This window comes from Arcicella aquatica (assembly GCF_034928825.1).
GTDB lineage: Bacteria > Bacteroidota > Bacteroidia > Cytophagales > Spirosomataceae > Arcicella > Arcicella aquatica.
Genome location: NZ_JAYFUL010000029.1, coordinates 1 through 57,671, shown reverse-complemented (window position 1 = coordinate 57,671; position 57,671 = coordinate 1). Strand labels below are relative to the sequence as shown.

General features: G+C 36.0%; 44 protein-coding genes (1 of these 44 running past the window's edge). 25 read left to right on the top strand and 19 right to left on the bottom strand.

From position 1 onward, the window contains the following. A protein-coding gene (locus tag VB264_RS16345) for an Rpn family recombination-promoting nuclease/putative transposase (protein WP_323250923.1) crosses the window boundary here: on the top strand, positions 1-269 show its 3' portion. The gene continues 604 nt to the left of window position 1, outside the view; the window shows 269 of its 873 coding nt (coding positions 605-873); its start codon lies off the left edge, out of view; its stop codon occupies positions 267-269. Between the two features lie 87 nt (positions 270-356). On the opposite strand, the gene VB264_RS16340 is transcribed toward VB264_RS16345, so the two are convergent. The 7 genes from VB264_RS16340 to VB264_RS16310 all read right to left on the bottom strand — a co-directional run bounded on the left by VB264_RS16340 (position 357) and on the right by VB264_RS16310 (position 11,454). Next, on the bottom strand, positions 357-2,519 hold the full coding sequence (locus tag VB264_RS16340; RefSeq protein ID WP_323250921.1) for a xanthine dehydrogenase family protein molybdopterin-binding subunit: 2,163 nt from the start codon (positions 2,517-2,519) through the stop codon (positions 357-359). Between the two features lie 18 nt (positions 2,520-2,537). Next, positions 2,538-3,026: a (2Fe-2S)-binding protein gene (locus VB264_RS16335; protein WP_323250919.1), complete on the bottom strand. Its 489-nt coding sequence runs from the start codon at positions 3,024-3,026 to the stop codon at positions 2,538-2,540. A 138-nt stretch (positions 3,027-3,164) separates the two neighbouring features. Further along, positions 3,165-4,013, bottom strand: coding sequence for an SMP-30/gluconolactonase/LRE family protein (locus tag VB264_RS16330; protein WP_323250917.1), 849 nt, complete (start codon positions 4,011-4,013; stop codon positions 3,165-3,167). Between the two features lie 149 nt (positions 4,014-4,162). Next, positions 4,163-5,725, bottom strand: a complete 1,563-nt coding sequence (locus VB264_RS16325; RefSeq protein WP_323250915.1) for a hypothetical protein — start codon at positions 5,723-5,725, stop codon at positions 4,163-4,165. Positions 5,726-5,896: 171 nt separating this feature from the next. Beyond that, entirely contained in the window at positions 5,897-8,395 is a 2,499-nt protein-coding gene (locus VB264_RS16320; protein WP_323250913.1) for an Hsp70 family protein, read from the bottom strand. A gap of 153 nt (positions 8,396-8,548) precedes the next feature. Next, complete coding sequence (locus VB264_RS16315; protein ID WP_323250911.1) at positions 8,549-8,845, bottom strand: hypothetical protein; 297 nt, start codon at positions 8,843-8,845, stop codon at positions 8,549-8,551. Positions 8,846-9,036: 191 nt separating this feature from the next. Next, positions 9,037-11,454, bottom strand: coding sequence for a DUF5686 family protein (locus VB264_RS16310; RefSeq protein ID WP_323250909.1), 2,418 nt, complete (start codon positions 11,452-11,454; stop codon positions 9,037-9,039). A 333-nt stretch (positions 11,455-11,787) separates the two neighbouring features. Here VB264_RS16310 and VB264_RS16305 point away from each other — a divergent pair, with 333 nt between their 5' ends. The 5 genes from VB264_RS16305 to VB264_RS16285 all read left to right on the top strand — a co-directional run bounded on the left by VB264_RS16305 (position 11,788) and on the right by VB264_RS16285 (position 19,639). Continuing rightward, entirely contained in the window at positions 11,788-13,974 is a 2,187-nt protein-coding gene (locus tag VB264_RS16305) for a peptidase domain-containing ABC transporter (RefSeq protein WP_323250908.1), read from the top strand. Between the two features lie 3 nt (positions 13,975-13,977). Beyond that, entirely contained in the window at positions 13,978-15,345 is a 1,368-nt protein-coding gene (locus VB264_RS16300) for an HlyD family secretion protein (protein WP_323250905.1), read from the top strand. A gap of 1 nt (position 15,346) precedes the next feature. Continuing rightward, entirely contained in the window at positions 15,347-16,810 is a 1,464-nt protein-coding gene (locus tag VB264_RS16295; protein WP_323250903.1) for a TolC family protein, read from the top strand. A gap of 173 nt (positions 16,811-16,983) precedes the next feature. After that, positions 16,984-18,210, top strand: coding sequence for a DEAD/DEAH box helicase (locus VB264_RS16290; protein ID WP_323250901.1), 1,227 nt, complete (start codon positions 16,984-16,986; stop codon positions 18,208-18,210). A 430-nt stretch (positions 18,211-18,640) separates the two neighbouring features. Continuing rightward, a complete protein-coding gene (locus VB264_RS16285) occupies positions 18,641-19,639 on the top strand; it encodes a class I SAM-dependent methyltransferase (protein ID WP_323250899.1) in 999 nt (332 codons plus the stop codon). Positions 19,640-19,958: 319 nt separating this feature from the next. Here the strand turns inward: VB264_RS16285 and VB264_RS16280 are convergent, their stop codons facing one another. Then, positions 19,959-20,471, bottom strand: coding sequence for a methylated-DNA--[protein]-cysteine S-methyltransferase (locus VB264_RS16280; protein ID WP_323250897.1), 513 nt, complete (start codon positions 20,469-20,471; stop codon positions 19,959-19,961). Between the two features lie 68 nt (positions 20,472-20,539). On the opposite strand from VB264_RS16280, the gene VB264_RS16275 reads away from it, so the two are divergent. From VB264_RS16275 to dnaJ, 3 genes are all read left to right on the top strand, one after another. Beyond that, a complete protein-coding gene (locus VB264_RS16275; protein WP_323250894.1) occupies positions 20,540-21,442 on the top strand; it encodes a DNA-3-methyladenine glycosylase family protein in 903 nt (300 codons plus the stop codon). Between the two features lie 118 nt (positions 21,443-21,560). Then, complete coding sequence (locus VB264_RS16270) at positions 21,561-22,103, top strand: nucleotide exchange factor GrpE (RefSeq protein WP_323250892.1); 543 nt, start codon at positions 21,561-21,563, stop codon at positions 22,101-22,103. Positions 22,104-22,184: 81 nt separating this feature from the next. Continuing rightward, positions 22,185-23,348 carry a molecular chaperone DnaJ gene (gene dnaJ / locus VB264_RS16265; protein ID WP_323250890.1) on the top strand — a complete coding sequence of 388 codons (1,164 nt, stop codon included), beginning with the start codon at positions 22,185-22,187 and terminating at the stop codon, positions 23,346-23,348. A gap of 669 nt (positions 23,349-24,017) precedes the next feature. On the opposite strand, the gene VB264_RS16260 is transcribed toward dnaJ, so the two are convergent. From VB264_RS16260 to VB264_RS16225, 8 genes are all read right to left on the bottom strand, one after another. After that, a complete protein-coding gene (locus VB264_RS16260) occupies positions 24,018-26,987 on the bottom strand; it encodes a glycosyltransferase family 117 protein (RefSeq protein WP_323250888.1) in 2,970 nt (989 codons plus the stop codon). A gap of 229 nt (positions 26,988-27,216) precedes the next feature. Then, positions 27,217-28,254, bottom strand: coding sequence for a phenylalanine--tRNA ligase subunit alpha (gene pheS, locus VB264_RS16255; protein ID WP_323250886.1), 1,038 nt, complete (start codon positions 28,252-28,254; stop codon positions 27,217-27,219). A gap of 232 nt (positions 28,255-28,486) precedes the next feature. After that, the gene (locus VB264_RS16250) at positions 28,487-29,818 is read right to left on the bottom strand and encodes a HupE/UreJ family protein (RefSeq protein ID WP_323250884.1); all 1,332 of its coding nucleotides are present in this window, start codon (positions 29,816-29,818) and stop codon (positions 28,487-28,489) included. Then, the gene (locus VB264_RS16245; protein WP_323250882.1) at positions 29,815-31,215 is read right to left on the bottom strand and encodes a DUF3500 domain-containing protein; all 1,401 of its coding nucleotides are present in this window, start codon (positions 31,213-31,215) and stop codon (positions 29,815-29,817) included. The genes VB264_RS16250 and VB264_RS16245 overlap by 4 nt, the downstream gene beginning before the upstream one ends. A gap of 188 nt (positions 31,216-31,403) precedes the next feature. Then, the gene (locus tag VB264_RS16240; protein WP_323250880.1) at positions 31,404-32,090 is read right to left on the bottom strand and encodes a LytR/AlgR family response regulator transcription factor; all 687 of its coding nucleotides are present in this window, start codon (positions 32,088-32,090) and stop codon (positions 31,404-31,406) included. Further along, on the bottom strand, positions 32,087-33,148 hold the full coding sequence (locus VB264_RS16235; protein WP_323250878.1) for a sensor histidine kinase: 1,062 nt from the start codon (positions 33,146-33,148) through the stop codon (positions 32,087-32,089). The genes VB264_RS16240 and VB264_RS16235 overlap by 4 nt, the downstream gene beginning before the upstream one ends. A 117-nt stretch (positions 33,149-33,265) precedes the next feature. Then, positions 33,266-33,994: a LytR/AlgR family response regulator transcription factor gene (locus VB264_RS16230; protein ID WP_323250876.1), complete on the bottom strand. Its 729-nt coding sequence runs from the start codon at positions 33,992-33,994 to the stop codon at positions 33,266-33,268. After that, positions 33,991-35,130: a sensor histidine kinase gene (locus VB264_RS16225; RefSeq protein WP_323250874.1), complete on the bottom strand. Its 1,140-nt coding sequence runs from the start codon at positions 35,128-35,130 to the stop codon at positions 33,991-33,993. The genes VB264_RS16230 and VB264_RS16225 overlap by 4 nt, the downstream gene beginning before the upstream one ends. Before the next feature lie 220 nt (positions 35,131-35,350). On the opposite strand from VB264_RS16225, the gene VB264_RS16220 reads away from it, so the two are divergent. The 3 genes from VB264_RS16220 (at position 35,351) to VB264_RS16210 (ending at position 38,597) form a co-directional block, all read left to right on the top strand. Further along, complete coding sequence (locus VB264_RS16220) at positions 35,351-37,786, top strand: outer membrane beta-barrel protein (RefSeq protein WP_323250872.1); 2,436 nt, start codon at positions 35,351-35,353, stop codon at positions 37,784-37,786. A 176-nt stretch (positions 37,787-37,962) separates the two neighbouring features. Further along, positions 37,963-38,193, top strand: coding sequence for a hypothetical protein (locus VB264_RS16215; RefSeq protein WP_323250870.1), 231 nt, complete (start codon positions 37,963-37,965; stop codon positions 38,191-38,193). Further along, positions 38,190-38,597, top strand: a complete 408-nt coding sequence (locus VB264_RS16210) for a putative toxin-antitoxin system toxin component, PIN family (RefSeq protein ID WP_323250868.1) — start codon at positions 38,190-38,192, stop codon at positions 38,595-38,597. The genes VB264_RS16215 and VB264_RS16210 overlap by 4 nt, the downstream gene beginning before the upstream one ends. Positions 38,598-38,697: 100 nt before the next feature. Here VB264_RS16210 and VB264_RS16205 read toward each other — a convergent pair whose 3' ends face one another. Continuing rightward, positions 38,698-39,765 carry a serine hydrolase domain-containing protein gene (locus VB264_RS16205; RefSeq protein WP_323250866.1) on the bottom strand — a complete coding sequence of 356 codons (1,068 nt, stop codon included), beginning with the start codon at positions 39,763-39,765 and terminating at the stop codon, positions 38,698-38,700. 474 nt (positions 39,766-40,239) lie between these two features. On the opposite strand from VB264_RS16205, the gene VB264_RS16200 reads away from it, so the two are divergent. Continuing rightward, positions 40,240-41,505 (top strand): DNA cytosine methyltransferase, encoded by a 1,266-nt coding sequence (locus tag VB264_RS16200; protein ID WP_323250864.1) that lies wholly within the window; start codon positions 40,240-40,242, stop codon positions 41,503-41,505. A 2-nt stretch (positions 41,506-41,507) separates the two neighbouring features. Continuing rightward, positions 41,508-42,581, top strand: a complete 1,074-nt coding sequence (locus VB264_RS16195; RefSeq protein WP_323250862.1) for an HpaII family restriction endonuclease — start codon at positions 41,508-41,510, stop codon at positions 42,579-42,581. Positions 42,582-42,662: 81 nt separating this feature from the next. On the opposite strand, the gene VB264_RS16190 is transcribed toward VB264_RS16195, so the two are convergent. Beyond that, on the bottom strand, positions 42,663-44,093 hold the full coding sequence (locus VB264_RS16190) for a circularly permuted type 2 ATP-grasp protein (protein WP_323250860.1): 1,431 nt from the start codon (positions 44,091-44,093) through the stop codon (positions 42,663-42,665). 256 nt (positions 44,094-44,349) lie between these two features. On the opposite strand from VB264_RS16190, the gene ygiD reads away from it, so the two are divergent. From ygiD to VB264_RS16140, 10 genes are all read left to right on the top strand, one after another. Then, the gene (gene ygiD / locus VB264_RS16185) at positions 44,350-45,180 is read left to right on the top strand and encodes a 4,5-DOPA-extradiol-dioxygenase (protein ID WP_456151982.1); all 831 of its coding nucleotides are present in this window, start codon (positions 44,350-44,352) and stop codon (positions 45,178-45,180) included. A gap of 113 nt (positions 45,181-45,293) precedes the next feature. Beyond that, positions 45,294-46,220 carry a tRNA epoxyqueuosine(34) reductase QueG gene (gene queG, locus VB264_RS16180; protein WP_323250856.1) on the top strand — a complete coding sequence of 309 codons (927 nt, stop codon included), beginning with the start codon at positions 45,294-45,296 and terminating at the stop codon, positions 46,218-46,220. Positions 46,221-46,554: 334 nt separating this feature from the next. After that, the gene (locus VB264_RS16175) at positions 46,555-47,415 is read left to right on the top strand and encodes a dienelactone hydrolase family protein (protein WP_323250854.1); all 861 of its coding nucleotides are present in this window, start codon (positions 46,555-46,557) and stop codon (positions 47,413-47,415) included. 314 nt (positions 47,416-47,729) lie between these two features. Continuing rightward, positions 47,730-48,014: an SCP2 sterol-binding domain-containing protein gene (locus tag VB264_RS16170; protein ID WP_323250852.1), complete on the top strand. Its 285-nt coding sequence runs from the start codon at positions 47,730-47,732 to the stop codon at positions 48,012-48,014. A gap of 103 nt (positions 48,015-48,117) precedes the next feature. After that, positions 48,118-49,476 carry a tRNA uridine-5-carboxymethylaminomethyl(34) synthesis GTPase MnmE gene (mnmE, locus tag VB264_RS16165; RefSeq protein WP_323250850.1) on the top strand — a complete coding sequence of 453 codons (1,359 nt, stop codon included), beginning with the start codon at positions 48,118-48,120 and terminating at the stop codon, positions 49,474-49,476. Between the two features lie 94 nt (positions 49,477-49,570). Further along, entirely contained in the window at positions 49,571-50,149 is a 579-nt protein-coding gene (locus VB264_RS16160; protein ID WP_323250848.1) for a transposase, read from the top strand. 386 nt (positions 50,150-50,535) lie between these two features. Next, positions 50,536-52,425, top strand: a complete 1,890-nt coding sequence (locus VB264_RS16155; RefSeq protein ID WP_323250846.1) for a hypothetical protein — start codon at positions 50,536-50,538, stop codon at positions 52,423-52,425. Positions 52,426-52,783: 358 nt separating this feature from the next. Next, a complete protein-coding gene (locus tag VB264_RS16150) occupies positions 52,784-53,146 on the top strand; it encodes a helix-turn-helix domain-containing protein (RefSeq protein WP_323250844.1) in 363 nt (120 codons plus the stop codon). Positions 53,147-53,325: 179 nt separating this feature from the next. Next, positions 53,326-53,481, top strand: a complete 156-nt coding sequence (locus tag VB264_RS16145; protein WP_323250842.1) for a hypothetical protein — start codon at positions 53,326-53,328, stop codon at positions 53,479-53,481. Between the two features lie 29 nt (positions 53,482-53,510). Continuing rightward, positions 53,511-53,780 (top strand): hypothetical protein, encoded by a 270-nt coding sequence (locus VB264_RS16140; RefSeq protein WP_323250840.1) that lies wholly within the window; start codon positions 53,511-53,513, stop codon positions 53,778-53,780. Between the two features lie 60 nt (positions 53,781-53,840). Here VB264_RS16140 and VB264_RS16135 read toward each other — a convergent pair whose 3' ends face one another. Continuing rightward, a complete protein-coding gene (locus VB264_RS16135) occupies positions 53,841-55,625 on the bottom strand; it encodes a tetratricopeptide repeat-containing sensor histidine kinase (RefSeq protein ID WP_323250838.1) in 1,785 nt (594 codons plus the stop codon). Positions 55,626-56,109: 484 nt separating this feature from the next. Between VB264_RS16135 and VB264_RS16130 the strand changes: the two genes are divergently transcribed. After that, entirely contained in the window at positions 56,110-57,438 is a 1,329-nt protein-coding gene (locus VB264_RS16130) for a rhamnogalacturonidase (protein WP_323250836.1), read from the top strand. The last annotated feature ends 233 nt before the right edge of the window (positions 57,439-57,671 follow it).

Below are 57,671 nucleotides of genomic sequence, written 5' to 3'. Positions count from 1 at the left end.
AAGAGTGGCTTAAAAAAGCCATTCATGAAGTAGATTTGCGGGCTATGACGGCAGAACAAAAACTTGCCTATGAAATGGCTATTTCTGCAAATGCCTTAGCAGTAAAAAATGAAAATAAAAAAATTGAAGAAATTCGTTTGGCTGATAAAAAGGAAGCCATTAAGAAAGCCCTAAAATATGGTAAACTTTCAATTGAAGAAATAGCAGATTACAATAATATTTCTATTGATTTTGTTCTTGCTGTTCAGAATGAAACATCAAATATTTAAACGATAATTAAATTTTTCAAAATAAAAGAATCGAGTATGCTAATGATATTACCCTTAGCATACTCGATTCTTTTATTTAACAATTACTTACCCAATATTATCAATATCAAAAGGTAAAGTTCTTATTCTTTTGCCTGTTAAATTATAGATTGCATTGCAAAGGGCAGGAGCAAAAGGCGGTAAACCTGGTTCGCCTACACCACCCGGCGCTTCTTCGTTATCAATAATATGAACTTCTGTTTTAGGCATTTCACTGAACCTCAAAACATTGTATTGATGGAAATTGCTTTGTTCGGCCATACCATCTTTGAAGGTAATACCGTTTTTGATAGCAGCAGTCAAACCCATCACGATATTCCCGTCAGTTTGAGCTTTGATATTATCAGGGTTTACCGTCATACCGCAGTCGATTACCGAAACTACTTTGTCTATTTTAACGCCCTTACCATTCTTAGATACCGTTACAGCATGGGCGACAATAGTGCCAAAAGAGCGAGCAATGGCAATACCTATCGCTTGGTTTTCTGGAAGTTTCTGGTGATAATTTGCTTTCTTGGCTAACGTTTGCAATACTCTACTGAACCTTGTAGCATCTGCCAACATATCCAAACGGAAAGCCAATGGGTCTATATTAGCAGCATGGGCTAATTCGTCTATAAAGGATTCTTGTCCGAAAGCAGTAGTAGAAGAATATACCGAACGCCACCAAAGTATAGGAATGTCAGTTTCTGCTAAATGGAAACTAGCTTTTCTATTGGTAAAATCATAAGGACTATCTTCGGTATTAGCCGTTTCAATCGCCCAATCATCTGGCGCATTTTTCAATGGATTACCAAATACTTGGTGCTGAATAGAGCTACCTACAATTTTATGATTCACTGCCACAACATTACCTTTTTCATCCAACCCCCCTTGCATCGCCGAAAGCATACCGGGGCGGAATGGCCCTTGTGTAGTATCGTCTTCGCGTGTCCAAATTACTTTTACGGGAGCTTTGATTTGTTTTGACAAATTAGCCGCTTCCATTACGTAATCAAAATAGGCTTTTCTGCCAAAAGCACCGCCCATAAAAGGCACATTCACTTTTACATTTTCGGGCTTGATATTCAAATATTGAGCTAATTGCGGAATCAATCCATCTGGCCCTTGAATAGGTGCCCAAACCTCTACTTTATCGCCTTGTACCCAAACTGTAGCATTTTCAGGTTCAAGTGGCGCATGAGCCAAGAAAGGTGTTTCGTATTGGGCTTCAATTTTTTTATTGGCTGCTTCAAAACCTTTGTTAAAGTCGCCGACTTTTTCTTTTTTATACTCTTGTCCTTCGGTTTTGGCTAAAGTACGTAAGTTTTCAAAGTATGCATCGGTTGAGATTTTATCTGAACCCTGAGCATCCCAAGTGATTTTCAATGCTCTTCGTCCTTTCAATGCTCCCCAATAGGTATCAGCAATGACTGCTACCGTTTCTACGGCTTTGTGTGGCATCTTACGTTCTGATTTCAGCACGTGTTTTACGCCTTTTACCTTCATGGCTACCGAACTATCAAAGTTTACAACTTTGCCATGAATAGTTGGTGAGCGTTCGATGCTGGCAAACAACATTCCCGGAATTTCTGAATCTATGCCAAAAATAGCTGTTCCATTTACCTTTGAAGGAATCTCTGGACGAGGCACTGATTTCCCTAACAGTTTAAACTCTTTAGGACTCTTTAGTTTTGGGTTTTTAGGCACTTCTAATTTAGAGGCCTCTTCTACCAATTCTCCATACGTATACGATTTACCTGAGGGTTTATGAAAAACCTTGCCTGCTTGGGCATAACATTCTGTAGTAGGTACTTGCCATTTTTTGCTAGCAGCCGTAATCAACATTTCTTTTACCGCAGCCCCTGCCTTACGCATTGGTAGCCAACGTGTACGAACCGAAGACGACCCGCCCGAAAGTTGAGCACCATATTTCCCTTGCCCGTCCGTATTACGGATTTCTACTTGATCTAAGGTTACTTCCAATTCTTCGGCAATCAATAGCGGAAGCGCTTGGTAAGTACCTTGTCCCATATCAGGGCGTGCATTGAAAAGAATAATCTTACCATCATCATTAATCAAAATGTATGGGTCTAATTCTATTCCTAATGCAGCGGCAGTAGTATCAATTTTGTGAAGACTTTCTGCTTTTCCAATAGATGAAAAAGAAAAGCCTATTGCCAATATCGTACTGGCTTTTATGAAGTCTCTGCGTGAGTTATTCTGTGTCATGTTCGTGTGGTTTAAAGATTACTTACCAGTAGAGTTCGTTCCTTCGTGCATCAATTCAGCTGCCCTATGGATGGCCTTACGGATACGTGGATAAGTACCACAACGACAAATGTTTCCAGACATCGCATCATCTATTTCGGAATCTGTGGGGTTACTTTTTTCTTTTAATAATGCCACAGCCGACATAATTTGTCCCGACTGACAGTAACCACATTGTGGCACTTGTTCTTCAATCCATGCTTTCTGAACGGCACTATCAGTATTTGCTGAAATGCCTTCGATAGTCGTTATTTTGTTGGTCGCCTTTACTGTTGAGATTGGCGTTGAACAAGAACGAATAGGTTGACCGTCTAAGTGGACAGTGCAGGCACCACAAAGTGCCATGCCACAACCAAATTTAGTACCTTTCAATCCTACATAATCGCGAATAACCCACAAAAGGGGAGTGTCGGCGTCAGCATCTACATTATACTTTTTGCCGTTTATTAATAGATTATACTTTGCCATATTTTTAATTTTTTTATTTAAGCTTTAGGCTGTATGCAGTAGGCCTTAAGCTTTAAGTTGGTAATTAAGCCCGATGCTTTTTTAAGAGCTAATTTAGACTGATTTTAAAGCTTATTGCCTACAGCCTATTGCTTAAAGCTATTCTACCGAATAAGCCATTATCTTATTTTTCAAGAAAGTGGGGATGATTAATAGTTTTTTACTTGGAATATACTCAAAATCTGCCGTGTTTACTTTTGCATCAACAAAGTCGAGTAATAATTGTGTTTTTCCTTCTGTGTTGATATGCCAAACTTTTCCTCTCCATTCAGATGCAAAATATCCTTTTTTGCCATCTGTTAAAATACCATCAATACCGCCCATTCCTTCAGCAATTGTTGAAAATTGTTGTGACTGTAAATCATAAGCCAATATTTTACCATCACCATTGCCGGCAATCAACTTACCATTTTCAAAGAATAATCCATTGGGACTTTTCAATGGTGCTCCTTCAACTACTTTTACAATCTGACCTTTATCTAATTTCCAAAGTCTATCCGAACGCATATCTGTGAAATAAACGATTTTGTTTTTCGTATCTACACCAATATCGTTCAAGAACTTCGCATCTGGCACGTCGTATTTGTTCAATACTTTTCCAGACTTAGCATCGATTTCTACCAATTTAAAAATCTCAGTGACATACAGCTTTCCATCCAAAAACCCCAAGCCTTTAGTCGATTGCAAGTTTTCAGTGAATTTTTGTTGAGTAACCTTTCCATTCAAATCTACTTTGGCAATATAACTGTTTGAGTTAGTAGCGGCTGGCCCACCGTTGATACAAGAAACAAACACTGTTTTTGATTTAGGCTCAAACAAGATTGATTCAGGCGTAAGCAAGCTGGTAGTATCGCTTTCCCATAACTTTTTAAGCGTTACCTGTGAAAACGAAGAATTTATAGATAATACAAAAACGAAAAGTAAACTTAAACGGACTATATTTTTCATATTTTGACGATTTAAAAATTAGAGATAATGAATGTTCTTAGATAGTATAAAAATAGTACTTTAAAATGATTTACTTGTCTGTTTTTAGATGATTGCTAACAAATATTTGCTAAACAGAATTAATACAGGTAAAAAGCCCTTTGACTATCTCATTGAAAAAGTATAGAAGAGTCATTCTCTCTTAATTCGATATTTTTAACTTCTGGGAACACCCCTCTGTCGAGTTTATCATTATTAAACAAGATAGATGAATTTGCATTGGTTGATGTAACGGTATATTGTTTCAAAAAAGTAGCTATACTATTCTTGTGTGGTTCAGAGAAATATCCCTGAAAAAATATTTTCTTGTTCGTTTGAGCATCAAGAGATATGCTTGAAACTAGTTTCCATTTTTTACCAAAATAGAAAAACAGTACATCTCCCTCACAACATTCTAAGTAGAAACTATTTTTGTGTTCAACAAAATAACTCCTGTTGGCATTACAACCAGCTTTGAAAACAATTACATCATAATCGGTTTCGTTTTTTATAGTAACTGTTTGCGGATTATATTTTTCCTTAGTGTCAATCTGTTCTTCAAGGTTGCCATCATTTAGATTCGAAACTAAATTTTGCCCATTTTTACCATATATTACAGAGCCACTTTTATCAAACTTATTTTTTAACAATGTTTTCTGATATTCTTGAATTTGCAGGATATAGTAGGTATTCGCTGGTATTTTAATGCTAGTATTATTCTGTTGGGTCTCACCATACTGTTGTGCCTCACCATAACTACTAGGAGCTTGAAAAGTTTGAGAAGGAGGAGGCGTATATGTGCTACTACTGCTCGAAGAATGATTTGAGCATGAATTTATTCGTGCTATATTCACCAAAACAACAATCACCCAATATATCCAGTTATAACTTTTGTCAGTCTTGTTTTCATTATGATAATTATCTGAATATATCTGATGGTTTTTTGAAATAACCTCTTTGATTGAATCATCACAGATGGTTTGATTCAATTGAGTACTGATTTCATAAGTCCATTCTCTATCTTTACGTTGTATTGCTACTGTGTATTCGATGATGATGTAACAGTATTTATTCCGTATCTCTTCAAAATAAGGTGGTAAATTATTCAAGAAGTCTGTCCAGATTGGTTCAGAAATAAAATCAAATGCCTCTTTGTTAGTTCTAATGTTTGGAGACTTTATGGCTTCATCGATGTCTTCTATTATTTGTATAATCTCAAGATAGAGATAGTCATACACAGCATAGCTATTCTTTTCATCAAAAGTATTTAGTAAATCAAATACTGCTACATGTTTTTCAAAAAGCCTTTTTCTGAAATTTAGTTTAACATATTCCAAGGCAGCTTCTTGTATAGTATTTTGAAGCCAATCATTTGAAGGATAATCCTGCAATAAGTCATTTAACGAATCCGCAGGAAATATGTATGTTGTAGGGTTTTCTAACCAATCTAAAATAGGTTTACGCTTGAAAATTTCTTTTTGAAGTGATAAATTATCTACTTCCTTGAGTTGGTCAATTATTTTCAGTACTTCATCTTTCGTATAAGATTTATCATTTATCTTGATACTAATGTCTGTACTTAAGCTGAATTCTGCTAATATTTTCTTCCTTAGTCTGTTTATATCCTCAACTACAAGTTCATCGGGTTCAATATTTAAACTGTCAAGTATGTGGAGTGGTGATTGATATGGCATAGTTGTTAAAAAGTGATTGAGGTATTTATCTTACTAAGTAGTTATTAGTAAATAGTGATTGGTGAACGGTTTGCTATTGTTTTGTCATGTCAAGTATCTAATTGACAGTTATTTACAATGAATGAAAAAATATTGCTTTAATGGATATTGATTACTATGTTTCATTAATTGTCAACCAAGTCCAGTTCCTTTAATTTTGGTTTCTAATATCTCAGAATTTTTAGTCAGGCTTACAAGCAACATTAATACACTTCTTAGGTCTATGTAATTTTGCCTTTCAAGGGCTTTTTCACCACGATTGATTTCTTTTTTTGCAGCACCATAATCGGTATATTCATCAGGGGATAATGAGGCATAAGTATGGTAAAAATGCACAAGCAGAGTAGGAGTGTAAAAAATAACATTATTGTTTAGTCGTATGGTTTTTTGATAATGCCCCTCTATTAAATAATAATTATTACTACGCATGATTCTTATTTCATCTTCTTTTAATTTGGTAGCATCAACTTGATATTTTTGGGGTATATCATCTATGTTTTGCAACCACGACTGCAAGGTCTCCATCAAATCATAATATCGCTCTTTGATTTGAAAGATTCTATTGTTTACTGTACCATTGGTATAGAGTTCTTTTGCTAGTTTTCTTTTTGCTTCATATAGTTGATATTTTTCATCGGTATAAAAATCTGCCTTCAATGTTTTTGCTTGTATATACAAATCCCTCGCTTGTTCCACTTTATCTTGTAGATGAGCCGCCAATTCAAATTCCTCATTTTTTACAGCTTTACTTAAATCTAGTTCAAGTTGCCCTCTTAACTCATGAATTTCGTCTCTGAGTTTTGCAATACTCACATATCTTTTTGTAGGACTGAATACTTCTTCAAATTGTTGGTCAGTCATACTTAAATGCGTACTGATAGATATATCACGCGACTCGCTCATCTCTATTTTTATCTCTACATCCGACCCTTTCACTAAGTCACTAACCAATTTCTCAGCCTTTATTTCAATCACACCAATTACTTTATTCGTACTTGGGTGTTGATTGGCGTCACCTTCCATCAAATTAATGATTAAGGAATCATCAGAGCCCTTTTTTATTGTACGACTAATTTCTCGGTAAATCGTTTTAGTAAGTGGCAGAATACTATTTCTAGTAAAAATGACCTGACATTTTGTTGAGTTATTATTCAAATCATCAATCTCAATACAAATGTCCTCTGGTAATGGCTGTCCGTATAAATTAAACAATCCTTGGGAGATATGAACCTCGTCAACTAAGACTTCAATAGGAGTGTTTGTATCATCAAAAACTTTTATTTGAAATGAATTAATACAGTTAGGTAATAGTAAAACAAACTCTCCAAACTTAGGTGTGAGTTTTTTTATCCCTGAATCAAAACCACCATCATTACGGGTAATTCGATAAAACAAACCTTCTTTAAAATTAGTAACGCTTGCAGTAATATACTCTTCGTGGTCCTTAGTAGTAGCTGTATAGCCTGTTTGTATCGTTATATTATCAAAAGACTCTTTCTCAATGACAGTTACTTTTTTTTCGACGCTTGGCTTATTTCCCGCAAAATAAGCAGCACCCACTACTACGGCCGTTGTCGGGTCAGCATTTCTGTTTACTTTGATGTTCGTTTTTTCAGTAATGGTCTCGTAGATGTAGGGAATATAAGTGCTACCACCTATCATAATAATTTCCTCTATATCTGAAGCTAATAGATGATTTCTATCTAAAATTACTTCTAACATCAATAACGTAGCATCAACTTTATTGCTGATTACACCATTCAGTTCTTCTCTACTGATAATGATGTAAATATCCTCTTCAATCCCATCTGGAGAAGTATAAGCAAATTCAATTTCAGTAGTTAGGCGCGAACTTAGTTCTTTTTTGGCTTCTTCGGCTTTTAATAAAAGTACATGATAAAGCTTCTCATAGATACTATTCTTGGTATGTATATAGTCTATTAATCCCGTGTTTCCTGTTTGGGCTACTAGTTTAGGAATAATAACATTCATGACTAAACTATGGTCAAAGTCAATGCCTCCTAAATAATTATCTCCCTGATGGTCAAGCACACGTAGCTCGCTATTATCTATTCCTACCAAGGCAACATCAAATGTTCCACCTCCTAAATCATAAACCAACCATTTGCCTGTTTCTTTTTCTGATGCACGGTATTTATTGAAAAATGCTAAAGAAGCGGCAATAGGCTCTTGTAGCAGTACTACTTCTTTAAAACCCGCTTCATAACCTGCCTGTTTAGTGGCATTGCTCTGAATGGTATCAAAACTTGCAGGAATAGTAATGACAACAGCGTTAGGTATTTCACCATTATGAATGAAATTCTTTAATTCTTTTAATACTAAAGCAGATAGCTCGATGGGTGACTTGTTATCACTAAGCGAAGGAATATAATAGTTTTCATCTGTACCCATTTTACGTTTAAAACTCGTAAAAACATTTAAAGAATCTTTCAAAAGCCATTCTCTCGCTTTTTCTCCGATGATAGTCCTTTCGCCTCGGAAAGCTACACAACTTGGAAGGGTTTCTTTTAAGCCTATAGGGTTTTTATAAACTTCAACATTAGCTCCTGTAAAACGAGCAATCAAAGAGTTTGTAGTACCTAAATCTATTCCAAAATTAATTGTTTGCATGGGTAAAGTTTAAACAGCTTCAATGTATAATTATCTTACTTGTGTGTTCTATTTTATTGAAAATCAATGGTCTATGTAAACGAAGGCGGTGCGTAAATAAAAGCACATACATCAGGATGCTAAACCGTGTTAATGACAGTTCACGACGCTTACTTAACTCTCAACGATAACGATGCCCCTTTGAAGAATTTTGCCATCTTGCATTACGATAGGCTTGATTACCTCCGTGATTCGCATATTCTCCGAAGGCTCTCCTGTTAAACTGGCTTCAATATCAGTTCTGGTATCAGTATATTTTTCACCTTCTGGAGAATGGTAAGTAATATCCATTTCAATAAGGGCTTGTCGGATTCGTTGAAGATGACGAGCATAAAGCGAGGAATGAGAAGCTTTTTCTGTTTTTTTTTCTAGGTTATGAAGTTGATTAGCTATTTCGATTAACTGTTTCATGGGGTAAAATGATATAGATTATGATTGTTTGCTAAAGTTATAGTAAGTTATGATATAATCAGAAGATGCTTATATTTTATTTATTATTTGAAGCAAAAGTGTATAAAACTATGGGACAAAAAAAAGCGAAAGCACCTAACATCCAAATAAGAAGATAAGTGCTTTCGCTAGCAAAAAACTGTTGAGTATTATCACCAATCAGGGGTGACACCACCACGAACCCTTGAATTAAGCGATACCCTAATGCCAACCATCGTATTATTAAAACTTGTAAATTCCTTATTCGGTATTCCACGATTGTTGTAGGCAAAAACGGCTTCTACTCTTAAAATCCTCAAGATACCATCTACTCCATATCCCACTTCAATATTATGGATATTGTTGTTGGCAGTATAAAGGTAATTGGCGAAAAGGTCTTCACGGATGCCTTTGTTGCGTATCAGGGTCGATTGCGTCAACGCAAATTTTCTAAGACCAAACATCGTCATGATGTCGATATATGAACCATTGGTAGAAAAATAAAATGGGTCAATCAATTTTTTACTTACCCCCCAAATATAGTTATCATAAAAACCCACCAAACGATGTGTAGTGAGGGCTTCCCCAATCGCAATTGTATTGTTGTTACCATTAAAGTGTTTGTAGTCAGCAAAAGTCATTTTCTTGGCACTTAAAAAAGTACCCGCCTGAGCAATATAATTGAAATTTGTATTGATACTTAACGGGAAATTGTGTGCAATGCCTAGCTCAATCGTATGGAAATCCATTTCACTGCCAAACAATTTAGGAATAGCACCACGGTATTTGAAGGTAATCAATGGCGACGACGAAAAGTCTACATAACGAATATTATTACGATATTGCTTTTTCAACGTAGGTCGATAGTTAATCTGAAAATTAGCTAAGAAGGCATCATTGTTCTGAAACTTTGTATCGGGCAATTCCTGACTTTTAGGAAAGTTCGGAGAGTATGCATCTCCACCATAATTAATCCAATAGTAGTTTGTCGTATTTTCTAAAGGATAACGCTTTGCCCATTCTAAAGACGTTTTAATGCCTAAAGTATTAGAAAAACGATCGCTGAAAGAAATATTGACAAAGTCTTTTTCATAGATTTTAACAAAGTTCTTTTTAAGAATAAGCGTCGATAACGAGTTTAAATCTAGGGCTACTGGCGTATCCACATTGTATTGAGAGATAAACTTTCCGCCTGAAATACTTATTTCTTCTTTCTGCGTTTTCCAACGGAGCTTTAACATACCCATCGAACGATTCTGAGTAACTGAATATCGCCAAGTAGGGTCAATCTCAAACCAATCGTATCGGTTTCGTCTGAAACGAAACAAAGCACCCGTATTAAATACAAAGCCTTCTACCGTATTGAAGTTGAAATCTAAGACAGGAGATTTGTAATAGATTTCGTAAGGATAGAACCCACGTTTGGTATCTCCCCAAAAATATGAACGGCTAAACAATACACTACCAATGCCAAATTTTTGATTGGCTTGTCGGTAGGTCGAAAACTCGTCGGGCTGTAGTGGAAGCGAGTTTTTGTTGTGTGAATTAATCGGTAAATTCGGCGTGAAGGACTGAAAGTCGGTATTCGTTTTTAAGTCAGCCCAAATGTTATCGCTTTGCCCTTCGGCATTGTGTACAATTTCAACTTTATCATAACGCTTCAAACCAGAGGCAATGTTGGCATCGCTCCATTGGTTTTTTAGGTTGGTGCCCAAAGCCGACATTACTTGCTTGAACTGTTGCACTTCAAAATTACGTTCTTGCACGTTCACAATTTCACTAAACTCGCTTTCGTCAGGACGAATTAAATCGGGAATGATTTTATGGGCAATGTCCTGATAATCCCAGACTTTGGCCATGTAAGTATAGTCACCCTCAAAGCCCATCAAAGCTCCCGTAGCAACAATCTTATATTGCTGAGGAACCCACTGGGTATTAAAAAGGGCATAATTGATGGTAATATGATAAGTAATATTGTAGTTTTTGACGGTTAGGTCTAAATCTTGTAGATAAAAATCCCCGTCCGTTAAAGATATTATCCCACTAAATACTTTTTCATCATTGTTGTGTTTAGGCGTAACTTTGATGTGATAAACTTTTACGTTATTAATAATTTTAGTATCTACCAATTCAAAATCGTAATATTGGAAAGCCTTTGGCGAGAGCGGAGAAATAGCATCTGTACCTAAAGTAGCTTTATAGAAATTCGGGTTTACGTATTTGTCAGGACGCGCCTCCGCATGATAATTATTTCTCAACGCTTTGTGTTGAAAATAATAAGTATTATTACTACTAACATAGAATTTAGCAAAAGACTCAGATTGATAAACGAGTTTTTCTGCTACACCTTCTTTAGCAAGTAAAGGCTCCCAAATATTTGGTATTGTATTCCATTTTGCTGAATTTTGGATAAATACTTCTGCTTCGTAATTCACAAAAGATTTGTCGTGAACTGGCGCAAGCTTGATAGCCTTTTGAATGATTTGAGTTACATCCAAGCTTGTGTCAGTATCATTTTTTTGAAAAGCGTATATATTATATAAATGGAAAATCAAGAATATAAATAAAGCAATTGTTTTTTTTGGGAACATATTTCTTATTTTGTTTCATCGTCTAGCATAAGTTAAAAGAAGCTTTAGAGAGATAGGAAACGGAATTTAAAAGTTCAAAATCAAATAAAAAATTATTGGAGCAGAATATCTTAAATACTTTTTAGAAAAGGTAGAACAACAAATTTACTAACAAACTTTGGTAGAATTATTTGTTATTGATAAATCTTAGTTTTATTACTGATTTCGACCGCTTGTCAATTTATTTAGAATTTTTCTAAACAAAGCAATTAATTTCGTTGTTAGGACAATTAATTAGATGTTATTTCTTTATTCACAAGACAATCATATTACCCACACTCAAACACAAAACATATGCAATCCACTCAGTTAAGCCTTATTGTTAAGAAACTAACCGAGTTTTACGGTACTGATTTTGATAACTTCGCTTACCAATCGCCTCTTTCAAAACTAAAAACCTTTAGTGCTAATGAAATTGATGTATTTGTTAATGCGCTTACTCAAGCTGCCCGTAAACAACAATTCTTAGTAGTAGAAAATTATGCCAGCGCGCAAGATTTCCCAGAACTCCTCAGAGGGAATAAACATCCTGTAATTTTTTTTGATGAAAGCGAAGATCCTATTAAAATCATTTTTGCTGCCAGAAAACTAAAAGACAATAAACCTCAATTTTATCAATTTGTCGATAATCAGGATGTAGAGGAAATCTCTGAAAACCAAGCTTTCCAGCCTGTCAAAATCAATAATCATGCCGATAGTACACAAAATGGCAAAGTGAGATTTTTGATTGTGTATCCGCTCGAAAACATTGACAATGCTCCAGCACCAGAACAGATGAGCCCGACCAAGCGGTTATTCAGGATGCTAAAAGCTGAACGTAAAGACATCGGATACATTTATATTTATGCCATCGTAGTAGGGATGATTAGTTTAACCCTGCCCTTGGGTATTCAGGCTATTATAGGCTTAGTATCTGGCGGGTTAGTTTTTAGTTCGGTTTATGTATTAATAACGGTAGTAATTTTAGGGGTTGTTATCACTGGAATTTTACAGATATATCAACAAACCTTGGTAGAAGTACTACAAAGAAGAGTGTTTGCGAAAGCCGCTTTTGAATTTACTTATCGAATCCCCAGGGTAAAATCAGAAGCATTATTAGGCTCATACGCCCCAGAATTAATGAACCGCTTTTTTGATATTCTGAATGTTCAAAAAGCGCTCCCCAAAGTATTAATCGATATTACTGCCGCCTTAATTCAGATTCTCTTCGGCATGATTTTATTATCGCTGTACCACCCTTACTTTATTGCATTTGGTTTGCTGACTATCGCCATCGTCACTTTTGTGGTGTATCTGAATGCAGACAAAGGGATGGAAACTAGCTTGGCTGAATCGAAATACAAATACAAGGTAGCCCAGTGGTTAGAGGATATTGCCCGTACATTATACGCCTTCAAATCAGCAGGTTCTACCAATTTGCCTATGCAAAGAATGGATTACTTGGTGAATAATTACCTGAAATACCGTAAAAAACACTTCAAGGTACTATTGATTTTGTATGGCAATGCCGTTTTCTTCAAGACCTTCGTTACGGCTGTTTTGTTGATTCTAGGAACCTCTTTGGTAATAGACCGCCAAATTTCTTTAGGGCAATTTGTCGCTTCTGAAATTATCATTGTCTTGGTGGTAAACTCGGTAGAAAAATTAATTTCTGGTGCAGATACCGTTTTTGACTTATTGACAGCCGTAGAGAAAATCGGTTTTGTTACCGATTTACCCTTGGAACGCCAAACGGGCTTGAATATCGATTTCCATGAAAATCCTAAAGGACTTGAAATTAAGTTAAATGATTTGAGCTATCGTTACCCAGGGGGAGGGAAACACGTCTTGAAAAAACTTAATTTAGAAATCAAGGCTAAAGAAAGCATCTGTATTACGGGGACAAATGGCTCTGGAAAAGAAACATTATTAAAGATACTTTCAGCTATTTTTACTGATTTTGAAGGAGGCATTACCTACAACGGAATCTCTATCAGAGATGTAAAATTAGATTCTATCAGAGATGCTATCGAAAGAAACTTAGCCCTAGACGCCATCTTTGATGGTTCATTGTTGGACAATATCGCTATGGGTCGCTCTAGTGTCAAATTTAGTGATGTAAAGTGGGCTTTGGATAGTTTGAATTTAAGTGATTTTATTGCTGAATTGCCTGATGGATTAAATACGCCGATGATTGCGGGAGGGAAACGTTTTTCAGAAAGCTTTATCGCTAAAATTTCAGTAGCTAGATGCGTAGTAGAGAAACCTCAACTATTGATGATTACGGATATTTACCGAGAATTGCATAAGGCAGAGAGGCTGAAAACAATTGCGTTTTTAACGGATAAAGGCAATCCTTGGACGCTCCTTACCATTTCAAACGACCCTATGGTAATGGCTGCTTGTGACAAAGTAATCGTATTGAACGAAGGCGAAATTGTATTACAAGGCAGATACCAAGATTTAATCAAAGACATCAACTTTCAAGAAGCTATAGATTAAGATATGTTAAATTTATCAAAACAAAGTATCAGTAAGCAGGTAAACGAGCAATTTGAATTGCACTCGCTAAATACCTTGCATACACCACGTTCGGCAGTAATTCTGAAACGTTGGCTGATGGCTATCGTAGTGATTTTATTGTTGATATTATTTTTGCCTTGGCAACAGAACGTTACGGGCAAAGGTGATATTTCGGCTTTTACGCCTAAAGATAGACCACAGAATGTACAAAATATAATATCAGGAAGAATAGAAGAATGGCTAGTAAAAGAAGGCGATTTAGTAGAAAGGGGAGATACCTTATTGGTAATTTCAGAAACGAAGGATGATTATTTCGACCCAAAGCTACCTTCACGTTTGCAAGAACAATTAACCGCCAAAAAAGCTGGACTTGCAAGTTACCAAGCTAAAATTGACGCCTTGTCGCAACAGATTGTAGCGCTAGAGCAAAACCAGAAATTTAGTTTACAAAAAGCCAGAAACAAAGTAAAGCAGGGCTTTCTGAAAGTAACTTCTGATAGCACGGATGTAATAGCCGAACAAGTACAATTTAATATTGCACAAACAAGGTATGATAGGGGCGAAGACCAGTACAAAAATGGTGGGTTGGTTTCGCTAAGCGAACTAGAATCGCGTAAATTAAAATTGCAGGAAACAAGAACTAAGTTGGTTTCTACGCAAAATAAATTAGCGATTTCTCGCCAAGAATTAACCAATGCCCAAATAGAACTCAATTCTATTGGTGCTGAATACGCTGAAAAAATAGCCAAAGCTGAGTCTGATAGAAGTTCTGCATATTCATCTTTGGCAGCTGGTCAGTATGAAATTTCACAATTGAGTAATAAAATTACCAATGTGGATATTCGTAGAAATCAATATTATATCAAAGCACCCCAAGAAGGCTACGTAGTGCGTGCCTTAAAAGCAGGTATCGGCGAAAACATTAAAGAAGGCGAATCTATCTGTACTCTTCAACCTTTCAATCCAGCAATGGCTGTAGAATTGTATGTCAAAGCAATGGATGTGCCACTGATTACCGAAGGGCGTGAAGTTCGTTTACAATTTGAAGGTTGGCCATCATTGGTATTCTCAGGTTGGCCATCGGCTACGGTAGGTACGTTTGGCGGGATTGTCAAAGTAATTGATAGAATAGATAATACAAAAGGCGAATACCGATTGCTAATTGTCCCTAAAATTGCTAAAGGAGAGCAAAAATGGCCAAAGCAATTAAGAATGGGTTCGGGTGTAGCAGGTTGGGTAATGCTCGACGACGTACCAGTTTGGTATGAAATCTGGCGTCAGTTGAATGCTTTCCCACCAACATTAAAACAAGAGCCTGAAGGAGCTTTAAATCATAAAAAAGCAAAGTAAAATGAAACAAACAATAATGAGTGGTGTTCATCAATCTAATGCTTTTAATAGGAAAGGTTTTTCAACACCACGATTTTATACCATATACGTCTTTATTCTATTAATGAGTGCCATAAGCAATGCTAAGGCACAAGCAACCTTTAGTTATGAAGATTTTAAAAGTTTGGTTTTAAAGAATCATCCAACTGTAAAACAAGCCAATTTGTACTTGGCTGATGCTGATGCCGAAATTATGCAAGCCAGAGGGGCTTTCGACCCGAAGCTATCATCGGATTTTGACAGAAAGGCTTTTAAAGGGGATGATTATTATAACCGTTGGCACAACGCCCTAAAAATTCCTACTTGGACAGGCGTAGATTTCAAAGTAGGTTACGAGCAAAGCAGCGGTAAGAAACTGTTGGCAGAAGAGTCTTCCCGACTTATTGTAGCGGGTTTAAGCGTGCCGATTGGTCAAGGCTTGGTGATTGATGCCCGAAGAAATACGTTGAAGCAAGCTAATTTAGCCAAGAACATTGCAGATGCGGAACGTCAAAAGCTGATTAACAAAACCATCTTGTATGCTGCCAAAAGCTATTGGGAATGGTGGTTCAGCCATCAGCAATTACAATTTGTGCGAGAAGGCTACGATTTGGCAAACCAAAGATTTATCGCTACTCGCGAACGTTCGCGAGTAGGCGAACAAGCCACGATAGATTCTGTGGAAGCTAAGATTACCTTGCAAGACCGTGAAGTAGCTTTAGAGCAAGCGCAGGTAGATTTACAGAACACTAGGTTGGCGTTGTCAAACTATCTGTGGGATGATAAAGAAAATCCGCTTGAATTGCCCGAGAATGCATTTCCGCCAGCGTCGGCAGTGATAAAAGTAGATGAAACTACCCTTCAAGGTTTGATTAGTCAGGCGAAATCAAGACACCCGGAAATTCAAAAATACGATTTGAAAATCCAACAATTAGGGATTGAAGAAAAGTTTAGAAGGGAAATGCTGAAGCCTACGCTGAATGCTAATTTCAATTTTATTGCAGATAGCTTTAGCTCAAATCCTGCTTATTCTTACGAAAATTCCTTTTCGACCAATAACCATAAGTTGGGCTTTGAGTTTGTAATGCCTCTGTTCCTAAGAAAAGAAAGAGGGAAGCTACAGCAAATCAGAATCAAGCAATTGAGTACAGGTTTTGAATTGAATCTGGCACGCCGTGAAATCATGAATGATGTGTATGCAGCTTATAACGAAGTGAAAAACTACGAACGTCAGCTACGTATTCAGCAAGATGCGGCCAAGAACCAAGAACTATTAACCAAAGCCGAACAACGGAAATTTGAAATAGGTGAAAGTACTTTATTCTTGATTAACAGTCGCGAAAGCAAACTGATTGATATGCGCATAAAAGTAGAATCGTTGAAGAGTAAATACGAGAAAGCACTGGCAAATTTAGCTTATACGGCTGGACTTCCAGACTTGCTTTAAATTTATTGATAGAAATCCTTTGGATTGTCAATTTGTATTTGTCGTAAATTTTAGCTATCTTTTCAAAATTGAACATCAACGTTTGTTCGTTCTGTATGCTAAAATACTTTACTTTAGCGCCAACAAGTTCAATATAATCCTTGTTAGACGAGCAAAATTTAAACTAATATAAATTGACATTTCAAGATTTCAACTTTGATTCAAAGCTTTTAGACGGCCTAGAGTCGATGGGTTATACCAAACCAACTGCAATACAAGAACAAGCTATTCCGCTGATTCTTCAAAATAAAGATTTAATTGCCTGTGCTCAGACTGGAACAGGCAAGACTGCTGCTTTTTTGTTGCCAACTTTGCATAAGATTATCAATACGCCTGATAAACAAAGGCACCTCAATACGCTGATTATCTCGCCTACTCGCGAGCTTGCCACGCAAATAGACCAACAAGTTGAAGGCTTGGGTTATTTTACGGGTATCAGCTCGATTTCGATATATGGCGGAGGTGATGGCGCTGCTTGGAATCAGCAAAGAAAAGCACTGGAAGATGGTGCGGAAATCATTATAGCTACCCCAGGAAGGCTAATCGCTTTGTTACAAATGGGAAAGATAAACTTCTCTCATTTAAAACATTTGATTCTGGACGAAGCCGATAGGATGTTGGATATGGGTTTTTATGATGATATTATCAAAATCATCAAGTATCTCCCTGCTGACCGACAAACGATTCTTTTTTCGGCGACGATGCCTCCTAAAATTAGGTTGCTGGCTAACACCATTCTGAATAATCCAGAGCAGGTAAATATTTCTATTTCTAAACCATCAGAGGGCATTTCGCAACAAGCGTATTTGGTGTATGATACACAGAAAATAAAATTGTTGACACATCTTTTGGAAGAAGGCAAATACAGTAGTGTTATTATTTTTGCTTCAACGAAAGAAAACGTAAAACAGTTAGACAAAGAACTAAGACAAACTGGACTGAAAGCCAAGGCGTTTCACTCTGATTTAGATCAGAAGGAAAGAGAAGAGATTCTGAGAGAGTTCAAAAGTAAATCTTTGCCCATTTTGATTGGAACAGATATTCTTTCAAGGGGAATAGATGTAGAGGGCATCAGTTTAGTGGTTAATTTTAATACACCAAACGACCCTGAAGATTATATCCACAGAATCGGGAGGACGGCTCGTGCGGCAACTACTGGTATAGCCATTACTTTTATCAATGATAAAGACCAGAAGAAATTTGCGGCGATAGAAGCCTTGATAGGAAGAGAAATTCCTAAAACACCATTGCCAGAAGGAATGGGCGAGGCGCCAGTTTATCAGCCCAATAAAAGAGTAAATGCGAGTGGATTTAAGAAAAAACCATTTAAGAAAAAGAACAAAGTGGTTAAGAAAGAATAGTAAAAGTATGAGTGTTGAATTACTAGTGCGGAGTATTTTATAAATAGAGACTACTCATCACTCACAACTTACACAAAACGCTGTAGTCAGTAATTTTTAATAAAATTGATAAGTACTGCCTACAGCAAATAAGTATGTTGCCCTGAAAAACACCTATTCTCTCAGAAATATCATCTCAACCATGTAATTTTGTAGCTTAAAAGCTAAAATTATCGAATCGTCTTCAACATATATACTCTCGGAATCAGAAAAACACTTTGTACAAACACATCTTCACGATGATGTAACTCAGTTACTTTTACAAGCAAAGCGTTTTCCTACCCTCAATATTCCTTATCTAGTAGCACAAATTCAGACTAGACAAAAAGCTAAAAACAAACTGCCAGAATGGACTGAAAACCTTGATGTTTTCTTCCCCAAAATGCTGTCGTTGGAACAATCTTCTTCTGAAATTACAGCTAAATTTAAAGCAAGTCTGGTAAAAGGCGAAAACCTGCTAGATTTAACAGGGGGTATGGGAATAGACCTTGCCTATATGAGTAAAGGCTTCAACAACGCTTTTTATGCTGAACAGAATAGTGAGTTATTGAAAGTGACTCAGCATAATTATCAAGTATTAAATATTGAAAACATACAATTTGTTGAAGGAAATTCTGAAACTTGGTTGAAAGCGAACGAAACAAAGTTTTCATGGATTTACCTCGACCCACATAGGCGAGACGATACGGGGAATAAAGTGGTAAAACTACAAGACTGTGAGCCTAATATATTGGAAATAAAAAATCTGATTTTCGAAAGGACTGATAATGTACTGCTAAAAGTATCACCGATGTTGGATATTGATTTAGCCATATTGGAATTAAAAAATGTATCGAACGTATATATCATTGCTGTGGAAAATGAGGTAAAAGAAATTCTATTTCAGCTGCAAAAAGACTACCATGCAGAAGCCAATATCACCGCTATTAATTTTCTGAAACAAGGTGATGTTTCCGAAGCAAAGGGAACAACGAAACACGTTTTTACCTTCCAGAAGTCGGAGGAAAAAATGGCTATTATTGGTCTTAGTAGTCCACAACAATTTTTGTATGAACCTAATGCGGCTATTTTAAAATCAGGTGCTTTTAGAATGGTTGCTCAACAATTTGGCTTGCAGAAAATAGCTCCGCATAGTCATCTTTATACTTCTGAGAAATTAGTTAATGATTTTCAAGGCAGGACTTTTCAAATAAAGGCTGTTTGTAAATTAGATAAAAAGGAAATTGCAAAACATATCACAGCAAATAAAGCAAATATCACCATCAGGAATTTCCCTTTGACTGTAAAACAAATCAGAGAAAAATTGAAACTGAATGAAGGAGGGGATGATTATCTTTTTGCAACCACCGATGCCCAAAATCAGAAGATTGTTATTGTTTGTAGTAGATAGTAAACTTTTCCCGCAGATTTTCGCTGATTTTAAATCGCTGATGATGGAGATTTTTTTAGTAAAATAATCAGCGAAAATCAGCGTATCAATCTGTGTAAATCAGCGGGTAAATATTTCCCGCAGATTAACGCTGATTTTAAAAGCGCTGATGATGGAGATTTTTAACAAGAATAATCAGCGTAAATCAGCGTATAAATCTCCTTAAATCAGCGGGTAAATATTTCCCGCAGATTAACGCTGATTTTAAAATCGCAGATGATGGAGATTTTAAATGAAATAATCTCTGTTAATCAGCGGGTAAAAAATATCTCACAAAAAATCAAAACATACTAGTCTGATAATTTCCTGTATGTTTGGCTTCATGTTCTAATAGCCACTTTTTTCGCCATAAATCACCGCCATAACCTACTAAAGACCCATTTGCACCAATTACTCTATGACAGGGTACGATAATATTAAATTTATTCGCCCCATTGGTTGTTCCAACCGCACGAATGGCTTTTTCGTTACCAATCCTTCTTGAAAGCTCTAAATACGAAATCGTTTTGCCGTAAGGAATTGTGATTAATTTCTCCCAAACAGATTTTTGAAAATCGGTACCTTCGTGTTGGAAGGGAATGTCAAAATCCTTGCGAGTGCCATCAAAATATTCCTGTATTTGTTGCTGATACGTTTCAATGATTGCTGGAACATACAAAGTAGCTTCTTTGCGTGGACTTGGCTTTTTTTGAGTATCTACAAAAAGAATAGAAGTAAGATAGCTTTCTGTAGCAGACACTTCAAGCTGTCCGAGGGGGGAATCTATGTATTTTGTGAAAATTTCTGTACTCATATTTGCGAATGATTAGCAAGTTTCGGTTTTATTTGAAGGAAACAATGCTGTATTTTGCAATAAAAAACATGAATCAAATCTTCCTTCCTGTTCCTCCACAGTTTTCTTTTCAAGAATGCTTATGGTTTTTAGATAGAAACTATGATGATTGCTTGCACGAAGTTCGGGAAAATTCTGTTTTGAAACTGCTTTCTATTCATGAAAAACCAACTTTAATTGAAATTAAAGCACTCGACAATCATTTGCAGATAGATGTATTAACAGGGGAATGTGCCAAAGATGAAATCTGCCATTTTGTGACAGAATGGTTTGATTTAGAACGAGATTTAATGCCATTTTATCAGCTATTAGCCAAGGACGACGACTTAGCTTATATGGTTACAGACTATCACGGCTTGCGACTATTGGGTATTCCTGATTTGTTTGAAGCCTTGTGTTGGTCGATTATTGGGCAACAGATTAACCTTAGTTTTGCGTATAAACTAAAACGTAGATTGACGGAAACCTACGGGTACAAACAAACCTATGAAGGCAAAGACTTTTATCTTTTTCCCAAACCCGAAATAATTGCTAAACTGACGGTTGAAGAACTTAGAAATATGCAATTTTCGACCCGAAAAGCAGAGTATTTAATGGAGATTGCCCGTACTTTTTCAGAGAAAATACTTTCAAAAACCATGTTGGAAGGCTTTTCAACAGCAGAGGCTATCAAAGCACTAGTAGCTATCAGAGGAATAGGGGAGTGGACGGCAAATTATGCTTTGATGAAGTCGTTAAAGCGTTTAGAATGTGTAACTTACGGAGATGTAGGGTTGTATAATGCCTTGAATGCATTGAAAGGTTTGCCTAAAAAACCTTTAAGGGCAGACTTAGAAACCTTTTTCAAAGGCTTTGAAAGGTGGGAAGCCTATACTGTTTTTTACCTCTGGCGAAGTTTAGCCGTGAAGAATAAGGCAATTCAATCAATTTAAGCGTAAAAAACTGTAACTTTGTTAATTCAAAAACTGTCAATCTGACAGAAACCAACAAATGGCAAAACTTTTGACAGTATTAAGGAAGTATAAAAATAAAGCGAAAAGTATATTAAAAATGGAAAATAAAGAAGAATTACAGACAGAAGAACAAGCGTTGAACCAAGAAACTGACAATGTTTCTGAAAATATAGAGGCAGTTGTTGAAGAAACAGTGGAAATTTCTGAAACTGAAAAACTTCAAGGAGAAATAGCGGAGTTGAAAGATAAATATTTACGCCTATATTCTGATTTTGATAATTTCCGTAAACGTACTGCGAAAGAGAAATTGGAAATGATTCAGTCGGCATCAGAGAAAGTAATTGTAGATATTATTCCAGTGATTGATGATATTGAAAGAGCAACTGCCAACGCACAAGAAGGCGAGATTTCTGAAGGAATCCAATTGATATTCAATAAATTAAGCAATACTTTGGCTACGAAAGGTTTAAAACCAATGGATGCTAAAGGACAAGTATTTAACCCAGATGTGCACGAAGCAATTACACAATTTCCAGCGCCAACGGAAGAAGACAAAGGGAAAGTATTTGATGTAGTGGAAAAAGGATATTATTTGAACGAAAAAGTAATTCGCTTTGCAAAAGTTGTTGTAGCAAACTAAAAATATTATCAGAGTAATGTTATAATCCATAAAATATTGGATGATTTCCTGCTTAATTACTCAATTCATTGATTAGAAAAGATGGCAAAAAGAGATTATTACGAAGTATTAGAACTTTCTAAGTCAGCTTCGGAAGAAGAAATAAAGAAGGCATATCGTAAGATGGCTATTAAATATCACCCAGATAAAAATCCTGGGGATAAAGCCGCTGAAGATAAATTCAAGGAAGCCGCTGAAGCGTATGAAGTGTTATCAAACGCTCAGAAAAAAGCTCAGTATGATCGTTTCGGTCATGCAGGAATGAGCGGAGCTGCTGGCGGAGGTGGCGGTGGTTTCAATGGCGGAGGAATGAATATGGATGATATCTTCAGCCAGTTTGGTGATATTTTTGGCGATAACAATCCTTTTGGTGGATTCTTCAATGGGGGCGGTCAGCAACAAGGCCGTAGAACTAGAAAAGGGTCTGATTTAAGAATCAAACTTAAATTGAACCTAGAGGAAGTAGCCAACGGTGTTGAAAAGAAAATAAAAGTAAAACGCCATGTTACTTGTAAGCCTTGTAGCGGAAGCGGTGCTAAGAACGGTACTGAACTACAGTCGTGCCAGACTTGTGGTGGTTCTGGACAAGTGCGTCGTGTTCAGCAGACTATGCTTGGACAAATGGTGACTACTTCTACTTGCCCTACTTGTAATGGTGAAGGTAAGATGATTAAAACACGTTGTGAGGTGTGTTTTGGTGAAGGTAGAGTATTAGAAGAAGAAGTGATTCCAATCAAAATTCCTGCTGGTGTAGCCGAAGGCATGCAGTTGTCTATGACGGGCAAAGGAAATGTGCCTCCTCGTGGTGGTGTGGCTGGTGATTTACTAATCGTTATAGAAGAAGAAGCTGATGAAGTATTACACCGTGATGGTACTAACGTAATCTATGACTTATACCTTAATTTTGCTGATGCGGCTTTAGGAACTTCGGTAGAAGTACCAACAATCGGCGGTAAAGCACGTATAACGATTGATGCGGGAACACAAGCAGGTAAGATTCTTCGTTTAAAAGGAAAAGGTATCAAAGAGTTGAATGGTTATGGTGTAGGTGACGAACTAATCCACGTGAATATTTGGACGCCTAAGAGCCTTAGCCGTGAAGAAACTGAACAACTAGAGAAGTTCAGAACTTCGCCAAACTTCCAACCAAAGCCAAGCAAAAGCGACAAAAATTTCTTCGAAAAGATGAAGGATTTTTTTAATTAAGACTTTAGGATTATTGGACTTTATGACTTGAAGATTTTTTTTTAGATTTTAAGATGATGGACTTTAGGACTTGAAGATTTTCTTTTAGACTTTAAGATGATGGACTTTAGGACATTAGACTTTTAGTCTTAGGTTTTTTAATATTAATCCCCTTATTCAGCGATGAGTAAGGGGATTTTATGTTGTTATGGATTTAGGATTTAAGATGCCTTGTGCAGTCGCTTGGCTTTATTTACTAAATCTCATCCAATTACAAATACGCCCAAATGGCTACTTTTCACTCGGTTAAAACCAAGTAACTGCATTCTTTCTATTAGGGTGCGACTTAAGTCGCACCCTAATAGAAAGAATGCAGTAATCGATTTTTTATGTTTACAAACGTTTCCTTATTTACAAAGCTATTCCTAAAAAATAAATCATATCCAACAGCAAATACGTCCAGAGGGCTTCTGCAAATAATCGTCACTCGGCTAAAGCCAAGCGACTGCAACATAAAAAATCCCCTTACTCATCACTGAATAAGGGGATTAATATTTTAATAAAAACCAAGACTAAAAAAAGTCTAAAATCTAATTTCTAAAGTCTTCAAGTCCTAAAGTCCATCATCTTAAAGTCTAAAAGAAAATCTTCAAGTCCTTAAGTCTTATAATCCTCAAGTCTATACAAAACCTAAGAATTCGCTTTGTCCATTTGCTTTTTAAACATTGCTTCATACTTAGCAGCTTCAGGCAATTTAGCATTTTTCACACCCTCAATGATAATTTGCATCTCATAAAGGTTAGTCTGAATTTGTCTACCGTCGCTATTCTTTTTGTCGAGTAAGTAATAATCCAAGGCCTTATTATTTCTGTTCATAATAGTTTCAGCCATTTCTAATCCTTTTTTCTTATCGCCAGCAGCTAAGTACAAGGCTACAAAATTTGCCGAAAGCTGATCATAAGGAATCGTTTTATCAGGCATTACTTTCAAGCAGTAGTCTAAAGCAGCTCTAGCTTTGTCTAATTTACCCTCACGAACCAATTGGTCTGTTAAACGTAAGAAAGCTAAACGAGCCGTTACTACAGGAACTTCTAAATAGAAATCTGAATGATAATATGTTTTAGGATTATCCAAATCTCTCCAGAACATCTTCTTTGTCATATTATTATACATAATATCAGTATTTACAAAACCATCCTTCGCCTCAGGCACTTTGAAAGGCATCAATCTGTAAGCATAGCCTTCTAATTGCATATATTCTTTCAAGTTCAAATAACTTGCAGAAGGCAACGTAGTAGCAAAGTAAATAGGACGTTTCCATCCAGTTGCTGCATTTTGGGCAATCAAGTCTAGCTGAATAAGCTCAGGCTTCATGATACCACCTTTACCTGTTGACCAAGCCATTTGATTTGTCAAGTACGGATCCATATCTTTTGGAACGAACCCTGCTTTTTTAACCGCTTCAACATCAATTGGTAAAAATAGGTTTTCAGTCGGCAACGTATTAATCATTGAGCCATCCGTTAAAGGTACTTTAATGGCTTGATTATCATCTTTTACTAATTTCAAATATTCAAGCAAGTTGATACCCGTTTTTACATTCGGATTTTCGTAATACATGATTTGCTCGTTCAAACCTTCCAAGAAACGGTCTTTAGGTAAAGAAATAGGAAGTGCCTGAGAATCATACGTTTTACGCTTCATTTGGTCGATATACCAGTCTGTTCCTAATAATGAAAGGTTACAAACACGCACGTCAGTACGATAGCCTTCTACCTCTTGAACATACCATAATGGGAATGTATCGTTATCACCACCAGTAAATAAGATTGCATTTGGTGCACATGAATTCAACATGTTTTTAGCAAAATCTATTTGGTGGTAACGGTGGTTACGGTCGTGGTCATCCCAGTTTTGTTGAATTAAAATCACAGGAACAACAGCCGTTACTACAGTAGCTACAGTACCAGCAACTAAGCCATTCTTTAAGAATTTGCTTAGCCATTCAGCCACTTGAATTACACCCAGACCAATCCAGATGGCAAAGAAATAGAACGAACCAACATAAATATAATCACGCTCGCGAGGTTCAACTGGCGGAGAGTTCAAGAAAACAACCAGTGCTAAACCTGTCAGTAAGAACATTAATGTAGTTACTAAGAAGTCATTTTCGTTTTTACGCACCAATAATACAAAACCACATATCCCTAAAATCAATGGTAGCCAGAAATAGTTGTTTCGTGCTTTATTGTGGGCTAGTAATTCAGGAAGTTCGCCTGAGCGAGTATAATCGATTACACCAGCATCTTGAATATCACTCTCGCGACCAACAAAATTCCAAAGTAAATACCTCATGTACATATGTCCCATTTGTTTTTTGAACATAAATTTCATGTTGTCTATAAAAGTTGGTTTTTCACCCGGTGCTAAATCCAAGATTTCTTCGTACAACTGAATATGCTGAGGAACACTACTGTAAACACGTGGCAACAACATTTGTCCGTCTTTAGAATAGATTAGCTTTTGCTTATAATCATATACCTCATACTTACCGTCTTTCATTTTGTAAACAGGAGCACCTTTTTCTACACTTTCAACAGTAGCTGTATAAATCGGTCCATACAATAATGAGCGTTCTCCGTATTGTTCACGTTTCAGGTATTTTACATAATTCAAGATATTGCTTGGGTCGTTTTCGTTGATAGGCGTATTGAACGTAGAACGAACAAAAGCTAAGTTATACGACAAATATCCAATCAATACAAATACCAATGAAAGCAATGAAATATTAAGGGTAACTTTTTGTTTTTTGATAGAATATAAAATCCCCCAAACGATAGCACCTACCAAGGCAATGATGAAGAAAATTGCACCAGTACCATAAGGCAATCCGAAACCATTCGTAAATAATAATTCGAATTTGAAAGCCATCGAAGGAATACCCGGAATAATAGCAGAGTTGATCACTCCGAGGATTAATAAACCAATGACTAATGAAATGATACCTCCTTTGAAAGTAGGAACAGGATATTTTTTGAAATAATATAACAATGCCAAAGCAGGAACAGTAACCAAGTTCAGTAAGTGAACACCGATTGAAAGTCCAACGATATAAGCAATCAAAATCAACCAACGGTTTGCCGTAGCTTCATCTTCGATAATTTCCCATTTGAAAGCCGCCCACACTACCAAAGCAGTAAAGAACGACGACATAGCATACACCTCTGCCTCAACAGCCGAGAACCAGAACGTATCTGAGAACGCATAAGCCAATGAACCGATAACACCAGCACTTAATAAAGTAATGGCTTCGCCTTTTGAAAGTTCTTCAAATTTTTTGTTGTAAACCTTACGTCCGATTAACACAATCGTCCAGTGCATAAACAATATCGTCAAAGCACTTGATAATACTGACATCATATTTACCCAGTATGCTACTTGGGTAGTATCTGAACCAGCCAATAACGAGAACATTCTACCCAACAATAAAAATAGGGGTGCTCCTGGAGGGTGCGGCACTTGAAGTTTAAAAGCACAGGCGATAAATTCACCACAATCCCAGAAGGAAGCAGTGCGTTCAACTGTGGCGGTGAAGACAAATAATGAAATAGCAAATACAATCCAGCCTATGAGATTGTTGATTTTTTTAAAATTGTTCATTGAGGGTACGTTATCAGTTATTTGTTGATACTGGTTTTTGAGTGAAAAATGATTATCAACGTAAGCAAAAGACAAATTTGAATTCAAAAATACTAAATAAGATTGGCTTGAAGAGGGTAGGGCTGTTAAAATGTGTTAATTCTGATAAGAAGTAGCTGAATTTTATGGACTTATACAAAATAAAAAGACCTGATTTTACAGGTCTTTTCTAAGCATATCAATAAATAGTCTATAATCCTTCAAACTGACGTAAGAATCTTACATCATTTTCTGTGAATAATCTTAAGTCTTTGATTTGATATTTCAGCATAGTGATTCTTTCGATACCCATTCCGAAAGCGAAACCTGTATATTCCTGAGAATCGATACCACATTGCTCCAACACGTTAGGGTCAACCATTCCAGAACCTGCGATTTCTACCCAACCAGAGTATTTACAAACATTACAACCTTTGCCTTTACAGATTAAGCAAGTAATGTCAATTTCAGCCGAAGGTTCAGTAAAAGGGAAATATGAAGGACGATAACGCACCTTAGTATCTTGACCGAACATCTCTTTCGCAAAATAATAAAGGGTATCTTTCAAATCCTTAAAGCCAACGTTTTTATCTATATACAAACCTTCTACCTGATGGAACAAACAGTGAGCTCGGGCAGAGATAGCCTCGTTACGATACACACGCCCCGGCATGATAGAACGCAAAGGAGGTTTTTGATTTTGCATCAAACGAATCTGTACGTTGGATGTATGTGTTCTTAACAAAATATCATCCGCTACGTTTCCGCCTTTTTTCTCAATAAAGAACGTATCCTGCATTTCGCGGGCAGGGTGATTTTCGGCAAAATTCAATGCCGTAAAATTATAAAAATCAGATTCTATTTCTGGACCATCCGACACATTGAAACCCATTTTAGCAAAGATTTCGATGATTCTCGCACGTACCAATGTCAACGGGTGAATACTTCCGTTTTCAAAAGGAACGTTTGGAAGTGTTAAATCAAATTCAATCGCCACTGATTTTTCAGAACTAGCTTCAATCAATGCTTGAAATTCATTGAATTTAGTCTGAGCAGCATCTTTCAAAGTATTCAATGCTTGTCCTACAGCACGACGTTCTTCTTGGGCAACGTTTTTAAGTTCATCAAAAAGGTCGCCAATCACGCCCTTGCGTCCTACATAAGCGATACGGAAAGCTTCAAGTTGTTCCTTCGTGGAAAGCTGAAAATCAGCAATTTGCTGATGTATGTTGTTAATCTTATCTTGCATTTATCGGTATTGAATGCTGTGAGCCAAAGTGGTTATTTACGTTGGCATCTTAAAGAATTTTGAGTGATTGTTTCTTGAAGATATGCAAAATTACACTATTCGTACTTAGAGGGCAAAAAAAATTGACAAATTTAGAGATTTGTCAATTTGAGGGCTGTTTAAAAGATACTACCTGACTATAAAAAACTCATGGTATGACTAACAGTGAACGGTGATAGTTCTCAATAATTTGTCATGCCATGAGTACGGATATTTTCTTTTGTAAGAAAAGAGTTAGTGAGACTCCTATTAATACCAACAACACTTCAAATGAATACACTTGGCTTTTATTCATGAAAGTGCTAATAAAATTTACTTGCTGTGAATATCTTTCTATTACCCATGCAATGGCTGCAATACCAGCCAATATGGCGCAGGATATTCTGAAAATTGAATAATAAGGTGTTCTGCTAAGGATAATTATCCACGGGATGCATAACAAAATTATCCACAATTGCATTACTTCGATACCTAAGTTGAACCCCAAAATACTTAAAAGCATACTGACGGTATCAAGGTGTAAATCAATTAAAGTATTGGCGAAAGCAAGCCCATGAATCAAGCCGAAACCCAATGCAATAAACATTTCTTTGCCCGCAAAGATGGGGCGGATAGCATGAATGGCTGAAACCAAAATAGAACAAGCAATCAAGATTTCAATCCATTTACTAGGCAAAATAACCCAAGCCATCGCACCCATTAAAAGTGTTATCGAATGCCCAATGGTAAAAGCAGTAACTACTTTTAAAATTTGTACTAAACTGATTCGAACCGAACGATAATTACCCCATCTTTTTTTAGAAAAAGTTAGAGGAATCGGCAACAATAATACCAATAGAAACATCAAATGGTCGATGCCTTCTTTGATATGTTCTTCGCCCAAAGCAAAGATTCCTGCAAACCCTTTCCAGTGACTGCCTGCTGCTAAATTTATTGTTAAAGGATATATCAGTGCTGTTTTGGTATCAACCCTTATTACGCCTATTTCTGTAGGCTCAGTATTGGTTTTTCCAGATGCCCAGTCGCTTCTGAGTAAAACTAAAGCACTGTGGGTGACTAATTGATGCATAATGACATCATAATCAAAAATAAAATTACGCGTATCTGCTCCTTCTGGTGGTGTAAGTATCAAATGCACGATAATTTCCTGAAAGGGACCGCTATATGCTTGCTCGCCTTTTTGCAAGTGCATATCTTTTATTTCCACCATCCACGGCTGGTCTTTTGCTACCATCGGATGAATATGAGCCAATAAATACTCTTTGATTTGCGGCCCCATTGTGGGAATGATACTTGCTGGGTTTTTAGTCAATGGCCGTCCAAAAGCTAACTCCAATTCTCCAATAGGTAATTGTAGCTCTACCGCCACTTGCTTAGGACTGACATCAAGTAATACTACTGTACTCGGCGTTTGATGTGCCAATGTTTTTGATACATTCCCGATAATCAACATTGTTATGATGTTGATTATCAGCCATTTTCTTTTTGAAAAATGGCTGATAAAAGTTGCTCTTATACGTATCATAGACCTATATAATCACGTTTGTGGTCTCTGTAAACACTGTGATAATGAATTTCTGCAGGATATACTACCCCCGTTTGACAAATGAATTCTATCCAAACACTCGGCCCATCAATACGGACATAGTCGGTATTAGACGTAAAAAAGGTAGAAGCATTGCCCGAAGTACCACTGGTATTACTAGCGTAAGTCACATAGGTGTCAGCTAATTCGTTTGAATATATTTTGGTGAATGCTATCACAGAGGCATCATCCAAATCATTCACCCAAGGCATCATAGCGGCCAATACTTTGGCTTGTGCTGTTGTACTAAGCGTACTTACTTTAACACCTAGTTTGGTCGTTGGGAACGTATTGGTTGTAGAACCCGGAACCATTGTTACATCCGAAAAAGTAGAGGTAATTTTAGCAGCAGCTAATTCAGTGCTTGTGAAAGATGCCAACATATTGGCCATTCCATTTCTTTCTTCTGCCAAAGGCGAATAGGTTACACCATTTGCCGTCCAACTTTTAGGTTCAATTCCTTGGTGAGAAGGCGTAGTACTTACCACCGACCCTGCTTCATACGTAACACTTTGGGCATAATGGTGTCCGCCAAATTGTAGCATCCATTTGCCTGTCGTACTCGGAGTACCCAAGAAAGCAATGATGTAATAACCAGAAGAATATCCCCCACTTGATTTTGTGCCTAGTACATCATCTGCCGAGTTGATTTGTAAAAACTCGCTATATCCTTCATTGGCGGTTGTACCACTTGCGGCTTGAATTACCGCTTTGGCAGCAGCCAATTGTGTAGCACTTAAAGTACTGAATGCTAATCCTTGGCGACATTGCACCCCACAAGGCAAGTTTGACCATTTTTTGGCATTAGTGAGATTTAAGGCTAAAACAACGGATGATTGTTGTGAAGTAGATAAAGTAGCCAAGAATGCGTTGGCCAATTCTACCACTTGAGAGACTGAACCTGTAGTAGTGCCTGTTCCGCCAGTTCCAGAAGTGGTGCCTACGGTTAATGAAACAGAACATGATTGTCCACCTAAAGTAATTGCGAAAACAGCTGTTCCCGTACTAGCGGGTGTGCCTGTTATTAAATAACTCAAAGTGCCTGCTCCACTTGCTAAAGTACCTGCCGATAAAGTAGCAGTTAAGCCTGTAACGCCTGTTGAAGTAACTGTACTTGCTGTATAAGCAACACCATTTCCACCAGTGTAGGCTATCGTGGCAGTCCCAGAATACGCAGTTCCGCTAGTAGCAGTGCTTGAAAAAGTAGTGGATGAACAATCGAGCGTCGTAATGCTCGGACTTGAAGGCGTAACCGTAGAGGTGCTTTCTTTACAACTTTGTACTCCCCAAAGTGTGAGTAAGCTAAAAAAACCTAAGCAAAGAGATTTCATTTTCATAAAGTATATGTATTAATTGTTTGTATTTCTACAAAAGAATTACACATATTTCCGTATGAATATTGCTTTGTTGTGGTGAATAGGGGAAATGTTGTGGTGAAAATAGATTATTGTCTTAATCTTTATTTTAAAATTCATCACCGATAAGAGCTCAAAACTCACAGCTCACAACTCAAAACTTATGATTCCTACTTCCCATAAATGTTAAAAAAGCCCTCTTCATAGCTATTCCCAAGCGGTAAAGTTGTTTCTTTGGAAATAAAAATCATTTTATTTCTAACAAATTGGATGTGCTTTATTGCCACAATAAAAGAGCGATGCACTCTGACGAATTGATTGTTAGAAAGATTTTCAAGACAAGCTTTCATCGTCATTCTTACTATCAATGGTTTTTGGTTAAGTAGATGAATTTTAAGGTAATTGTCTAATCCTTCAATAAAAATAATGTCTGATACGAATACTTTCACTAAACCATAGTCGACCTTGAAATACAAATATTGCTGTTGATTTTGAAGGTAAAATTGCTGTAAATCAATGGCTTTTTGGGTTGCTTGTTGGAAACGTTGGAGCGTAAATGGTTTTAATAAATAATCAATGGCTTTCAATTCAAAACCTTCAACGGCATATTCACTAAAAGCAGTTGTGAAAATGACCATGATTTCATGAGGAATATTTCTGAAAAAATCTATGCCCGAAATGGCAGGCATATTAATATCTAAGAATATCAACTCGACTGGATGTTCTTCTAAATACAATCTGGCTTCGGCACTTTTGGTGAAAGTTTTCAGTAATTCAATTCCTGCTATTTGGCTACAAAAGAAATCGATAATTTCTAAAGCAGGTTGTTCGTCATCTAAAGCGATAGCTCTTATCATGTTAATAGTATATCAAGTAGCACAGTATAAGTTTCTGCCGTTTTCTGAATAGCTAGGCTGTATTTTTTAGGATACAAGAGGTCTAGTCTTTCTTGTGTATTGGGCATTCCGATATTCAACGAATTTTCATTGTTTTTTTGCGTAACAATATTATTCTTTACTTCTAAACTCAGGTGTTGGTCTACAAGGATAATTTTTATGCTAATTTTTGAGTTTTCTTCGGGGTTTACGCCATGTTTAAAGGCATTTTCGATGTAATTGAACAACAAAAGTGGCGCAATTTGCTTGTCGTTGAAATTGCCAGTACGCCAATAATCAATAGCAACGCTATTTCTTAAACGTGACTTTTGTAAATCTATATAGTTTTCGATATAGGTAACTTCCTTTTCCAAAGCAACTTGATGTTGATTAGCATCTTTCAGCAGATAGCGCATAAACTCCGAAAGTTTGATGATTGTTTCGGGCGTTTTATCATCTTTCCGAATCGCCAACGCATAAATACTATTCAACGTATTGAACAAAAAATGGGGATGAATCTGAGCTTTTAGGTTAGAGAGTTCAGCTTGTAATTTTTCATTTTCTGTCTTCAGTAAACGGTTGCGTGTATGCAATAAAATGGAAAAAAGCACAACGATACCATATACAAAAATATGATGCTTGATTTCCTCAAGAAAAGTACCTTCGCTTGGTTTGGGTGGGAAATGGGCAGGAAAATGTCCTGACATGGGAGGAGGTGGCATTGCTCCATGATGAAAAGTATTAGCCTCACGCAAAAATCTGCCCGTAACAAAAGACGGAAACCAGCTAATCAACAACAGAAAAGCTATCAGTAAGCAACCGTAAATCAGGTATTTTTTGTCAAGATAGATTTTGGGAATGAAGTAATAATAATTGATATAAAAGAAAGCCATCATCAAAGCATTGCCAATAAAATCCCGAATGGTAGGTGACGCAAAAAGAACATTTTCGGCTTCGGGCGGATGAGGGTACAACAAAACAGGCAAAAATACAAAAGCAATAATAGCTAATGAATGATATACAATTTCTTTCTGTTTCATGCTAGCAGTCTATTTATGATGGTCTTTTGCACAATATGCAACAAGTTTGTTGATTATAGGCGTTCTAGATGCTTATAATTTTAGAAAGTATTGATGCCAGACCTTTATTAATCGCAATTATTTCCTCAACAAATTATCCTTCAAAACTTTGTCTAATACCTGTTCTTTGAAACTTCTGCTCAATGGAATTTTGAAGCCTTGTATGAATATTTCATTGTTTTCAATTGTCTTTATTTTTGAAACTGCTATGATATACGATTTATGGACTTGGATAAAGTGCTTTTTGTCAAGATATTCTTCCACCGCTTTTAAAGAAATCAAGGTCATGTATTTATTTGTTTCGGTTTGGATAAAAACATAGTTTTCTAAGGCTTGAATAAAGAGTATTTCATTAATGAATATCTTCTCGAACTTATTGTCACATTTGATAAAGAAGAAATCGTTTCGGTCAATTTCTTCTATCATGCCCGCTTTGTGATTGCGATATTGTTGATATTCACGGGCTTTGGAAACGGCTTTAAAAAAGCGATTGAAGGTGATGGGTTTTAGTAAATAATCCATCACATCAAATTGAAATCCCTCTAACGCATAGTTTTGATATGCCGTGGTGATAATCACCATTGGTAAGTCTTTTTTAATTTTTAGGAAATCTAACCCACTCATAAATGGCATTTGTATATCCAAAAATATCAAATCTACGTTTTCGTTTTCTAGCAGTTTATCTAACTCTAACGGGTTTTCAGCCATTCCTACTAAGGTTAGATAGTCGATGGCTTCTACGTATTTAGCTAGCCCTTCTCTGGCCAAAGGCTCGTCGTCTACGATTACACAAGTTAATTTCATCATAAGGTTGTTTGAGGGATTAGAGATTGCTTTTTATTCAATGCCAACTTTAACGTCACTTTATACCTGTCGGTAGTTTCGTTAATAGCTAGTTTGTAATGCTTGGGATATAATAAATCAAGTCTTCGTATGACGTTTTTTAGCCCTATGCCACTATTTTCATACATGCCATTGTCTGATTTCTGAGCCACCACAAAACTATTTTCTATCATCAAATGAACCATCTCACTATCAATATCTAGCGTCATGCTGATGTAGTTTTGTTGTCCTTTCCCTTTTGAAACATGTTTAAACGCATTCTCAACAAATGGCATCAAGATAAAAGGCTCGATGGTTTGACCGATAGCGGAATGATTGTTGATTTCAAATTTTAAATCAGTTTGTTTTTCATCCAATCTCAGCCTTTCTAATTCAATAAAGTTATTCAGAAAGAACAATTCTTTTTCCAAGGCTATTTCGTTTTCGTTGCATTCGTATAGTTGATAACGAAGTAAATCTGAAAATGAAGCCAATGATTCAGATGCCAAGTCTGGGTTTTTATGAATCAAGACAAAGATGGAATTAATGGTATTGAACAAAAAATGAGGATTGAACTGCGATTTCAAGTATTTCAATTCTGTTTCCAATTTCTCTTTTTCTAATACATGTTGCTTGCGTTCTGATTGAATCCAATTTTTGGTCAGCTTGATACTCATCGCAAGGGTTGTACTCGCCATCGTCGACGGTAGGGCATTGATCAGGAAAAAGAACATAAAATCACTGGGTTCTTTTTGATAAAGCTCCTTGAAGGTAAAATCAGAAAGATAAGCACTGGTATAATAACCCGCGACAATAAACCACGAAGTACTGAGTACAACGAGTAATAAAAATAAAATATACAGTCCATACTTGCCTTTTTGAAGGTAATGAGGAATCAGGTAAAACAAATTGAAATAAACCGCAATGGCTTGAAAGACTACATAAAACAAGAATTTGATAGAGTAGGCACTACTCAATAAATTATTGGCTACAGCACTAAAATTACGGATAGTAAGCGTCCACCAAGCGATGTGGTATAAAAACCAAAAAGGGATGTGGTATAGTTTATATTTAATAAACCAACTGTTCTTTGAAAAGATATTAGCCTTGTTATTGAACATTTTATGAAAGAGAATAGCTTGCAAAATACGTTGATGCTCAATAATAACCTATCCATATTGACGAACGACATCAGTAAAATGACAAGATGCAATAATGGCTATTTAACCTGATTATAAGGGTTTTCTGCATTTGGTCAATACAAATCTAAGACTTGTCAATCACATTATTTTATCTTGGAAATGTGCTGTTGTTTTGACTAACAATCAAAATGACAAGCCAATGAAAACCAATGCCTTACTTTTAATTATTGCCATTTTAATCGCAACAACTACTTACGGACAAATTACTGGTAAAATAATTAATAAAACCAATGAAGCCATCCCTTTTGTAAACGTTGTATTATATCAAGCAAGCGATACTCTTATCCTAAAAGGAACATATACGGATGAAAAAGGCGTGTTTTCATTGCCCTTAGTAAAGGAAGGCGTCTTTTTAATAGGCGTGAGTAGTGTAGGTTATCAGTCTATGATTACAAAACCCATTACCGTATCTCTACAAAACGAAGCGTTGGATATTGGCGTTTTACAAATGGTCGAGAATATCAATGCACTGAACGAAGTCGTGGTAAGCACCAAAAAGAATTTGATTCAGACCACGCCAGTTGGACAGGTGATAAATGTTCAGAGTAGTTTAATGACCAAAGGGAGTTCTGCCCTACAGGTGTTAGAACGATTACCGGGGGTAATTATCGACTACCGAAATAATAGCTTTAGTTTAAACGGACAAAGTGGCGTAGCTGTGATGATTAATGGACGAACAGTTCGCTTGTCGTTGACGGAAGTAATGGCGATGCTCAATGGCATGAATGCTGATAATATTGATAAAATAGAAATCATTACGTCGCCAACTGCCCAATATGATGCCGAAGGTGGGGCAGGACTAATCAATATTGTCTTAAAGAAAAATGAATATGAAGGGACAAAACTCAGTTTTTCTTCAACGTTAGGCTATGGGTTCGGAGAGAAAGCATCTGCTTCTATTAATTTGTCACATGGCACTAAAAACTCCAATTACTACGCTTCTTACTCGATGTTACACGACGAGGCTAAGTCAAGTTGGCAGGCATTTGGTGCATTGAATTTCCCTGCTTTGGGTGGAGCTTATACCAGTAGTTTTTATAGTGCTACAGTTAACTTAAAAAATAGTCATAATCTTTCGCTGGGATTTGACCACAGACTGAACCCTAAAACATTAGTGGGAGGGAGCATAACCTATTTACATTCAACTACAAAACCAAATGTTCAAAGTGATGGTTTTTATGATTTTCAATCGGGAAACTACTTTGCCATGAAGATAAATTCATTAGGGAATAATCTTGGGCAAAATGTACAATCTTCCGCATTTTTAGAAAAACAATTATCCATAAAATCTAAACTGAATATTGATGCCAGTTATTGGTATTTCAGAAACAATAGTCCATCGTTGATTAATAGTAGCTATTATGATAAAGCAGGGAATGTCATCAAACCATCGGATTCAGTTTTTACAGAAGGTAACCGAGGCGAAGGCCTTTCTGAATTGAATATTGGCGTATTAAAAGGTGATTTTTCGACGAAGTTGACTGATAAAATAAATGTTGAAACAGGCATCAAAGGGAGTTATTCTAGCAATACAAATAATAGTAAGGTAGAGAAAAAGGAGCATGACGTTTGGGTGTTGGATAGTCGTTCTCAAAGCACTATTATTAGTAACGAAAGTATTCTGGCTGCTTATACTTCGTTTGATTTTACCCTAAGCCCTAAAATATCTTTCACTACGGGTTTGAGATATGAATATTGGGCTAGAGATATTAACCATCAGACAAACACCTATTCTCAATTCTTCCCTTCTTTGAATTTTACCCATAAAATAGCTGAAAATAGTAGTTACGTAGTGAGTCTTTCGCGTCGCATCAGCAGACCCGCTTACAATGACTTGATTTCAGGCTTATTTTATAATGACCCTAGTTCGGTTTTTACAGGCAATCCATTGCTAAAACCGAGTATTACCAATGCCTTCAAAACCACTTTTACCCATAAAAATATAAGCGTTGGGTTAGGTATTCAACAGGAAGTAAATCCAATCATTCGTTATCAATTAAGTACAACTGCCGCCAAAGATATATTTATATTATCTCCACAAAATCTGGATTTCATGAATAGCGTTAGCCTCACGACCAATGTGCCAATCCAGCTTTTTAGTTGGTGGAAAATAACGATAGGGGGGACAACGGCTTATCGTAAATACAAAGTTGGATATACCCCTCAAGTTGCTGAAAAGGCATATTTGTTCCATAATTATTTCTTGAATCAGAGCGTAAGTCTGCCCCAAAATATCGAAGTAGAAATTACAGGATGGCATAATACAAACCAATTTGATGGCCCCAATATGATAAAAGGTTTTGGCGTAATGAATTTGGGCATAGCCAAAAAGCTAGATAAAGATAGAGGAACGATACAATTGGCGATTACGGATATTTTTAAATCAATGAATATTTATACCGAAGTAGGCGTAGTTACACCAGTCGTATTTATAGAAAATAATAAAGTGCATTATATGGACGAGACGGCCTATGCAAGGATTTTTAAATTAAGTTACTCCAGAAGCTTTGGTAGTACAGTTCGTAGTCGTAGTAAAACAAATAATGTAGAAGAGGAGGGAAGTAGGATACGGTAGTGAGATTGGGTGGCAAATTCATGGCATGACTAAACAAGCTATTTGATAATAAACAGATTAACTGTTAGTCATGCCATGAGTGAAAAGTCCATGAGTAAACGCTTAATTTGGAGAAAAATACAATGAAAGCGAAATTCATCTTCCAAAATATTTAAATTTGTAAAAAAACAAATAGGATGGCATCAATTAATCAATCAACAAAGCTCAACGAAGTGCAATTACATTTGCTCAAAATGTTTTCTCGCCCAATGAATGAGCAAGATTTAATAGCAATAAAGGCATTACTATCAAATTATTACGCCCAAAAAGTAGATGCTGAATCTGAAAAACTATGGGAGGAAAATAATATGAGCCAACAAAATATTGATGAATTATTGAACACTCATTTAAGAACTCCTTATAAATGAGAATCTTGATAGATACCAATATCTTATTGGCAATTGTTCCGAAACGCTCATCAGAAAGGTGGTTGTATGAAAAACTCCGCAATGCAGAAATTACTTTGATAATATCCAACGAAATTATCAAAGAATATGAAGAAAAACTAGCTTGGTTTTATTCAGAATATTTTGCTGAAATTGTTTTAGAAGAGTTGTTAAATTTACCGTTTACCGAACAAATAGAGGCTTTTTACAAATGGCAATTAATAGAAGAAGACCCTGACGATAATAAGTTCGTGGATATTGCCATCGCTTCAAATGCCGACTATATTATTACCAATGATAAACATTTTAGAGTTTTGGAGAATACTCCCTTTCCAAAAGTACGAGTTCTATCTCTTCAAGAATTTAAAACGTTGATTGAAAAATAGCGTGAATTTTAGCCTTCTAATAATCTCATGGCATGACTAAACATTTGTCTGTTAATTATCGAATAGATTGTTAAGTCATGCCATGAGTAAAAACAAGAACTCATTTCCCTTCAAAATACGGAAGTATGTATTTTATTAATATTTCAAAAGGTAGTTTTGATTTGGAAGAGTTGTAACTATTGCCTGTAAAGGCTACCACCAAGGCTAGGTCTGGTATTACCATAATATATTGCCCACCGTTGCCTGATGCAAATATTACATTGTGGCTGATTTTATCAGTTTTGATTGCTTCATTATACCAAGTGTAGCCATAAAAGGTAGGTTGCGGTATCGCAGATTTAGCTTTTGAGATACTTACGTTTGAGAAATTTTCAATCTTAGTAATTGGCTGGGTAGCCTCCTTTATCCATTTTTCAGAAACAATCCTTTTGCCTTTATACAGCCCTTTGTTCAGTACCAATTCTCCAATTTTAGCCATATCCGTTGGCAATATATAAAATGACCCTGCGGTCATTCCATGTCCAGCAGGGTCTTTTGTCCAGCGATAATTTTTAATCCCTAAAGGTTGAAAAAGAAATTTGTCAGCGAATGTTATAATAGACATTTTTGAGGCATTGGAAACTATACCTCCGAGTATCATTGTATTGCATGACGTATAAGCCCAATGCGTCCCAGAAGGATGTAACATGGGTAAATCAAGTGAAAACTTTACCCAATCATTCGTCTCCGCCATTTCATCCTCGCAATCTTTAGCACCATCCCATTCTTCACAATCAAACCCCGATTTCATTGCTAAAAGGTGCTGGATTGTCATGCTTTCTTTTCTACTATCCCAGTTATTAAAATTTTTGTATTCAGGGAAAAATGAATATACCTTATCATCAACACTCTTTATATAGCCTTTGTCAATGGCGATGCCGACAAGTAGTCCTGTGATAGACTTGAAAGACGAGCGAGTATCATGTAAGCTAGACTGCGTCAATCCATTAAAATATTTTTCATAGATTAATTTCCCTTTTTGTGAAACCACCATACCATCAATATTAGGATATGCCCCATGTTCAATAGCGATAGTAAGACTATCCAACAGTGTTTTGTTTACCTGAGCAAAGGATGAAATGGAAGTAAAAGCAATGATTAAACAGATGAATAAGATGTTTTTTTTCATAGGGATGATAGATAAGGTTCAGTTTACTCAAATCTACCAAAGAATCAAAAGGATTCAAATGTTTATTGAATAAATTAAAGCTCCACAATTAGCGTATCGTTAATTGTCCTTTATAATGAAGCTGTTTAAACTTTTCCTTTCGGGTTAAACTAAGTCTTTTAGCATAGCTTGTTCCAAAATTTACTCAACGTAGCGATGCTATGCTTCGCAAATGTTGAAAAAATCAATTCAAAAATACAATACTTTCACCTCAGAAACGGAAAGTTTAAACAGCTTCAATAGAAAAATAGGATTTTTATTTCCTTGCAGTGCTTCTTGTTTTGCCTTGAATCTATAATGTTGAGGGGTATTAATACTAATCGTTGAACGCTAGTATTCAGATAAAAAGAGGCAAGAAAAACATTGATAGTCATTTACTGTTCTGTATTTGAATTTACTACCTTTGTATAGTGCTAAGGTTAACAATAAATAATAATGGATTTTAAAGAAAAAATATTACTAGAGGAGATTGAAAAAAAATGGGGGAAGAGTAAAAGAATACAATCTAACGAAAATAGAGAAGCTGTGTTGTCTCATTATTTGAACAATAGTAAAAATGGGGTATCCAAATTTTATAAGGAAGATGCTATTGAATATGCTAAAGATATTCTTGAATTCTCGTATCCAAATGAAAAAATAACAAATTTGGTAGTAGAAGAGGCTATTCAATATGGTGTGTTTAATACATTTGAGATTCCTTTTCCGCATACTTTAAGTCCCAAATTTAAGTTTATAGATTTATTTGCTGGAATTGGTGGTTTTAGACTAGCTATGCAAAACGTAGGAGGTAAATGCGTATTTACGAGTGAGTGGGATAAAGAAGCCAAAAGAACTTACAAAGCAAATTTTGGAGAAACACCATTTGGAGATATAACCAAAGAAGAAACTAAACGTTATATTCCTGATGGTTTTGATTTGCTTTGTGCGGGGTTTCCATGCCAAGCATTTTCTATTGCAGGAAGACGAGGAGGATTTGAAGATACAAGAGGTACGTTGTTTTTTGATGTTGCTGAAATCATCAAAAGAAAGCAGCCTAAAGCAATTTTCTTAGAAAATGTAAAGGGTTTACGAAACCATAATGGAGGAAAAACATTAGCAACCATTCTTAATGTACTTAGAAATGATTTAGGTTATTTTGTTCCTGAACCTGAAATTATTAATGCTAAAGATTTTGGAGTTCCACAAAATAGAGAACGGATATACATAGTTGGATTTAGGAATGATTTAGGAATCGAAAAATTTGAATACCCTAAGCCAACTAAAATGAAAATACCCTTTTCTGAGGTTAAAGAAAAAAATGTAGTACCTACTAAGTATTATTTATCTAAACAATATTTACAAACCTTATATAATCATAAGGCAAGACATGAAAGTAAGGGGAATGGATTTGGGTTTGCAATAATACCTGATGATGGTGTAAGTAATGCAATAGTAGTTGGAGGAATGGGACGTGAAAGAAATTTGGTTATTGATAATAGAATTACAGACTTTACACCTACTACACATATAAAGGGAGAGGTTAATAGAGAGGGGATTCGTAAAATGACACCACGTGAATGGGCAAGATTACAGGGCTTCCCTGACAACTATTTAATACCAGTAGCGGATGCTTCTGCCTACAAGCAATTTGGTAACTCCGTTGCTGTTCCAGCGATTCAAGCTACAGCAATTGAAATTTTAAAACTAATAGGAATCCAATAAAAATGATTAGGGGAAATAAAGGAGAGTGGAGTGAGATATACGCTTTGTTCAAACTATTAGGTGATGGAGAGCTTTGTGCTGGGGATAGTGAAATAAATAAGATTAGGAACTTTATATATCCTATTATTAAAATTCTTCGAACAGAAGCCAATGGTAATTTTGAGTATGCTATTGAGGATAATATAATCATTATATCTGGCAATGAAGAAGTTTTTCGTGTACCAGTCTCTGAATTTAAAGAAAATGCAAAATACCTTCTTGAACAAATAAAAAATAATGAAGGAAGTTTCTCAATTCCTGAGATTGAAGAGTTCATGGAAAGTATAAACTGTTTCTCTTTAAAGGCTAGTTCTTCTGCAAAAACAGATATTACTATTATGGTTCATGATCAGATAACTGGGCTTCAACCATCATTAGGGTTTAGCATAAAGTCAAAGCTTGGAAATCCTGCCACACTTTTGAACGCAGGAGAAACGACTAATTTTATTTTTAAAATTGTGGGTACTTTGCTAAATGAGTCAGACATAGAAGAAGTTAATAGCATATCATCAAAAAGTAAAATTAAAGATAGAATAACAGCTATTTATTCTAAAGGTGGGTATCTTGAATTTATAAAATTACAAAAGCCTATTTTTAGTAATAACCTAATTCTTATTGATAGTTTGTTACCGAAAATTTTATCCACTGTACTATTCCAATTCTATACCTCCAATTATTCAACAATAAAGGATTTAACAAAAATCACGGAAGAAATGAACCCTTTAGGATTTGATGTGACCAATAAACATTTATTTTATGAATATAAAATAAAAAGGTTTCTTGTGGATATCGCTTTGGGGATGATGCCTTCAAAAGTATGGTCTGGGCAATATGATGCGACGGGAGGCTATCTCGTTGTTAAGACTGACGGAGATGTTTTATGCTATCATATATACAACAGAAATAAGTTTGAAGACTATTTGTTTGCTAACACAAAACTTGATACTGCTAGTAGTTCTAGGCATGACTTTGGAGAAATATATGAGGAAAATGGAGAATGGTTTTTTAAATTAAATTTACAAATACGATTTAAGTAAAACATCAAGATAATGCTTCATAAAAATTAAAGGTTGGCAAATCCATAAATTTGCCAACCTTTAAAGTTAAAAATCAACCCATCAATACAATACCCAAGTATCCTTAGACCCCCCACCTTGCGATGAATTAACTACCAATGAACCTTTGCGTAAAGCTACACGAGTCAATCCACCCGGAATCACTTTTACGCCGTCTCCATAAAGAATGTATGGACGTAAGTCAACGTGTCTGCCTTCTGAATGATCATCAATCAAACAAGGTACTCTTGACAGTGAAATCGTAGGTTGAGCAATATAATTTCTAGGATTTGCTTTGATACGTGCTTTAAAGATTTCTTGTTCTGCTTTCGTAGATTTAGGGCCGATTAACATACCGTATCCACCTGCTTCGTTAGCTTCTTTTACTACCAGTTTCTCAATATTTTCTAATACATATTTACAATCATCTTCTTCACCACAAATAAAGGTTTCCACATTCGGGATGATTGGGTCTTCGCCTAAATAATATTTGATGATTCTTGGTACATATGCATAAATTACTTTGTCATCTGCCACGCCTGTTCCTGGGGCATTCGCTAAGGCAATTCTACCTTTTTTATACACATCAAAAATACCCGGAATACCAATTAAAGAATCTGGATTAAACGCCTTAGGGTCTAAGAAAGTATCGTCAATTCTGCGATAAATAACATCGACAATTTGGAATCCCTTAGTAGTACGCATTTTCACATAACCATCATGCACTACTAAATCGCGTGAATCTACCAATTCAACACCCATTTGTTGAGCCAAATAAGAGTGCTCAAAATAAGCTGAATTATAAATACCCGGAGTCAGTACACAAACCGTAGGGTTTGGTCTGTCGCTGATGTGTTGTAACATCTGCAACAATTTGTTTGGATAGTCTGAGATTGACTGTACTCTGGTTTTGCCCAATACTTCAGGGAAGGTACGTTTTAGCAGTTCTCTATTTTCGAGCATATAAGAAACACCCGACGGACAGCGGAGGTTGTCTTCCAATACCATAAACTTACCATCGTCGCCACGAATCAAATCTGTTCCCGTAATGTGGATATAAATGCCTTTTGGTGGACGAATACCAACGCAAGGGCGTAAAAAGTCTTTTGAAGTTTCAATCAATTCACGGGGAACGATGCCGTCTTTCAATATTTTTTGGTCATGATAAATATCATCCAAAAACATATTCAATGCCGTAATGCGTTGTATCAAACCTTTCTCGGTTTTTTTCCAGTCATCCGCTTCTATTACTCGGGGGATAATATCAACAGGCATGATGCGTTCTGTTCCTTCATTTTCCGAATAAACATTGAAAGTAATACCCATTGCCATTAAAGAGCGTTCTGCTGCTTGGTGGCGACGAATAAACTCCTCAATCTTTAACTGTTCTACCCGTTCCTTGAATGCTTCGTACCCCATACGCACATTACCTTGTGCATCAAACATTTCATCGAAGAAGCCTTCGGTTTGGTAGTTGTCAAAACTAAAATTCATAGGCTTTTGATAATTTATTAGTTGTTATTACCCTAATTTAAAAAAATAATACTGCGTGTCAAAATTGTTTTCCCAAAGAAAATTCTGAAAATGATAAATATCACAAAATATGTTAAAAAATGAGTAAAATTACTTATCAATTTTCCTGCTAAGTTACTCTTTGAACTTACTAATCAAGCTATCCGTTGCATAAATATAGTATTTTAGAGCAATGAAACGAAAAGAATTTATAAAAGCCTCTACTGGGGTATTAGCGATGTCAGCATTAGGAACATTAAAAGCATTTTCAGATCAGCTATCCAAACAAGCACAAAAAACGCCATTATTTTTTATTGGTCATGGCTCACCCATGAATGGCATCGAAAATAATCAATTTAGTCAACAATGGGCAACTTTGGCCAATGATTTTCCAGAGCCTACCGCCATAATTGTTATTTCGGCACATTGGCTTACAAGAGGTACTTTTGTAACAGCAATGGAAAAGCCCAGAACCATTCATGATTTTGGCGGATTCCCGCAAGCACTGTTTGATGTGCAATATCCAGCCAAAGGTAGTTTGGCAGTAGCAGAAGAAACTAAAAAATTGATTACTAAAACGGAGGTGCATTTAGACCACGAATGGGGTTTGGATCATGGTACTTGGACTATCATTCGCCATATTTATCCAAAAGCCAACATTCCAGTATTACAATTAAGTATTGATTATCACCAGTCGCCGCAATATCATTATGAATTGGCACAGGAATTGGCAGTTTTGCGTCGTAAAGGCGTATTGATTATAGGTAGTGGCAACATGGTACATAATTTACGCATGGTAGATTTTCGGAGAATAGACGGGGCTTATGGCTATGATTGGACGATAGAAATGAATGAGAAATTCAAAAAGAATATTGCTGAGAACAATCATAAACCTTTAATAAATTATGAAAGTATGGGCGAGGCTGCTAAATTGGCCATACCAACGCCAGACCATTACTATCCATTATTGTATATTTTAGGAATGCAAGAAAAGAACGAGGAAGTAAGTTTCTTTAATGATGTGCCTGTGGGTGGTTCTTTAACGATGACTTCTGTAAAAATTGCTTAACTTAAGTAATTCGTAAATAGTGATTGGTGATTAGATTAGTATCTCAAGTTATTAATTATCAGGTATTTAAGATAAATAAAAACATTGCTTGTATTATATTGCTTACATAATAAATGATTAACAAAGCCCAATATTCGTTTTTAATAAAACAAAAAGCCAAAGAATTGGGCTTTGACTTTTGTGGTATTTCAGCAGCAGGGTTTTTGGAGGAGGAAGCTCCTAGACTAGAGAATTGGTTAAAAGCCAATCAGCATGGCAAGATGCAGTACATGGAAAACCACTTTGACAAAAGGCTAGACCCACGACTATTGGTAGATGATGCCAAGTCGGTGGTTTCCTTACTCTTTAATTATTATCCTGCCGAAAGACTGCCCGAAGGTATAAATGATTTAAAACTATCTAAATATGCTTATGGCAAAGACTATCATTTTGTGGTAAAAGAGAAACTACAAACTTTTTTAGCCTATATTCAAGAAGAAATTGGGGAAGTAGGAGGGAGAGCTTTTGTAGATTCTGCCCCTGTCATGGATAAAGCTTGGGCAAAAAAAGGGGGTATAGGTTGGATTGGTAAAAACAGTAATATTATCAATAAAAACCAAGGCAGTTTCTTCTTTATCGCAGAGCTGATTTTGGATTTACCGTTAGAGCCTGATGGCCCCGTAAAAGACTACTGTGGTACGTGTACACGTTGTATAGATGCTTGTCCGACGGATGCCATCGTCGAACCTTATGTAGTAAACGGCTCGAAATGTATCAGTTATTATACCATTGAGCTAAAAGAGGCAATACCCATAGAGGCACAGCATAAATTTGAAAACTGGTTTTTTGGTTGTGATATTTGTCAGGATGTTTGTCCGTGGAATCGTTTTTCAAAACCACATCAAGAACCCCAATTTAATCTTCATCCCGACTTAGCTAATTTTACGAAAAGCGATTGGGAGGAAATCACCGAAGAGGTATTTCAAACCATCTTTAAAAAGTCACCTTTGAAAAGAACAAAGTATGCAGGACTAAAAAGAAACATAGAATTTTTAAAGTAATTGTATTAGTTTTGAGCTATAAGCAATGAGTAATGAGCTTTAGACTTTGGTTTTCGATTAATGTCATGAGCATTAGATTTAAAGGCTATTGATTAGCCGCATTTTTTAAGAGTCTTAAAAGTTAGCATAAATATGTAATTATTGATTTAAATGGTGTAGAATAACCCTTCAAATCAAGCTTTCAATCCTTATCACTAGCGGGTGACTTAAGTCACCCGCTAGTGATAAGGATTGAATATCAGGTATTTATAAACTTTTGAGTGATAAGGTAGGATTTAATAGATAGAAAAAACGCTCATAGCTCATAGCTCACAACTAAACAACAACAATAACTATGAACCAAGAAATTATTAACCTTTTTGACGAGTACACGCACAAACCTTTGACGCGTGAGGATTTCCTTAAACGCCTTGTTAAGTTAACAGGGAGTACGGTAGCCGCTTTGTCGGTATTACCGCTACTAGAAGTAAATTATGCTCACGCAGCTACTATCCCTGAAAACGACGACGATATCGAAACATCAGATATTACTTACGAAGGTGATGGCTGTACGATGAAAGCGTATTTAGCACAACCCAAAAAAATAAAAGGGAAAATTGGTTCTGTGATTGTCATTCACGAAAATCGCGGACTCAATCCTCATACCAAAGACGTGGCACGCAGGGTAGCAAAAGCAGGCTATTACGCTTTGGCAGTAGATGCCCTTTCGCCTTTAGGAGGAACACCCGAAAACGAAGATGAAGCACGTAATTTATTCAGTAAATTAGATGCTGCTAAAAATACCAATAACTTTTTAAAAGGCTTTGATTACCTAAAGGCTTTACCAAAAAGCAATGGCAAAACCAGTTGTGTAGGTTTTTGTTGGGGCGGAGGCTTGGCTAATCAATTAGCGGTTAATTCACCAACGCTTAATTCAGCAGTAGCCTATTATGGTCGCCAACCAGAAGCGGCTGATGTACCAAAAATAAAAGCCAAATTGTTATTACATTACGGCGGACTAGACGAGCGTATCAACGCAGGCATTCCAGCCTATGAAACAGCCCTAAAGGCAGCAGGAACGAAATACGAATTATACGTTTACGAAGGCGCACAACACGCATTCAATAACGACACCGCACCCACTCGCTATAACGCAGAAGTAGCCAAAAAAGCGTGGGACGCAACATTAAGAGTATTCAAAGAAACGATTTCGTAGATAGATAGCTATGAGCAGTGAGCTTTGAGCTATCAGTCATCAGCTATGAGTCATCAGCTTTGAGCTATTAGCTTTTTTACAATGTTCTCTTTTTGCATTTGCGTCAGCATTTAATGAATTTATACTGTTTGAGCGATAGCGAGTTTATAAATTCTTGATTTTCTTTTGTTACTTTTCTTGTATCAAGACAAGAAAAGTAAGGACGCTAAGAACAGAAATCTTATTTTTAACAGATACGCTTAGTGAAGAAAAGTAAGGCTTTTAAGAATAGAAAAGTCTTAATCAATATTAAAAATATAATCAATCTCAGCAACATGACTTTTGAAGAACTAACACAAAAAATCACCAATTTGGCAGCCGCCAAAGGAGGACTAGGCTCATCTATTAAATTTGCAACCGATGCAGGAAGTATTTTTATTGGAGCAGACGGAAGCGTAAGTAATGCCGACGAAGCCGCAGACTGCACCATTGGCGTAAGCCTAAAAGACTTACAAGGCTTAATGACAGGCGATTTGAATCCGATGACCGCCTTTATGTTTGGTAAACTAAAAATCTCAGGTGATATGGGTATTGCCATGAAATTGAAGGATTTGTTTTAAATTTGTAGCACGATTTGGTACGAGGCGGCGTCTCGCTATCGTTACCGAACTCATTCAATCCACGATTGCGGGACGTCGCAAAATCAAATCGTGTTACAAATTCATGTTTAATCAAGATACAATTTGTGCCTTAGCCACTCCGCAAGGCATCGGAGCTATTGGCGTAATTCGTGTTTCTGGCCCAGAAACCTTCCCGATTGTCAATAAAATATTCAAAGGTAAAAACCTAGACAAACAGCTTTCGCATACCATACATTTCGGTACTATCAGAGACAACGACACCATTGTTGACGAAGTATTGGTCTCGCTTTTCAAAGCCCCCTCATCTTATACCCGTGAAGATACCATCGAAATTTCTTGTCATGGTTCCGACTTCATTATCCAGAAAATCCTTAAACTATTACTGCGTGAAGGCGCTAGACTGGCGAATCCAGGTGAATACACACAACGTGCATTCCTGAACGGACAATTAGACCTTGCCCAAGCCGAAGCCGTGGCCGATTTGATAGCCTCAGATTCAGAAGCCTCGCATCAGACAGCCATCAATCAAATCAGAGGAGGATTTTCAAAACAAATCGCACAACTCAGAGAAGCCCTGATTCATTTTGCGTCTTTGATAGAACTAGAGTTAGACTTTGGTGAAGAAGACGTAGAATTTGCCGACCGTGACGATTTGCGTCAATTAATCTTTAAGATTCAGAAAGTACTGATTCCACTGATTGATAGTTTCGAGATGGGGAATGTCATCAAAAATGGCGTACCGACGGTTATTGCAGGAAAACCAAATGCAGGAAAATCGACCTTGTTGAATCGTCTATTGAACGAAGAAAAAGCAATCGTATCAGACATTGCAGGAACTACCCGTGATGTGATTGAAGACGAGCTTTTTATAGAAGGCATCCGATTCCGATTGATAGATACCGCAGGTTTACGCAAAACTACTGATACCATCGAGGCTATAGGAGTAGAGCGTACCTTACAACAAATGGATAAAGCCAGTTTGATTGTCTATTTATTCGATGCTTCAGAAATTCAGCTTTCAGAAATTGCCCAGCAGATTTCGGAATTCAACGCCCCTTATCTATTAGTAGGCAATAAAGTAGATAAATTATCGCCTGATAAAAAATCAGCTTTTGATACCACCTATCCAGACATTCTTTGGATTTCAGCGTCTGAGAATAAAAACATAGACACTTTGAAAGATACACTGGTCAGAAAAGTAAAAACCAGAGAAATAAAATCGGGAGATACCGTAGTGACCAACCTACGCCACTATCAACATTTATTACAAACCAACGGAGCATTAGAAAACGTGTTGCAAGGCCTAGACCAAAGCATCACAGGCGATTTCCTAGCCCAAGACATCCGCTTTGCCCTACACCACCTAGGCGAAATAACAGGTCAAATCACTACGGATGACTTGTTGGCGAATATATTTTCTAAGTTTTGTATTGGTAAATAAAGACTTGGAAATACTCATGGCATGACTTTGAGTCATGCCATGAGTAAAAGTAACTTTCACTGAGAAAATATTGTAAAAGATAAACCTCACAAAAATGAAACTCTACCCTAATGAATTATTCCATATTTACAATAGAGGGAATAATAAACAGACCTTATTCTTTGATAGAGATAATTACCTCTATTTCTTAGAGAAAGTTAAAGAATACGTTAAACCTCATTCCGAAATTATAGCTTGGTGTTTAATGCCAAATCACTTCCATTTTTTGATTTACATACCTCCTGATAAAGACAGTAAAGATTTAAGTAAAGGCATCCAGATAATTTTACGCTCTTATACAAGAGCAATTAACAAACAAAAGAACAGAACAGGGTCATTATTTACCCAAAATACTTGTTCTAAAGTCTTAGTGGACAACTCAGAAGTACTACCAAACAGATATACTACTACATGTTTTCATTATATCCATCAAAATCCAATGAAAGCTGGATTAGTAAAAAAAATGGAAGATTGGGAGTTTTCATCCTTTAAAGACTATATAGGATTAAGAAATGGCAAGTTGGTAAATCGAGAGCTGGCAAATACGTTTATCAATATTTCGGAAGATAGACAACAATTCTATGAAGACGCATACCGAGTTATTAACGAAAGCCTTTTGGATAAAATATTTTAGATAATCATAAAATGTCACTCATGGCATGACTCAAAGTCATGCCATGAGTAGCTTTTTGCTATTGCTTAATCACAAGTCTTCACTGGTTAATATCACTTTGCAAATGCATATGCACAAATCACTACTGGCTATGTTCACTTTGCAATTGCTTATGTACAAAACGCTTTTAGCAATAATCAATTTACTAATGACATAATTTGAATTATATCAAGAACATTTACCGTATAATAAGTTTTTTGTGATTGGTGGATTAAATATTTTTGATTGTATTTGGGAATGGGTAGATTAGAATATGAAACCACCAACAATAGAAAAAGTACGACAAAAATTTCGCATATTAAAAAGTTGTGCCTCATTGTAGAATGAAATTATAAATAAACAAAATAATGGAAGAAATATACCGACTTTTAATTGAATTAAAGACAACACATCCATTGAGATTTTGGACTGCTATTTTTATTGGGATATCCTTAATCATATTTGCCATTTGGAGACTTTCAAAGAAAAAACAAAAAGCAAAAATTGAACAAGAAGAAAATAAAAGAACCCTTTCGACTGTCACAGTAGAAAAAAAAGCTGCGAAACCAAAACTTGAAACACATAAAGAAAAATCCATTTTAGAAAAACCACAACCTAAAGTTTATACCGACACACCTGTTAAAAGTGATATAAAAATAAATGAACCAAAACTTATTTATTCAAAACCTACAGAAACTAAACAAGAAAAGGTAATTCCCAAAGTTGAAGCTTTTGAGGTTAAGCCAAAATCTAAACCAAAATCAGAAGAACAACTTCCTCAAGCCAAAATTGAAACAACAAAATCTAAAGACGAAGTTGTCTTTGTTAATTATGACATATCGAAAGTTCAAACGACCAATTCATATCCAGTTTTTCGCTTTCCGAAAAAAGGAACTGTAATAAGAAGCTTTAGATTAGGAAACACAAAACGTAGAGGATTTAAAGAAGAGTCGTTTCAAAAATCTATTGAACAATATTTTGGAAAAGACTTTAAAGTTTTAGGAAACGCAAGACTAAACACAGGTAAAGAAACACGACCTTTTGAACCTGACATAGCGATTATTGACAAGTCAAATACAAACATTAGAATAGATATTGAAATTGACGAACCCTATGCAGGAATAACTCGACAGCCCACACATTGCAAAGGCGAAGATGTTAATCGAGACATTTATTTTGTCGATAGAGGTTGGATAGTTATTCGGTTTTCAGAATATCAAGTTCATTTGCAAGAAGATGACTGTTTGCGATATATAGCAGAAACAATAAAGTCAGCAATTCCAAAATATGAAATACCAAGCCAATTGTTAAAACAACCATTATTACAGGTTGAAAAACTTTGGGACATTGTACAAGCCCAAAAGTGGGAAAAAGCAAAATATAGAGAACAATATCTTAATCATACCTTTCAATCTATTGAAGAGCAAACTGAAACTATTGAAAGAGATTTTGACGAACAAGAACTCAAAGAGGAAAAATTAGTTAAGCCGACTTTTATTGGAGAAGTTAATAATAAAAAATCAATTGGTTTTAATGATGAAAATGCTCATCCAAGAGACCTAAGAATTAAATTTTATCCTGAACCTCATGTTTATACAATTGACAACGCACCAGCACCATCAGCAAGTACAATTATTGGAAAATTTTTTCCAGAATTTGATGGATATTCAGCGGCAAGTCGACTAAATCCAAATAACGAACTTTATGGTAAAGATGTTGAAGAAATTGTAGGAATTTGGAATAAAAGAGGAATAGAAGCTGCTACTAAAGGAACATATCTTCACGAACAAATTGAGAATTTCTATTTGGAACAGGAATATGAAAAAACCGAGGAGTTTCATTTGTTTGAAAGTTTCGTAAAAGAAAATAACCATATTAAACCATATAGAACAGAATGGAGAATATTTGATGAGCATCATCATATTGCGGGAACAATCGACCTAATTTCTAGAAATGGAAATGGTTACGAAATGTATGATTGGAAGAGAAGTAAAAAAGTTATCAACTCTTTCAATGGAGAACCAATAAAAAATAATCAATGGCAAAAGGGTGTTGGACAATTGGCAGATATTGACGACACAAGCTATAATCGTTATTGCTTACAACAAAGTTTGTACAAATACATCCTTGAAAAAAACTATGGACTTAAAGTTTCAAATATGTATTTAATTGTGTTATATCCAGATTACGACAGATACTATAAAGTAGAAGTACCATACATGAAAGACAAAGCAGAATACATATTACGAACACTGTGAAAAAACAACTCCCTCGTTGTTCCAAGCCCCCACAAATCCTTTTGCACATATACTTAACAACCAATAGCTTTATATTCGAGAACAAAGAAGAAAAGCCGTTTAGACATTGATACTTATTAAGTTCGATTCCAAGCATGGCATGGAATAGTAGTCAAATCAATATTTGATAGGCATGCTTTATGCCGCCATTGTTGGTGTTTTTTTCACCAACAACACGAGCGTAAGCAACGCTCCAAAGAAAAAATAAAATCAAACTATAAAGTTGGTAGGTTGCTTATTCTTAGCTCGTTGGTCTAGGAGACCCCCGTTAAAAATACCAACAATGGCGATAAAATAGACGTTACTAAAATTGAATACAATGGATAATATAATAGATAATAAATATCATCAACTAGCATTGAGCAAAGTTCGTACATTGATGAAATTAAAGCCTAGCAAAGACAGCGATCAAGGACAAGAGTTGGAAATGCTTATTTCATTGATAGAAGCATATGAAGAAATACACGTTCCTATGCAAGCCAGTGATCCTATCGCATATTTGCAGTATAAAATGGAACAACAGAATTTAAAGCAAGTAGATTTAATTCCCTATATCGGAGATAAAACGAAAGTATCAAAGATAATGAACCGTAAACAAGAGCTTACAGTACAGATGATAAGTCGCCTTAGTAAAGGGTTAAATATTCCTGTAAACTTTTTAATACCTTCTGTGAGTATATAAATTTAAAAAGAGATTTAATGAACTCATGTTTGTAGTTCTGGAATTTCAGCCTATTTTGGTCTAGGAGGCCCCGTAAAAATACCAACAAGGGCGAAGAATATTTACCTATTAGATTAAAATATATTAAACTGTTTGTTTGCTAACCGAACACATAGTTTATTTGTATTGCAAATTAGGATATGAAAGAACACATGATTGAAGTGCTTGAGGAGTCAAAAGCGAATCTCAAGAAAAGGTTAGAGGAAGAAATTGAAAACCTTACAAACGATGAAATCAACGAGTATCTTGATTCAATTCTGAAAATTAACCAAATTATTGAAGAACTTAAAAACTAGAAAAAGGGGTAAAAATCTCCTTTAAAGCTATGGTACAAATTATTAATGCCCATACGGATGATGTTCTTAGCCAAGCTAAGGCACTTATTGAAGAAGCAAAGAACTTTATGCTGTCAGAGGGTAAAGTAATTGAGTTGAGTGATTGGCTTACTATCAAAAACTATTGCAACAAATATGAAATTGCAGAAGAGTCTTTAGTAACGAACTGGATTCGTAGAGGAATTATTCCAGAGGAAGATATTCATGTATTTCCCGAGTTTAATAACATTAGATTAATCAGAGATAAAAAATATAAATAGACTGTCATTTAATAGTATTGGTAGTAAATATATTTGGTATAATTTACCCTATCACAACAATCACCTCCCAAACGGCAATTCCACAAAAAACTCCGTCCCTTTATCAGGTTCGCTTTTTAGCCAAATCTTACCATGATGTGCTTCAATAATTTGTTTACTGATATACAACCCTAAACCAAATGGTTGTTCGCCTCCCGTTCCTTTTCGCTTTGCCGACGTAAAAGGGTCAAATACTTTATCCTGCATTTTTACGGGTATGCCTATTCCTGCATCTTTTACAGTAGTAAGTGTGCCACTTTCCGTTACTTTGGTAGTAATATAAATATTGCTTCCTTCTGGACTGAATTTGATGGCATTCACCACTAGGTTATTAATCACCCTCGATATTTTGTCCCTATCAATATTCATTTTAATATTCGTATCCGTATTAAAAATCAATTGCTGACGCTTGTCTTTTGCCTTAAAGCGGAGTAATTGCACACATTCATTCAGTAAGCCATCAAAGGATGTTTCTTCTTTATGGATGTCATGCTTTTGCTCAAAATCAGTTTTTAGTAAATCATTAATTAAGTTTAGGCTATTATTGATAGACGTCTGTATTAGCGCTATTAGCTCGCTATCGTCTTCATCCATTTCTTTTTCGGCGAGCATCGAAGTCATCACACCAACCGCTCCAATTGGATTTCGGAGGTCATGTGCCACAATTTTGATAAGGCGTGCATAGTTTTTATTCATCGTCTCTAAATCATGCATCGTTACTTCTGCATGCTGAAACTGTAGTCTGAGGGCCTCTCTGGACTTTTGTGTACTCTTCCAACTACGCCATAATATAATCATCATCACGATAGCCATCACACTGATCACGATAGCTAATATCAATAGCCTAGATTGGTACTTTGCCAACAGGTTTGATGATTCTAGCTGTTGCTCTTTGGCTGCAAAATCTTGATAGTCAATGCCAAATAGGTTTTCTTGTGCATCTATTTTGTCATTGATTTTTTGGTATTGCTTGCTAAATAAATAGGCATTATAATAATCTTTTAGTTCAGCATAAGTAGCGGCTAATTTTCTTGTGAGTAGCTCACTATCAACTAAATAGCCTTTCTGAATCGCAATGGTAAGTCCTTGTTTATAGTATTGTATGGCGGTTAACTTATCCCGTTGATACATCTGGTCACCCATATCAGTCAAGATAATGACGGAGACATTCGAGAGATTATTTTTTAACGCATCGTCATTAGCCTGTTTTAATAAAGCCATGCCTTTATCAAACTGATTATTTTTAATATAATTATCAGCCGTCAATTGGTCATACGCCAACAGTATACGTTTGTCTCTATACTTTGCAGCAATGTTTCTGCCTTTGTTAAGGTAATAGTTGAGCGAGTCTTTACTGAATTTATTGGGGTATTTGATGATGTAGTTATAGATAACCAATGAAAAAATAGAATCATGACTTATTTTTTTGCCCAATTCCAGTGCCAAATTATAATTAGTGGACGACTTCTTTTCTCGTCCCATTACCTCATAAAGAATGGCGATATTCATTAACGTTTGGACAATGTTGGAAGAATCTTGAAGCTTTCTGTAATGAATATTCCCTTCATTAAAATAGCGTAACCCTAGCTGTATATTCCCCTTGATAAAATAAAAGATGCCGAGGTTATTCAATACATCTGCTTGGCCTTTTGCATACTTTAGTCTATTAGCTATTTCACTAGCCTTTTTGGTGTAGTAAAACGTACTATCGATGTTTTTTTCATACAACAACGTAGCAATCCTATTCAATGTATTTACATATCTTAAACTATCACTTATCGTAGGCAAAGATTTTTGTAGCTTCATGAGTTCACTAGATTGTGCATGACAAAGCTGACAGAAGGGGAAAACAAACACTATGAGTGCTGTATTTATTTTTATATTAAAATAACATTTTAAGTGCATAATTTTTCATACAATTTATACTTATGACACAAGGTTTAATCATTTTAAATAAGGTAGCGAACCACGATAAGTTTCATTAAAATTGTATTATATATTATGGATTTTGTATAAAATTTAACATATACGTTAATGTACCCAAATATATTGTTTTTCGTGATTCAAACAGCCTTTCGGTATAAATAATTGATAAATACTCGGAATATTATCCTGTTGCTATTGTTCTTAAAGCATAATAGTATTAATAGAAACAACCCAATTTAATGTTTGAGCGAAAATCCTCTTAGCTTGTTGTTACTATACCCTAAGGAACAGGATGGAAGAATCACTAAATCGTGTCAAGTTGCAGTTTTAAATCATGCGGATGGTTAATCCATAAATATTTAACATGAAAAAACTGATTCTAATACTGGCGTGTTCGCTTTTGGGATGCACGCAAATGGTCGCACAAAAAACAGCTAAAGCTACTTTCCCCGATGGTAGCCCAATATCAAGCTGGTTTACAACTAACAAAAAAGTAACGCTCGCACAGCTTGGCAAAGCGTATGTGATTACCGATTTTGGCGTTAAGCAAGATAGTACGCTCGTACAAACGGAGCTTATTCAGCAAACGATTGATTTAGCAGCCCAAAAGGGCGGAGGTGTAATCATCATTCCGAAAGGGACATTTATGAGTGGTGCTTTGTTTTTTAAGCCCAAAACGCATTTGTATGTATCTGAAGGAGCAGTATTAAAAGGGTCAGATAATATCGCTGACTATCCTAAACTGCCTTCAAGAATGGAAGGACAAAGTTTAGATTATTTTACAGCCTTGGTAAATGCTTATCAAGTAGATGGGTTTACGATTGCTGGAAAAGGAACGATTGATGGCAATGGCTTACACTACTGGGAGGCTTTCTGGGCTAGGCGTAAAGAGAATCCTAATTGTACCAACTTAGAGGTTTCTCGCCCTCGACTGGTTTTCATCTGGAAATCTAATAATGTACAGGTACAAGATGTTAAACTTCATAATTCAGGTTTCTGGACGAGCCACTACTATCAATGCAATAATGTGAAAGTATTGGATGTTCATATTTTCTCGCCTTATCAACCCGTAAAAGCCCCTAGTACGGATGCCATCGATATTGATGTTTGTAATAATGTGCTTATCAAAGGCTGTTATATGTCGGTAAATGATGATGCCATTGCCTTGAAAGGTGGCAAAGGTCCGTGGGCTGACCGTGTGCCAAACAACGGCGCCAACACTAATATTATCATCGAAGATTGCGAATTTGGTTTTTGTCATTCGGCACTTACCTGTGGGAGCGAGGCTATCCACAACCGTAATATTATCATGCGAAACTGTCATGTCAGTGAAGCCACACGCATATTATGGCTAAAGATGCGACCAGACACGCCACAGCTTTATGAATATATCAGCTTAGAGAACATCAAAGGACAAGCCCATAGTTTGTTGTTTGTAAAACCTTGGAAACAATTTTTTGATTTACAAGGGCGTAAAGATGTACCTCTTTCGTATTCAGACCATATAAGCTTGAAAAACATTGAAGTAAAATGTGATATTTTCTACGACGTAGCCATTTCGGAATATGACAAGTTATCGAACTTTAGTTTTGAAAACTTTACTGTAGAAAGTAAAAATGCTTCGATTGACAAAAGCGTAGTGAAAGGCTTTACCTTGAAAAATGTAAAGGTGAATAATAAAATGGTTGAGTAGTTTTAACGTCTCTATCCCTAGCGAGGGAATTAAGTCCTACTGATTACCCGTAAGTATCTAATTTATTGATAATCAATGTATAATAACCTCACCCCCAGCCCCTCTCCTTCAGAGAGCAGGGCTGTTAAGTTCTAATATTGGAACATAGTTCTTTGAAATTTTGACCAAATATTATTTGGGCGTACTTAATAGAATCATTGACATTTTGTCTGAGATAATTAAGTGAAATAGCA

What these genes read in the sequence shown, in the direction of transcription:
- VB264_RS16315 (WP_323250911.1), bottom strand. Translation starts at nt 8,845, where the DNA reads ATGAAACAGTTAATCGAAATAGCTAATCAACTTCATAACCTAGAAAAA.
- VB264_RS16250 (WP_323250884.1), bottom strand. Translation starts at nt 29,818, where the DNA reads ATGATACGTATAAGAGCAACTTTTATCAGCCATTTTTCAAAAAGAAAA.
- VB264_RS16335 (WP_323250919.1), bottom strand. Translation starts at nt 3,026, where the DNA reads ATGGCAAAGTATAATCTATTAATAAACGGCAAAAAGTATAATGTAGAT.
- VB264_RS16160 (WP_323250848.1), top strand. Translation starts at nt 49,571, where the DNA reads ATGAAACTCTACCCTAATGAATTATTCCATATTTACAATAGAGGGAAT.
- VB264_RS16210 (WP_323250868.1), top strand. Translation starts at nt 38,190, where the DNA reads ATGAGAATCTTGATAGATACCAATATCTTATTGGCAATTGTTCCGAAA.
- VB264_RS16230 (WP_323250876.1), bottom strand. Translation starts at nt 33,994, where the DNA reads ATGATGAAATTAACTTGTGTAATCGTAGACGACGAGCCTTTGGCCAGA.
- VB264_RS16330 (WP_323250917.1), bottom strand. Translation starts at nt 4,013, where the DNA reads ATGAAAAATATAGTCCGTTTAAGTTTACTTTTCGTTTTTGTATTATCT.
- VB264_RS16155 (WP_323250846.1), top strand. Translation starts at nt 50,536, where the DNA reads ATGGAAGAAATATACCGACTTTTAATTGAATTAAAGACAACACATCCA.
- VB264_RS16300 (WP_323250905.1), top strand. Translation starts at nt 13,978, where the DNA reads ATGTTAAATTTATCAAAACAAAGTATCAGTAAGCAGGTAAACGAGCAA.
- VB264_RS16215 (WP_323250870.1), top strand. Translation starts at nt 37,963, where the DNA reads ATGGCATCAATTAATCAATCAACAAAGCTCAACGAAGTGCAATTACAT.
- VB264_RS16140 (WP_323250840.1), top strand. Translation starts at nt 53,511, where the DNA reads ATGGTACAAATTATTAATGCCCATACGGATGATGTTCTTAGCCAAGCT.
- mnmE (WP_323250850.1), top strand. Translation starts at nt 48,118, where the DNA reads ATGTTTAATCAAGATACAATTTGTGCCTTAGCCACTCCGCAAGGCATC.
- ygiD (WP_456151982.1), top strand. Translation starts at nt 44,350, where the DNA reads ATGTCAGCATTAGGAACATTAAAAGCATTTTCAGATCAGCTATCCAAA.
- VB264_RS16145 (WP_323250842.1), top strand. Translation starts at nt 53,326, where the DNA reads ATGAAAGAACACATGATTGAAGTGCTTGAGGAGTCAAAAGCGAATCTC.
- VB264_RS16135 (WP_323250838.1), bottom strand. Translation starts at nt 55,625, where the DNA reads ATGAAGCTACAAAAATCTTTGCCTACGATAAGTGATAGTTTAAGATAT.
- VB264_RS16280 (WP_323250897.1), bottom strand. Translation starts at nt 20,471, where the DNA reads ATGAGTACAGAAATTTTCACAAAATACATAGATTCCCCCCTCGGACAG.
- VB264_RS16175 (WP_323250854.1), top strand. Translation starts at nt 46,555, where the DNA reads ATGAACCAAGAAATTATTAACCTTTTTGACGAGTACACGCACAAACCT.
- VB264_RS16270 (WP_323250892.1), top strand. Translation starts at nt 21,561, where the DNA reads ATGGAAAATAAAGAAGAATTACAGACAGAAGAACAAGCGTTGAACCAA.
- VB264_RS16130 (WP_323250836.1), top strand. Translation starts at nt 56,110, where the DNA reads ATGAAAAAACTGATTCTAATACTGGCGTGTTCGCTTTTGGGATGCACG.
- VB264_RS16205 (WP_323250866.1), bottom strand. Translation starts at nt 39,765, where the DNA reads ATGAAAAAAAACATCTTATTCATCTGTTTAATCATTGCTTTTACTTCC.
- VB264_RS16225 (WP_323250874.1), bottom strand. Translation starts at nt 35,130, where the DNA reads ATGTTCAATAACAAGGCTAATATCTTTTCAAAGAACAGTTGGTTTATT.
- VB264_RS16245 (WP_323250882.1), bottom strand. Translation starts at nt 31,215, where the DNA reads ATGAAAATGAAATCTCTTTGCTTAGGTTTTTTTAGCTTACTCACACTT.
- VB264_RS16170 (WP_323250852.1), top strand. Translation starts at nt 47,730, where the DNA reads ATGACTTTTGAAGAACTAACACAAAAAATCACCAATTTGGCAGCCGCC.
- VB264_RS16200 (WP_323250864.1), top strand. Translation starts at nt 40,240, where the DNA reads ATGGATTTTAAAGAAAAAATATTACTAGAGGAGATTGAAAAAAAATGG.
- VB264_RS16340 (WP_323250921.1), bottom strand. Translation starts at nt 2,519, where the DNA reads ATGACACAGAATAACTCACGCAGAGACTTCATAAAAGCCAGTACGATA.
- VB264_RS16220 (WP_323250872.1), top strand. Translation starts at nt 35,351, where the DNA reads ATGAAAACCAATGCCTTACTTTTAATTATTGCCATTTTAATCGCAACA.
- VB264_RS16190 (WP_323250860.1), bottom strand. Translation starts at nt 44,093, where the DNA reads ATGAATTTTAGTTTTGACAACTACCAAACCGAAGGCTTCTTCGATGAA.
- queG (WP_323250856.1), top strand. Translation starts at nt 45,294, where the DNA reads ATGATTAACAAAGCCCAATATTCGTTTTTAATAAAACAAAAAGCCAAA.
- dnaJ (WP_323250890.1), top strand. Translation starts at nt 22,185, where the DNA reads ATGGCAAAAAGAGATTATTACGAAGTATTAGAACTTTCTAAGTCAGCT.
- VB264_RS16150 (WP_323250844.1), top strand. Translation starts at nt 52,784, where the DNA reads ATGGATAATATAATAGATAATAAATATCATCAACTAGCATTGAGCAAA.
- VB264_RS16240 (WP_323250880.1), bottom strand. Translation starts at nt 32,090, where the DNA reads ATGATAAGAGCTATCGCTTTAGATGACGAACAACCTGCTTTAGAAATT.
- VB264_RS16310 (WP_323250909.1), bottom strand. Translation starts at nt 11,454, where the DNA reads ATGTTCCCAAAAAAAACAATTGCTTTATTTATATTCTTGATTTTCCAT.
- VB264_RS16275 (WP_323250894.1), top strand. Translation starts at nt 20,540, where the DNA reads ATGAATCAAATCTTCCTTCCTGTTCCTCCACAGTTTTCTTTTCAAGAA.
- VB264_RS16305 (WP_323250908.1), top strand. Translation starts at nt 11,788, where the DNA reads ATGCAATCCACTCAGTTAAGCCTTATTGTTAAGAAACTAACCGAGTTT.
- VB264_RS16260 (WP_323250888.1), bottom strand. Translation starts at nt 26,987, where the DNA reads ATGAACAATTTTAAAAAAATCAACAATCTCATAGGCTGGATTGTATTT.
- VB264_RS16235 (WP_323250878.1), bottom strand. Translation starts at nt 33,148, where the DNA reads ATGAAACAGAAAGAAATTGTATATCATTCATTAGCTATTATTGCTTTT.
- pheS (WP_323250886.1), bottom strand. Translation starts at nt 28,254, where the DNA reads ATGCAAGATAAGATTAACAACATACATCAGCAAATTGCTGATTTTCAG.
- VB264_RS16295 (WP_323250903.1), top strand. Translation starts at nt 15,347, where the DNA reads ATGAAACAAACAATAATGAGTGGTGTTCATCAATCTAATGCTTTTAAT.
- VB264_RS16195 (WP_323250862.1), top strand. Translation starts at nt 41,508, where the DNA reads ATGATTAGGGGAAATAAAGGAGAGTGGAGTGAGATATACGCTTTGTTC.
- VB264_RS16320 (WP_323250913.1), bottom strand. Translation starts at nt 8,395, where the DNA reads ATGCAAACAATTAATTTTGGAATAGATTTAGGTACTACAAACTCTTTG.
- VB264_RS16325 (WP_323250915.1), bottom strand. Translation starts at nt 5,725, where the DNA reads ATGCCATATCAATCACCACTCCACATACTTGACAGTTTAAATATTGAA.